This window comes from Idiomarina loihiensis L2TR, assembly GCF_000008465.1.
Taxonomy (GTDB): Bacteria; Pseudomonadota; Gammaproteobacteria; order Enterobacterales; family Alteromonadaceae; genus Idiomarina; species Idiomarina loihiensis.
Window position 1 is genome coordinate 1,266,840 of record NC_006512.1, and the last position, 57,671, is coordinate 1,324,510.

Genomic DNA, 57,671 nt, shown 5'->3' on the forward strand with positions numbered 1-57,671 from the left:
GGCATTCTGATCCACGATTACTAGCGATTCCGACTTCACGGAGTCGAGTTGCAGACTCCGATCCGGACTACGACGCACTTTATGAGATTCGCTAACCATCGCTGGCTTGCTGCCCTTTGTATGCGCCATTGTAGCACGTGTGTAGCCCATCCCGTAAGGGCCATGATGACTTGACGTCGTCCCCACCTTCCTCCGGTTTATCACCGGCAGTCTCCCCAGAGTTCCCACCTTTACGTGCTGGCAACTAAGGATAAGGGTTGCGCTCGTTGCGGGACTTAACCCAACATCTCACAACACGAGCTGACGACAGCCATGCAGCACCTGTCTCAGTGTTCCCGAAGGCACTAATCCATCTCTGAAAAATTCACTGGATGTCAAGGGATGGTAAGGTTCTTCGCGTTGCATCGAATTAAACCACATGCTCCACCGCTTGTGCGGGCCCCCGTCAATTCATTTGAGTTTTAACCTTGCGGCCGTACTCCCCAGGCGGTCAACTTAGTGCGTTAGCTGCGTTACTCACGTCTTAATGACACGAACAACTAGTTGACATCGTTTACGGCGTGGACTACCAGGGTATCTAATCCTGTTTGCTCCCCACGCTTTCGTACCTCAGCGTCAGTCTCTGACCAGGTGGCCGCCTTCGCCACCGGTATTCCTTCCAATATCTACGCATTTCACCGCTACACTGGAAATTCTACCACCCTCTTCAGGACTCTAGCATGCCAGTTCAAAATGCAATTCCCAGGTTGAGCCCGGGGCTTTCACATCTTGCTTAACACGCCGCCTACGTACGCTTTACGCCCAGTAATTCCGATTAACGCTTGCACCCTCCGTATTACCGCGGCTGCTGGCACGGAGTTAGCCGGTGCTTCTTCTGCGACTAACGTCAATGTGCTGCGCTATTAACACAACACCCTTCCTCGTCGCTGAAAGTGCTTTACAACCCGAAGGCCTTCTTCACACACGCGGCATGGCTGCATCAGGGTTTCCCCCATTGTGCAATATTCCCCACTGCTGCCTCCCGTAGGAGTCTGGGCCGTGTCTCAGTCCCAGTGTGGCTGATCATCCTCTCAGAACAGCTAGGGATCGTCGCCTTGGTGAGCCTTTACCCCACCAACTAGCTAATCCCGCTTGGGCTCATCTTTAGGTGTGAGGCCCGAAGGTCCCCCACTTTGGTCCGTAGACATTATGCGGTATTAGCCACAGTTTCCCGTGGTTGTCCCCCGCCTAAAGGCAAATTCCCAAGTATTACTCACCCGTCCGCCGCTCGTCAGCAGAGAAGCAAGCTTCTCTCTGTTACCGCTCGACTTGCATGTGTTAGGCCTGCCGCCAGCGTTCAATCTGAGCCATGATCAAACTCTTCAATTAAAAGTAGTTCAATCAACTCAATGAATTACGCGTTTTTGCTTGGTTTCTTGCGAAACCTTGCTGAACACTCATTCAAAAGTTGCAATACAAATATTTCGTTTTGCTTAACTTCTGCAAGTGCCCACACAGTTTGCTTGGCTTGATATAATTGTTAAAGAGCGTTGCTTCTTTCGAAGCAGGGAGGCGTATTCTACACGTCCCTTTCGTTTCGTCAACCCATTTTTTTCAGCTTTTTCAGCCCGGTTAAAACAAAACGCCGTTGTCGGAATTTGTTGCAAATACACTTTGCAGATAACTCATGACAACGGCGGCGAATTATAGTGATCTCACTGAGCCTTGCAAGATCTTTTTAGAACCTATTTGATCGTTTGCTCAGAACTTCACCAATTTGCTAGTTTAATCTTCTTTCTCGGCTTTTTCTGCTTCTTTTTTAGTCTCTTTATTGTCATTAAAGTCGGCGTCATCTTCGTCATCGTCACCAACAACATGACCTAACTTCAATTTTTTTACATTCTTGATGGTTAATACCGGACCCGATAAGGCATATAAGAAGAATATTGAGAACAGCACTAAAGATGGTTGCGTCGCAACAATAACGAAAACCAAAACAATAACCAGAATAACAAGGAATGAGACTTTGCCTTTCCAGTCAACGTCTTTAAAAGAGTGATAACGGAAATTCGTGACCATTAGCAGGCCAGCACAAATAGTAATAACAGCGGCAAAGCCACCCATGTCACTACCTTCAACACCGTACTCAGCACCCACCCAAACTAAACCGGCGACAATAGCCGCCGCGCTCGGTATTGCCAGACCCTGAAAGAAGTTTTTATCTGAGGAGCCAAGGTTAGTATTAAACCGCGCCAGCCGTAATGCACCGCCAGCCACAAAAATAAAGGCTGCTAGCCAACCTATTTTTCCGAGATCAGCCAAGGCATAGTTATACATGACCAAGGCCGGTGCCATACCAAAGGAGACGATATCGGCCATACTGTCGAATTCAGCCCCGAAGTCACTTTCGGTATTGGTCATTCTTGCAACCCGGCCGTCCAGCCCATCAAAAACCATTGCAATAAAAATTGCGACTGCCGCTTCAATAAAGCGATCGTTCATTGACGCGACTATGGCATAAAAGCCTGAAAACAAGCCTGCAGTCGTAAACAAGTTTGGCAGTAAATAGATACCGCGGCTCTTACCATTGGTATTTGAGCTGTCATTACTCATGTATAAAACACTCTTTAGTCACTAAATAGAAAGTAGTCAGGTTATCACATTAGGGCTTCGAACAGGAAATGCCCGAAGCCCTGTGTGGTTACTGCGTGATCACTAACCGCTCATTTTCAACACTTACTTTGATCGGTTTAGCAGGCTCAAGTTCCCCTGACAAGATTTTTTGCGCTAAAGGATTCTCCAACTCGTGTTGAATAGCACGTTTCAGAGGCCGCGCCCCAAATACCGGATCAAATCCCGTTCTTGCCAGATGAGATAAAGCCTTATCATCCAGTTCTAACTGATAGTCTTTGTCTTCCAGGCGCTTATAAAGGAGCTGCAACTGGAACTGCGCAATAGATCTAATTTCACTTTCCCCAAGAGGATGGAAAACAACGGTTTCGTCCACACGGTTAATGAATTCAGGACGGAAATGATGCGCCAGCACTTCCATGACCTCGGCCTTCATCTGCTCATAAGTATGCTCTTTGGCATGCTCCTGAATTAAATCAGAACCTAGGTTAGAGGTCATGATAATAACGGTATTTTTGAAATCGACCGTACGTCCCTGACCATCGGTTAAGCGGCCATCGTCCAATACCTGTAATAAGATATTAAAGACATCGGGGTGAGCCTTCTCTATTTCGTCCAACAAAATCACCGAATACGGTTTACGCCGTACAGCTTCGGTTAAATAGCCACCTTCTTCGTAGCCAACATAGCCAGGAGGCGCACCAACCAGACGGGCAACCGAATGTTTCTCCATAAACTCGGACATATCAATACGCACCATTGCATGGTCGGTATCAAACATAAAATTCGCCAAGGCTTTAGAGAGCTCAGTTTTACCCACACCGGTTGGACCAAGGAACAAGAATGAACCAATAGGACGATTCGGATCACCTAGTCCCGCACGTGAACGACGGATAGCATTTGAAACCGCTTCTACGGCCTCATTTTGACCTACTACCCGACTGTGGATTTGCTCTTCCATATGTAACAGCTTTTCACGCTCGCCTTCGAGCATTCTGTTAACCGGAATACCCGTCCATCGTGACAGTACATCAGCAATTTCTTCTTCAGTAACCCGGTTTTTCAGCAAACTCATATCCTGCATTTCGGCTTGCAAGGCTAAATCCAGTTGTCGCTCCAGTTCAGGAATCCGGCCATACTGAAGTTCTGACATCCGGTTTAAGTCACCGGCGCGGCGGGCAATATCCATATCCGTGCGAGCCTGCTCTAGCTGCGCTTTAATATGTTGAGTACCTTGTACTGCCGCTTTTTCTGTATTCCAGACTTCTTCCAGCTCTTCATATTTACGTTCTTGCTCGTCCAGCTCGTCGTGCAGAATTTCCAAGCGTTTTTTGCTGGCATCATCTTTTTCTTTCTGCAACGCCTGACGTTCAAGTTTTAACTGAATAATTCGACGCTCCAGGCGATCAAGATCCTCTGGCTTAGAGTCAATTTGCATACGAATACTTGATGCTGCCTCGTCAATTAAGTCGATGGCTTTATCCGGCAGTTTTCGATCACTGATATAACGGTGCGATAAAGACGCCGCGGCCACAATAGCCGGATCGGTAATTTCCACCGAATGGTGCAGTTCGTAGCGCTCTTTCAAACCACGCAAAATAGCAATGGTGTCTTCCACGTTTGGCTCTTCCACCAAAACTTTCTGGAAGCGTCGTTCCAGCGCCGCATCTTTTTCAATATACTGACGGTATTCATCCAGCGTAGTAGCACCAACACAGTGCAGCTCGCCACGAGCCAGAGCTGGCTTCAACATGTTGCCGGCATCCATCGCACCGTCCGCTTTACCAGCACCGACCATGGTGTGCATTTCGTCAATAAACAAAATGATGCGACCTTCTTCTTTAGACAGCTCAGTCAATACGGCTTTGAGTCGCTCTTCAAACTCGCCGCGGAATTTAGCTCCCGCTAATAAAGCCCCTAAATCCAGAGACAATACTCGTTTATGCTTTAAACCCTCAGGCACTTCGCCGTTAACAATACGCTGAGCTAACCCTTCAACAATGGCGGTTTTACCGACACCGGGGTCACCAATAAGTACCGGGTTGTTTTTAGTACGGCGCTGCAATACCTGAATAGTCCGGCGAATTTCTTCATCACGGCCAATAACAGGATCAAGCTTGCCCTGCTCCGCACGTTCAGTTAAATCAATGGTGTACTTGTCCAGCGCCTGACGTTTGTCTTCGGCATTAGGGTCATCCACTTTTTCGCCATCACGAATGTCGTTAATGGCTTTTTCCAACGCATCACGTTTTATGCCCTGCTGACGGAAAATATCGCCCAGCTTGCCTTTGTCTTCTGCCGCAGCCAGCAAAAACAGTTCAGACGAGATATAAGAATCATTTCTTTTTTGCGCGTATTTATCGCACAGGTTTAAAAGTTGAGCTGTGTTCTGCGATAACTGAACGTCACCGCCGGTGCCCTCAACCTGAGGTAAGGCATCCAGGGCTTTCGACAAGTTCGCTCTGAACTGGGGAATGTCCACACCCAGCATGGTAAATAAAGGGCGCACTGAGCCACCGTTTTGATCCAACAGTGCCTGCATTAAATGGACGGGTTCTATGAATTGATGGTCACGTCCCAGAGCAATTGACTGAGCATCGGCAATTGCCATCTGAAACTTACTGGTAAATTTATCGTGTCGCATTGGTACTTCCTCACTTAATTCTTTCGTTAAGTTAAATGTGGGTACTTTTTGCGCATTTTCAAGTGACTAAAATTAATTTCGCCAAATAATTGACGCAAATCTAGCTGCAGCTTTCTCCTTGCGCCACGAGTACCAGCTTCGGTTATTACGAACAGTACATTCGCTGCTTTTGGTTATATCCTCAACGCCCGCGCGCAAACACTCGTCCGCTGCAATTGAGGCTAAATCGGCTAACCATTTACCGGAGTGAGAAATAAAATATTCCGCATTAGATGAATGACGTGCAACGAACACATTTCTTACGTCGTCACCTACTTCAAAAGCCGAAGCGCCGATAGACGGTCCTATCCAAATGCGAATGTTAGCCGCAGGGGTTTTAAAGCTTGCCAGAGCATTTTGTAATACCCCGCTGGCTAAACCTCGCCAACCTGCGTGCACTGCTGCAATTTCCTTTCCGTCGTCCGAACAGCAAAGAATAGGCAAACAGTCTGCGGTTAAAACCGCACAGACACTCTGGGGATCGTCGCTATAGACAGCATCCGCAACAGCAGACTTAAAAGGCCAACGCAAAACCTTATTGGTATGTTGTTGCTGCAACCAGGTAACCGCGGTTGGTAATTTGAGTGAGCGCTGCAATTGTCGGCGACGCAGAAGAACCGCAGCGGGGTCATCTCCGACATGCGCGGCCAGGTTCCCAAAAGCTCTGGTGGTCACTGCCGCATGAACATTCGGCGGCAGCTGCCAGTCAGGAACTATAATGCCGTCATGCTGACTTGAAACGTTCATGATCAACGCGCAGTTCTTCAATTAAATATTGAAAATCGGTTGGCCGTGGAACATTAAACTCCAGCCAGTCGCCGGTAATGGGATGATGTAAGCCCAACGATGCCGCATGCAGCGCCTGGCGGTTAAACCCTCGCAACGTCTGCAATAAACGATCTTCAGCCTGTTTGGGCGGACGCGGTCGGCCGCCGTAGGTCAAGTCACCGACTAAGGGGTGGCGAATATGCGCCATATGCACGCGAATCTGGTGAGTTCGGCCGGACTCTAAACGCAGACGAAGTAATGTATGCGCACGGTAGCGATCTAACACACGATAATGCGTGACTGCCGGTTTCCCCGACTGCACCACCGCCATATGCGTACGTTTTGTCGGATGACGACCGATAGGTTGGTCAACCATGCCGCCGGCTGTCATCACACCATTACACACTGCTTCATATTCGCGAGTAATATCGCGATCCTGCATCATTGAGACTAACTGCGTCTGTGCGGGCACATTACGCGCAACAACCATCAGTCCTGTTGTGTCTTTATCTAAACGGTGAATAATACCCGCCCGCGGCACTAAATCGAGCTGCGGATCATAATGCAACAAACCGTTCAGCAAGGTTCTGTCAGGCGCTCCTGCTCCGGGATGGACAACTAAGCCCGCAGGCTTATTAATAACCAGAATATCGTCATCTTCATAAACAATATCCAGTTCCACCGGCTGTGCTGCGTGCCGCTCTTCCCCTTCAATTTCTGCGTCCACTGCAACTAAAGCACCGGCGACCACTTTTTCTCGCGGTTTTTCGATGACTTTTGTATCAATGGTCACTTTTCCATCAGTTATCCAGCTTTTTAAGCGAGACCTTGAGTAGTCAGGGAACAACTCTGCAAGTGCCTGGTCTAATCTTTTTCCAGCCAGAGACTCGGTAACAATGGCTTCTAATTCAATGCTTTTGTTCATATATTGGGTTTCGACTGTCAAAGCCTTTACGGCTGCGTTAGAATGCAAGAATATGCTAGTGTAACGGTTTGCCGGTGCAGCGCCAAAAAAATAAAGGGAATCCTTCATAATATGTTAAGTAATAAGTTAAGCCGAAGCCTCGTTTTCTCATCGGTTCTGGGATTAATGTTAGCGGGCTGCTCAAGCCAATCAGATGAAGAACAAGTGTCGAAAACACAAATAGAATATCTGTATGACCAGGCTCAGGAGAGTATGGCTAATGGTAATTTGAATTTGGCGCAGGAACAATTGTCCAGCCTGAACAAGCGTTACCCTTTTGGTCCTTTTGCTCATCAAATTCAGCTAGACCTTATTTATCTGCATTACAAACTCGATAATACAGACGAAGCCTTAGCCGCAATCGATCGCTTCATCAGCCTGAACCCAAATCATAAAGATGTCGATTACGCACTCTATATGCGCGGGTTGGTTAATCAGCGTGCTGAGCACAATGCCATACATAATCTGGCTGGCGTTGACCGCTCTGACCGTGACTCGTCTATGGCCCAGGCGGCATTTAAAGATTTTGCTGAGTTAGTTCGCAAGTACCCTAAAAGCGAATATGCAGCAGATGCGAAAAAGCGTTTAATTGCATTGAAAAGTCGTTTGGCTAAAAAAGAACTGGCTATTGCACAATACTACATGGAGCGTCAGGCTTACTTAGCCGCAGCTAACCGTGGTCGGTATGTATTAGAGCATTTTTCAGACACACCGGAAGTCGAAAATGCCTTAGCTATAATGGTAGAAAGTTATGATCAGCTGGAGCTGCCTGAATTGCGTGAAGACGCAATGAAGGTGCTGAGAGCAAACTTTCCTGAGAATCAGTTAGTCTCAGCACGCTAGGTTCTTACAAAGAATGACGCGGTAGCTTATACCGCGTCTTCGTTTTCCTCTCCGGTACGAATACGAATAACACGTTCAATCTCAGTGATAAAAATTTTCCCATCACCAATTTTTCCGGTTTGAGCGGTTTCCATAATGGCTTCAATACAACGCTCAACTTCACTATCCGCAACCACAACTTCCAGTTTTACTTTTGGTAGAAAATCGACCATGTACTCCGCGCCACGATAAAGTTCGGTATGGCCTTTCTGACGACCAAAGCCTTTTACCTCTGACACAGTCATACCGGCAATGCCGACTTCAGACAGCGCTTCGCGCACGTCGTCCAACTTAAACGGCTTAATAATGGCTTCAACTTTTTTCATCAGTATTTATCCTATTGACCTTGTCGCTGTAATTCATGGCGATAGTGACTGGTAATAGGGTAACGACGATCTTTACCAAAGTTACGAGGTGTCACTTTAGGCCCAACTGCAGATTGGCGACGCTTGTATTCATTTAGATCAACCAGGCGAACCACCCGGCGCACGTCTTCCTCTACAAATCCGGCCGCGATAATATCGGTTACCGACCAGTCTCTCTCTACATACAATGCCAGAATGCGATCTAAATCGCTATAGTCTGGTAGCGAATCAGAATCCACTTGATCGGGTGCGAGTTCAGCAGAAGGCGGTCTGTCTATAACCCTTTGAGGTATGCAGGCACCCCGAGTATTACGAAACTCGGCCAATTGATAAACCAGCAACTTAGGAATGTCTTTAATAGGCGCAAAACCGCCACACATATCACCATATAAGGTTGCATAACCCACCGCCATTTCACTTTTGTTGCCAGTAGCCAACACCAGCGAACCGGTTTTATTGGATAAAGCCATAAGTAATACACCGCGACAGCGGGACTGCAGGTTTTCTTCGGTGGTATCGGTTTCGGTCTCTCCGAATAACGGTCCCAACTGAGTCATAAACTCATTAAACATGGGCTCAATTGGCACAACGTCGTAGCGAACACCTAAGGTATCAGCTTGCTTCTCTGCATCTTCCAGACTCATATCTGAAGTATAACGAAACGGCATCATAACAGCATGAACCTTATCGGCTCCCAGAGCGTCGCTTGCTATCGCCAAAGTTAATGCGGAATCGATTCCACCTGACAAGCCTAATACCACACCAGAAAAACCATTCTTGGTCACATAGTCACGCACCGCCAACACCAGAGCGTCGTATACATGAGCCAAGTCGTTTTGTTCAGCCTTAGGCTCAAAACCGACACAACGGATACCTTTGTCTTCGTAAGTTACGCTTGCCGTGGTCATTTCACAGTGCGGTAGTTCGGCAACCAGCTCACCTTCTGCATCTAAAACCAGTGAATGGCCATCAAACACCAGCTCATCCTGCGCACCACAATTATTCAAATACAAAATGGGTTTACCGGCTTCTGCCACACGCTGTTTCAACACACCTAAGCGCTGTTCGTGTTTGTTTAACTCGTACGGAGAAGCATTAATTGAAAGCACCAGATCAATGTCATCATCCAATAATTGTTGTAAGGGTTGCGGATGCCACAAGTCTTCACAAATTTGTAAGCCAATGCGCACGCCCTGCCATTCAAACACCTGACTCTGATGGCCCGGAATAAAGTAACGTTGTTCATCAAAAACACCGTAATTGGGCAGACGCTGTTTAAAGTAGCGGTGCAGGCATTCTCCCCTGTGTAGAACGGACATAGCGTTGAACAACTCTCCGCCAACAGCCTGAGGGTGACCGACAATAACCACACAATCTGAAGCTGCTGCGCTGATTTGCTCTACGGCGTTATCCACCGCCTGGTGTAAGTCATCGCGGAACAATAAGTCTTCCGGCGGATAACCGGTAATAGCCAGCTCGGGGAACACAATAATGTCGTGTTGCTCACCCTGCTCACGCAGCGTCTTTAAAATTAGGGCGGTGTTGTTGTGAATGGCACCAACCGTAAAGTCCAGCTGTGCCAGGCACAAAGAAAGTTTAGCCATAACTGCTTAGTCCAAATTTGCCACTGCCGATATCGGCACGAATGGTGGCGAATGATATAGCAGCCCGTCTTAACGCGCAAATTATGCAAGTCCAATTACATTGTAATCAGGCTGGTTAGTAACGTAAATCGTCCGGAATATCTTTATCCATAGGTGGTTTTTTCGGACGTTTCGCCTGTCCTTTCTTAAACATTCGTAATTGATATACGTACGCAAGAATCTGTGCCACGGCCACGAACAGCCCTTTCGGAATTTCTTTTTCCAGCTCGGTGGTATGGTAAATTGAGCGGGCAAGCCCCGGCGAAGCAACCAGCGGAATTTCATATTCCAGAGCAATTTCACGAATTTTTGCAGCAGTTTCATCGGTTCCTTTTGCAAGAAGAACCGGAGCCTGTACGCCGCCGTCGTCATATTTTAAAGCGACAGCATAGTGGGTAGGGTTAGTTACAACAACGTCGGCCTTAGGCACTTCCTGCATCATTCGGCGATTTGCCATTTCCATTTGTAAGCGACGAATACGCCCTTTAACTTCCGGACTCCCTTCCGTGTCTTTGTGTTCGTCTTTGACTTCCTGCTTACTCATTTTTAAGTCTTTATTGTGTTTCCATACCTGGAAGGGAGCATCAATAACGACAATAAGAAATATCGACAAACACAACAACAGGAACATCCATAGTAAGGTGTCCAGCGCGTTTTCAATCATGGTCGGCATCTGCCCCATAGACATTTGCAGAATGTCGACAAATTTCCACTTAAGCAGAAAGTATGCAGAAACGGCTACCACCATAAACTTAGCTATGGCTTTTATCAGCTCCACCAATGCCTGAACACCAAACATCCGTTTAAATCCATTAAGCGGATTCATCCGGTTAAATTTAGGTGCCATTGCCTGAGCGGAAAAGTTAATGCCACCCAACCAGCTGTTCCCCAGAAAGGTAAACACCACAATAAAGGCAAAAATGGTCAGTATTGGCCAGAGAATTTCACCAAAGGCAATGGCAAAGGCTTCATACATTTTGCTGGTGTCAAACGCGTGCTGTCGGTCAAGCGTAAACATAATTTCAAAAACGTTACGCACGCCCTGGTACAAAGCACCACCGAACCAGAAAAACGAAACTGCGGCACTCACCAATACAAAGCCGGTTCCCATTTCTTTGGAGCGAGCAATTTGGCCTTTGTCGCGGGCCTGCTGTTTTCGTCGCTCCGTGGGGTCTTCTGTACGTTCCTGATCAGTCTCAGCCATGCTTACTGCCCTTTGTCAGAGAAAGTCGATTTAAGCACATTGACTACCCAATATCTCGCACATGGTTTGTACAACCCGCGCCCATTGGTTTTCGAAGTGAAAAATAAAGCCGCCCATGGTTAGCCACACAACCACTAATCCACTGACCATAGTAATAGGAAAACCAATAGCAAAAATGTTCAGCTGTGGAGCCGCCCGGGTCATAACCCCAAAGCTTAAGTTAATTAGCAGCAACGCAATGACCCCCGAAAGCATCGCCGTTAAGGCCGCCGAGAACATGTAAACGCCCCACTCCGCAACCGCAAATAAAGCGTCGGCATCCAACCCGGTCATACCCACAGGTATTGCGTCAAAACTGGCAACAACCATATGAATCATTAATAAATGCCCGTCGAACGCGAGAAAAACCAGACTGGCTAACATTAAAAAGAACTGTGCAATAACCGGCACTTGCTGGCCGTTGGTGGGGTCAACCATAGAGGCGAAACCCAAACCAATTTGCATGGCAATAATTTGGCCACCCAGAACAAATGTTTGCAGGAACAAAATGGAAAGCAACCCTAAGGCAACCCCAATAACGACTTGCTGTGCTGTAACTAAGAAACCGCCTACCGACATCATTTCAACGCCCGCATTAATTTCCGGCAAAGCAGGTGAAACGGCCATAATAATGGCAAGAGATAAAAAGATTTTGACGCGGGAGTTCACTATGGTGCCGGAAAACAGTGCCATACTCATGATCATTGATGACACCCGTGTTAGCGGCCACAGGTGTTGTTCCAACCACTCGAGCAGAACAGAAGTCACCAGATCCATTAGCCGACCACTTCAGGTATCCGGTTAAACATCTCGATAGTGAAGTCCATTACGGTTTCAGTCAGGAAGTGTCCACCAAGACCAATAACGGCAAGAGTGACAAGTAGGCGGGGCAGAAAGCTTAAGGTTTGCTCGTTGATAGAGGTAGCTGCCTGGAAAACCGCAACGACCAGACCCACTAAAAGTCCGGGAATAATTATAAAAGCCACCATAATCACTATGGTTTTCAAAGCTTCCTGGAAAATGTCGAGAAACATTTCCGGTGACATATTGCCTCCTAAACCCCGAAACTTCCGGCCAGGGTACTCATGGTTAAACTCCAGCCATCAACCAGCACGAACAACATGAGTTTAAACGGCAGCGATACGATCATGGGCGACAGCATCATCATACCCATGGCCATGAGAACGCTGGCGACCACCAAATCAATAATCAAAAACGGAATAAACAGCATGAAGCCTATTTGAAAGGCGGTTTTTAGCTCGGAAGTTATAAAGGACGGAATAAGCACCGACATAGGCACGTCCTCCGGCTCTTGCACGCCCTCGGTTCCTGATATTTCGACAAAGGTTTCTAAATCGGTTAAGCGTGTTTGCGCCAGCATAAAGGCTTTTATCGGCGCTTTTGCTCTGTCGACCGCCTCCATCGACTGTATCTCTTCATTTAAGTAGGGTTGTAACGCTTTGTCATTTATTTCGTTTAAAACCGGCGTCATGATGAAAAAGCTTAAAAACAGCGCGATGCCCAGTAGCACCTGATTAGAAGGCGACTGTTGCAGACCGATGGCCTGACGCAGAATAGCTAAAACGATAATAATTCGGGTAAATGAGGTCATCATAATGACCATAGCGGGAATGAAGGTCAGCGCCGTCATTATCGCCAAAATTTGCAGCGTTACAGAGTACTCTTCACTACCATCGGGGTTTGTTTTTACCGTAACCGCAGTAAGATCCTGCCAGGCGAAAGCCTGCTCAGGCAGCAAACACAACACGGCTAAAATACAAAGCAGCAACCAGCGGTTCATTGTTCTTGTTTTCCTTCCAGGTTGATATCGCCTGGCAACTCTTTCAGGCATTCTATGCGTTGCTGAGTGACACCAAGTAACAATTTCTGCCCCCCAACATCCACAATGACCAGCCGCTCTTTGGGCCCTAAAGACACGCTACTCAGTACTTTCAGACCAGATGCGCCCTGAAACTTGAGGTTAAAGCGTTTTAACAGCGAGGCTAAAACCACAATCACCGCTAAAACGGCAAAAAGCGCCAAAACCATGGCGCCTATGTCATTGCCTGAAATAATGCCAGCTTTCTCTTCCGCCTTGGCAGCAGAGGGCAACAGCACCAAACTAGCGAAGCTTACGAATACGTTCAATCTGACTAATAACATCGGTTAAGCGTATCCCGAATTTATCATTAACAACAACCACCTCGCCATGCGCAATCAAGGTGCCGTTAACCAGTACATCCAGTGGTTCACCGGCAACACGTTCCAGTTCCACCACAGAGCCCTGGTTCAATTGCAGCAAATTACGAATGCTAATTTGGCTACGACCCACTTCCATAGAAATGGTAACCGGAATATCGAGAATGGCGTCGAGCTTGCGCTTTTCTTCCTCGGTTACCGGCTTATCTTCACTCAGTTCTTCGAGTTCAGCAGTCTGCACGTTATCCATACCAGAATGACTGGACGACTTTCCTGCGCCTTCACCGGCTCCTGATTCGCCACTTTCTTCATCTTCAGCAGCTTCCTGTTCAGCCATTGCTGCTTCCCAGTCATCCATATCTTTATCATCGTTACTCATGTTGCAACCTCACTTTCTCAAGCAGCAATTATTATAAATCAATATCTTCTTCTAACTGTTGTAACTCGGCATCACCACCAATTCGGCGGCCTCCACGAGTCAACATATGAATATCCGACTTAACGGTTTCAGGGCGCTTAATCTTCTCTGAAATTTTCAAAGCGACATTGTCTCTTGAACGCCCCATTTTCGCATGGAAAGTCGGTAAATCTTCAATTAGTACGGTTAAGTCGTCTGGCAACTCAAGCGGAATAACATCGCCTTCGCGCAAATCCATCACCTCACGTAACGACATTTCGGTTTGCGCCAGTTTGGCAATCATTTCCACCGGAACATCCATAATCTCGTCACGTAACGCTTTACTCCAGCGCATGTCGGTATCTTCTTTATCCGACTGCACACCGGCATCCAACAGCTCGCGAATGGGCTCCAGCATGGAGTAAGGCAATGCAATGTGGAAATCTCCGCCGCCACCATCTAGCTCAATATGAAACGAACTAATAACGATAACTTCGGTTGGGCTAACAATGTTCGCCATGGCCGGGTTAACTTCCGAGTCTAAATACTCAAAGCCCACGTCCATGACAGGAGCCCAGGCTTCTTTGTAATCTTCAAATACCAGCTTCAGCAACATTTGAATAATGCGGCGCTCGGTCGGCGTAAATTCACGGCCTTCAATTTTTGCATGATAGCGACCATCGCCACCGAAAAAGTTATCGACCAGAATAAAGACTAAACGTGCCTCCATAGTGATTAGTGCCGTTCCTTTAAGCGGGCGGAAACGCACCATGTTTAAACTGGTCGGTACGAACAATGTATGCACGTACTCACCAAATTTAATCATCTGGACACCGTTAATAGACACTTCGGCGGTGCGACGCATCATGTTAAACAAGCTGACCCGCATATGACGGGCAAAACGCTCATTAACAATTTCCAGCGTTGGCATACGTCCACGAACAATTCTATCTTGCGATGAAAAGTCATAGTCGAGCGCATCCGCAGAGGCAGATTCTTTCTCTGTGTCCTCTTCTTCAACGTCATCAACACCATGTAAAAGCGCGTCAATTTCGTCTTGAGATAGTAAGTCACTCACAGCCATAATAGCTCACTTATTGCATTACCAAGCTGGTAAATAAAACCTGTTCAACAACCGGTTTCCCGGTTACTTCTTCGAGCGCAGAACGAACTTCAGTCAAAGCCAGTTCACGTAACTGACCTTTACCCTCGGCTGTTTTTAACCTGTCAGCCGTGGTTGAGGAAAACACCTCATGCAGCGTGCCTTCAATTAACGGAATATGCTTTTTCGCCAGTTCTTCACTCTCTTCGCCGCGCACCATTAACTGCGCTTTAATTTGTACTGTTCGCTCACGTGAGTCACCCGGGACAATGAAAACGAAAGGCCGGGGCATACCAACATAAAGTGCATTGCCAATTTCCGGGCGTGGCGATGATGACGGTGCCGCTGCGCTGCTCATACCATTTTCGGCAGCAGCTGATTCACCCTCAGACGAGCCACCGAATAGCCACAACACCAGGACTACGGTAATAATTAAAACAATACCGATACCACCGAAGATAATCAGTTTTTTCTTCTTACCACCGGTCTGCTCTTCAGTTTGTTCCGTATCGTTGTTGTCTTTATCTTCTGCCATGCTCAATTTCCTGTATTACCGCCCACCGACAGTTACTATAGCTTGATAGCCGCTTTAGATATACCGTTTCAGACATAGAAATCGACTTGTCCGTCAGCAAGCACCCGGCCTTCTTCTAAAGCTATTTCGCCCTCAACAGCCCAGTCTTCCGCATCATGAGATCCTCCGGCTTGCCCGCCAGCGGTGCGCCCGCCTTCTTTGCTTTGCTCTCCAACCTGGGTATCAGCTAAATTTATGCCTTGCTGCTCCAGCATTTCGCGTAATCGCGGCATGGTCGTCTCTAACGCATCTCGAGCCTGTTGTGTCTGGGCCTGAAACTGCACTGATGCCTGCTCACCGCTCATGTTAACGCGAATGTGAACACTACCAAGTTCCGGCGGATCCAGACGAATATCCGCACGCTGGATATTCCTGCTCATCATAATATTGATGCGTTCCTGCAATTTTTGCGACGCTTCCGTTTGCTGCAAGTCTAATGGACGTTGCAATGCCTGCAAAGTATTAGCCTGACTGGATTCATTCGCAGCTACAGTTCCCTGCGCGGTTGACACCATTTGCCCCTGAATGGCCCGGGCCGCACTGGCGTCAACTAAAGCGTCGGTGTTATTCCGAAAGACTTGTCCCTGCTGAACCGCATCAGCTACCTTTGTTTCTGCTTCAACAGCTGTATTCACAGAAGCAGCTTTAGTCGTTTGCTTACCGTCATAGCTTTTAGCACCAATATCGCCAGAACCAGATTTTTCTTTACCGGCTTTGACATCTGTTGCTGTAATAACCGACTCTGACGCCTTACCCCCTACCGACTTTTCACTCAGTCCTGTACGGCCTTTTAATAATTGCCTTACTTCAGCCAATAATTGCTCAGCTTTAGCCGACTGTTCCTGAGTCAAAGCCTGAGATTTATCTCCACCGCCATTTTGGCTGGCTAAAATTTTGCGTAACTCGGCAGTAAACTGCTGCAGTTTCTTTTGCTCCGCTAAACTCAACTCACTACTTTCGCCTTTCGCTTGTTGTGCGGAAACCTGCTGCTCCAGTTGCTTAAGCAAATTTGTTAATTCTTCAGCACTTTGCGGCTTGCCTGTGTTTTTATCCGCAGATGCAGACAATTGAGACAGTACTCGCTCTGCCGCCTCATTCAAAGCCTGAGTTAACGCTTTTTCATTACCTACTAATAACTTATCAGCATCGGCTTTGGGTAAAAGGGGTTCAAGCAAATTAACTATGAACTTACCGGCATCTTCAACGGCACTTTCAGTGCCTTCGCCCTGTTCTGCACTCTGTATCAACTGTTGAAGCTTTGCCTGCAGTGCCTGTTTATCGCTATCGGTCATGCCGGCCAGCAGCTCATCGGCAAACTTCTGCCGCTCGGCATCGGTCATAACGGCATCGCCCTCGCCTTCATCGGCAGAATCCAGCTTAGCCATTAAAGCTTCCAGCATTTCCGCCAGTTGCTCATCTGTCATTTTTAGTTCGCCATCGCCCGCAGCAAGATCAATCTCGTCACTAACCACGGTTTCGCCTTCAGAGCTAACTTCAGCACTTTCCTGCTTCATTTGCTGCAACAATTCCCATAAATTTCGGGTCACCGGCTCGCCAATATTTTTGCGTTCAATGTCTTTGCCTTCAACCTCACCTTCACCGTCATTACCGGCTTTCTGGTAAGCTTCAATTTTGGCGGCCAGTTGTTGCAGCTCTTTATCGCCACTATTTTGTTGTAGCATCAGCCGCGAGAACTCACCGCTATCACCATCGGTGCTCTTTAATGAAAGATCGTTACCTTTACCAATACGTGCAAAGTTGTCGGCAGACTCGGTTAAATTAAGCAGCTGTTGCATAGTTTTATTCCTGAATTAAGTGCTTATTGACGCCTTGCTTAATAATACTTCGCAATGCGCTTGCGCTATTTTCAATAGCTGAGCAAACAATATCTAGTAAGTATCTAAGCAAATTTCGTTCCAACTATTTTCTGGCGCGAATAAAACGCTGGCTGCTAAAATCGTCCAGATTATTTTGTTCTTTTCTGGCTTCTGCTATTTGCTCACGCTTGCGCTTTTCTTTTATTAAAAAATCTATCGACTCGCGCTTGCGACGCTGCGCCAGCCAACGATCTTTGCGCTGTTGTAACACTTGCTGCAACTTAATAATATCGTGATGCAACTGTTCAACACCTTCATCTAATTTACCGACAAATGCGTGATACTGCCCTACCTGAATTGAGGCAATCCCGCTTTGCCCGCGATGCTGCAACTGATTTAAGTAGTCGAGTCGATATTTTGACATACCGTCCAGGCGCATCTGTTGCTCCTGGACCTGTTGCTGTACCTGAGAGAAATCCTGTGCGGCTTTATCTTCGCGCCTCTGTTCCAACTCCAGTAACATTTCCAATTGTGCCAACTCAGCCATAAATTACATGCCCGCTGACTGTTTCTGCTTCGGATTGACTAGCTGATTAAGCAGCAACAAGCTTTCATCATAGTTCACAACTTCCCGCATTTTCTGTTGCAAAAACATACTTACTCGCGGCTGCATTGCAATAGCCTGATCGATAGCCGGGTCACTTCCGCGGGTGTATGCGCCAATGGAAATCAAGTCGCGATTGCGACGGTAACTTGAGTACCACTGTCTAACTTTAATCGCCTGTTGCATATGCTCTTCCGAAACAACCTGTGGCATAACCCGGCTAATAGAAGCTTCAATATCAATTGCCGGATAATGACCGCTGTCGGCCAGTTCCCGGTTCAGTACAATATGTCCGTCCAGTATTGCTCTCGCGGAGTCCGCAATAGGATCCTGCAAATCGTCGCCCTCGGTCAGAACCGTATAAAACGCGGTCACAGAACCTTGTCCGTCGCCGCCATTACCGGCTCTTTCGACCAATGCTGGCAACTTAGCAAAAACAGAAGGCGGATAACCTTTGGTTGCCGGTGGTTCACCCACAGCAAGGGCAATTTCCCGTTGCGCCATGGCGTAACGAGTCAGTGAATCCATTAACAGCAACACATTCAGACCCTGGTCACGAAAATATTCGGCAACCTGAGAGGCCGTTTCACAACCACGTAAACGAATAAGCGGCGACTGGTCTGCCGGCGCTGCTATTACAACCGCTTTTTCACGGCCTTCCTCACCGAGGATTTCTTCTATAAACTCTTTTACTTCCCGGCCACGTTCGCCTATCAGGCCAACTACAATCACATCCGCCGTGGTACCGCGAGTCATCATGCCCAACAGCACACTTTTACCCACGCCACTACCGGCAAACAGCCCCATTCGCTGCCCCTGCCCCACGGTTAAGCAGGCATTAATAGCCGTTACTCCAACATCCAGCGGCTGCTTCACCTGACGTCGGTTCAGTGGGTTCATGGGTTTGCTTCGGTAGGTTTTTCCGTCAGAAAAAATGGGGCCTTTATCATCAAGGGGCTCGCCACGAGCATCAATAACACGACCCAGCAGCTCCATACCCAGCGGCAATTGATTCTTGCGGTTTAGTGGACGAACTCTGGCTCCGGGAATAACGCCATGAGCGTCTTCGGTGGGCATTAAGTAACTGATGTTGCCTTCAAACCCCACCACTTCGGCTTCAATATCACCACTGTCAGCCTCAACCGCTACGCTTGACCCCACAGGAGCACGACAGCCAACAGCCTCAAACATTAAACCAACCACGCGGGTAAGATAGCCCGACACAGCCACTGATGGCTTTTGGATACGCTCACGTTTTTTGCGTAGTTGTTTCACTAACTGCTCAGAAGCGCTCATGGGTTAACCTTTTAATTTGGAGAACACATCTTCCATACGGCTGGTCAGGGTGTAATCTATGGTGGAGCTTTCTGTAGTAACCCGGCAACCGCCGCGTTCCAGTAAATCGTCTTTATTAAGCAGCCAGCCTTTTTCTTTCAGTTCGTCTTCGCTGAATGTACTTTGCAAAATAGCTAAGTCTTCTTCATTCAGATGAATAATGACTCGCTGATCAGTAACCGGTAAGACCGCAATAGCTTCGCGCACGGCTTTTACGATGAGTTCTTTTGAATTAGCAGCGAAATCCAGACAGATGACCCGCGTCAGCTCAGTGACCATATCAATCAACTCGTCCTGAACCGCTTCGGTAATACGTTCATTCGGATGAGACAAACTCTGCAGCAAAACTCTTAACTGCTGCTGTTGCTCCTGCATGGCTTCTTTACCAGCTTCAACACCCTGCTGTTCACCGGCTTCAAAACCGTCTTTTTTACCAGCTTCGTAACCTTCGTCATAGCCTTTCTTAAGGCCTTCATTGCGGCCTTCGTCAAAACCTTCTTTATGGCCTTCTTCGCGTGCGGCCTGGCGAATTTCTTCCAATTGTTCTGCGGTCAGAGGCTTAAGCTCTTCTTCCTGTTCGTTGTCCGCTTCCGGCGGCTCATATTGCCAGCGCCGGGGTTTGTTTAACGCATTTACCTGAGAGCCCTGCTTAAGCTCTTCCGAGGTCATGTCAGGTAAATCCCAAAGCTGGGTTGCGTCTTTATCATCCGTCATTATGCGTTAAACCCTTATAGGAATTCGTCACCGCCACCGCCGCCAAGCATAATTTCACCTGCGTCAGCTAAACGGCGCGCCGCTGCCAGAATATCTTTCTGTGCGGCCTCTACATCGCTAATACGAATCGGCCCCATAGCTTCAAGGTCATCACGCAGCATATCGCCGGCACGTTTCGACATGTTCTTGAATATTTTCTCCTGAACCGCGTCGTCCGCACCTTTCATCGCTTTTTGCAAAGTTTCACCTTCCACTTCACGCAGCAAGGCCTGAATACCACGGTCGTCGACTTCCACCAGGTTTTCGAACACAAACATCAGGTCCTGAATACTCTGACTCATCTCTTCGTCCTGCTCGCGGATAGAGTCCATCAACTGACCTTCGATGTTGGTATCCAGATAGTTCATGATATTGGCTGCCGCTTTCAGGCCGCCCATCTTCGCCGCCTGAGCACCAGCCTGACCTGCAAATTGTTTTTCCATAATTTCGTTCAGTTCTTGCAAGGCTGCTGGCTGAACTTCTTCTAAGTTGGCTATTCGCATCATTAAGTCCAGACGTACTTTGTCCGGGAACTGCGCCATAATTTCTGCACTTTGCTCGGGGTCAAGGTAAGACAGGACAATGGTCTGAATCTGCGGGTGTTCGTTACGGATAATAGTGGCTACCTGTTTAGAGTCCATCCACTTCAGTGAATCAAGACCTTTCGAACCGCCGCCCATGACAATCTGTTCAATCAGGTTACCGGCTTTGTCCTCACCTAGTGCGGAGGTCAGTGCCTTGCGCACAAACTCCTCACTCTTGAAGCCAATATTGGTGAACTTCTGAATGTCTTCCAGGAATAAATGGTGCACAGCGTTTACTTTGTCCTGGTTAAAATCTTCCAGGCTCGCCATTGCCATACCCACTTTCTGCACCTGTTTAGGTTCCAGATGTTTCAGAATCTGAGCCGCATCTTCTTCCGATAAGCTAAGCAGTAAAATAGCCGCTTTCTCAACACCTTCTAAAGTGTCGACATCAAACTCAACCTTACCGCGTTTGGTTCTAGTATCTTGATCAGGCATCTTCGTTCAACCACGCTTTAACCACTTGTGAGGACAGCTCAGGCTCGTTGGCAACCAACGCGCGAACCGCTTTTAACAAGTCTTCATCTTTATGCAAGTCCGGTAGTTGCAGGCTACCATCAGCCCCAAACCCAACTGCACTCTCATCAAACTGTGAGGATAACAGATCAATGGTTTCATCGCCCATCGATTCCTCATCGGAAAACGCATCGGCATCATCTTCCACACCCGATTCCGGATTCATCAGTTTCTTCAGCATTGGACGAACCACCGCCAGAATCAATACCATAATAACCAGTGCGCCCATCACCAGACGGAAAGCCCGCCAGAACCATGGTTCTTCCCACACTGGCGTCTCACCGGCACCTAAGTCAGGCAACTGCGCGAACGGTACTGACACCACTTCAATACTGTCACCACGATTAATATCAAAACCTAAACCACCTTGCAGCAAACGGCGAATATTTGCGATTTCTTCAGCGCTACGCGCTTGCGTTTCGCCTTCGCCCGCTTCATTTGTTATTGCTTCATGGTTAACCGCAACAGAAACACTCAAACGCTTAATGGTACCGGTTTGGTTCCGGGTATAAGTGACTGAATTATCAAGCTCATAATTACGGGTTGCTTCACGGTGAGTACTGCCCGTAGCACCGCCACCGGCAGTGCCATCTCCAGCTTCTTCAGGAATGTCTGAATCCAGTGGGGGTTGATTTGTTAACGCGCCAGGAATACCGCCAATTGCACTACCCATCGAGCGGTTTTCAACTGTCATTTCACTGCGAATGGCTGGCATATCAGGATTAAACTGCCGCTGAGTTTCTTCACGCTGAGTAAAGTCCATAGTCACGTCAACTTGTGCGGTATAGTTGTCATAGCCCAGCACAGGAATCAAAATACTGTCTATTTTTTCTAAGTAGGCTTCTTCACGTTTTTGTTCAATTTGGTATTCGCGCGAACTTTTCGCTGCCAACGCACTTTGTGAACCAGAGTTGAGCAGGCGGCCAGCCTGGTCAGTTACGGTTACGCTCTCGGTGTTCAGACCGGTAACGGATGACGCGACCATATCCACAATTGACGCGACTTCTTCTTCACTGAGCGAGGTACCACCACGAACATTCAGCATAACCGACGCTTTGGGTTCTTTTTCGCGACGGGCGAAAACATTTTCTTTAGGTACGGCAAGCAATACTCGGGCAGCAGACACTTTTTTGATTTCTTCAATAGCGCGCGCTAACTGAACTTCACGGGAATGAATGAGGCGCTCACGTTCTAGTCGCTGACTAACGCCGAAACCCGGTTCGCTCATTAAAATTTCAGAGCCGTTATTGGTCGAATTACCGTAATCAACACCAGCGCGGGTCAGTTGCAACTTAATAGCATCGTAGTTTTCTTCAGGTACTGAAACCGTATTGCCTTCCACCTGGTATTCAATGCCATTTGCATCCATGTAGTCGAGGGTGCTGATCAACTCCTCCGTTTCTAACTGACCTAATGGACGATAAGTTGACTCCTGCGCCCACAGCATAATAAAAACAGCGATAGCAACGCAGATAGCTAACGCTAGCACGACAATGACCTGACGCAGCATGTCAAAGTTGCCCAGCATCGTCATGATGCCGGTTTTCTCACCACTGTCTTCATTACCAGAATTGTTGCTATCCGGTAAGTCAGTATCTTGTACCATTAAATCTGTTGATTCAGCCACGACTTATATCTCCAGTAATGCAGCGGTTATACCGGCATTGACATTATTTCTTTGTACGCTTCAACCACTTTGTTGCGCACCTGAACTGTTGCCTCAAACGCTATGCTCGACTTCTGACTGGCTATCATGGTTTGCTCCAGCGTGACATTCGGGTCACCGAGTTCCATGCGAGTTTTTAAATCACCTGAGGTTTGCTGCAGTTCGTTGACGTTATCCAATGCATTTTTCAGCATATTGGAAAAATCAGCCTGAGCGGTATTGCCTTGCAGGGCGTTCACATTCGTAGGCTGATCACGCTGGGAAGCCTGCGTAGCCATAGACTGTAACTGTTGGTAAAGTGCGTTTGCTTCCACTTTCATAATTAACCCCGTCAAAAATTCATCACTGACTTTATTTAAGGTTAGTTATGCAAACAAAATGCCAACTTTTAATCGCGGCTTTAAGGTACAAAGAAAAGCCCTGAGAAACAGGGCTAATGGTAATGAAAGAGGTATTTCAAGACCGTATTATGAGCCGGTCAGAGTCAACCCCTGTTCCCGAATTTTCGCAAGCTTGTAGCGCAACGTGCGTGGACTAATCCCAAGTTCATCGGCGACCGGTTGACGTTTTCCCTGATGCCGTTGCAGCGCCTCTTTGATAATTTGGTATTCCTGATGGAAAAGTGACTCATCGAGGTTTTCTGACTTCTCTTCGGGCGTATCCACTTGCTCTGGAAACACGCTAACGGTTTCCGCAATGTCGTTCAGTTCCAGCATAAGATCCTGCGGCTGAATCTCTCCATCGCGATGCAGAACCAGAGCTCTTTGCACCACATTTTCCAGCTCGCGGACATTACCCGGCCAGGAATAACGCATTAACTGCTGCTCTGCTGCAGCGGAAAAATTCACAGGCGTTTTAATACCAGAGCGCTGTTTATGTCGCTGCAATAAGTTCTCTGCCAGAGGAACAATGTCCGCAGGCCGTTCACGTAAAGACTTCCAGTGCAGTGGAAACACGTTTAGCCGGTACATTAAATCTTCACGTAATAACCCTTCGCGCACCGCTTGCTGTAAATCTCGGTTAGAAGTTGCTATTAATCGGACATCCAACTGTATGGTTTTACGTGACCCCAAACGTTCGACCTGACGCTCCTGAATCACCCTTAACAGCTTAGCCTGTAAGTGCATGGCCATTTCAGTAACTTCATCCAGCAACAGAGTACCGCCCTGCGCCAGCTCAAACTTCCCTGGCGATGACTGATTGGCGCCGGTAAAGGCGCCTTTCTCATAACCAAACAACATCGATTCCAGCATGTTTTCCGGTATAGCTGCGCAGTTAATTGCAATAAAAGGCCCGTCTGAACGGTCAGAATGCTGGTGAATATAACGCGCCAGCACTTCTTTACCGGTGCCACTTGGTCCGGTGACCATAACGCTCGCTTCACTGGCCGCGACTTTTCGTGCCATAGCCAGTACTGCCTGGCTGGAATCTTCTTCTGCTACCGGTTCAATATCGTTAATTGCGCCATCAGGCAGATAACGCTGAACCAGTGTTTGTAGCTTTTCAATTGAGAACGGCTTAGTCAGATAATCGACGGCGCCTTCGCGCATAGCAACAACTGCGTCATCCACCTTGGCAAAGGCCGTCATCATAATAACCGGAATATCGTATTGCTGATTATTCATGCTGCGCAGAAGTTGTAAGCCATCAATTCCCGGCATTTGCACATCACTGATAACCAGTGCCACCGATTCCTTTTTCAAAATAAGCAAAGCTTCTTCGCCGTTGGCTGCTTCAAGGCACTGACAGTCAGCCAGTTCCAGTGTATCGATAATTGCTTCACGCAGCGATACGTCATCTTCAACAACCAATACCTGTCGCTCAACCATAACGTACCTCTTTCATTTTATTCTCTGACCATTCATACACCGGCAGTGATAAGGTAAAGCGGCAGCCTTTATCTGGTTGACTCTCCCAGTCAATTAAGCCGTTATGCGCTTTTATCACGGTTTGGACAACCGCCAGACCTAAGCCGGTTCCATTAGACTTTTCAGTAAAAAATGGGGTGAATACACTGTCTTGCTTTTCGGCCGGAATGCCGCAGCCGGAATCGATAACAGAAACTTTCCAGCTACCGCCATCAACATCGGTTTTCAACAACACTTCCTGTCCGGGCTGGCTAGCATCAACTGCGTTGTTAACCAAATTCTGTATTGCCCCAACTAATGCGGTCTGATTGGCTCGCAACACCACACCCAAGTTTGGATCATTACAATTAATTTTCACCTGATGCTGCTCGGCATAACTCTCTGTATTCATTAACACCTGCTGGATCAAGCTATTGGTACTGAGTTCTTCCAGCATGGGTTGCTCACCACTTTTGGCAAACAACAGCATGTCATTGACCTGCTGTTCCAGCGAATGCAGGCGGGAAAGTAGTTTGTCGGAGAAACGCTGTTGTTTAGCCGCTGAAATCTTGCCCTGCTTTAGGTTTTGCGCATAAAGGATAGCGGCAGAGAGTGGCGTTCTTATCTGATGTGCCAGCGAAGCCACCATTTTTCCCATCGAAGACAAGCGCTGTAAATGACTGATACGATTTTGCAGACGCCTGGTCTCAGTTAAGTCTGTCAGGACAATAAGCTGTCCCGGTTTTTCGTTCACAACCGAAGTATCTAAACGAACCCGGCGCCCGTTACGCAGAGACACTTCGTGCCAGTCATCCGCTTTGGGAGCAAACAGTTCACTAACCAGTTCCCGCCATAAAAACTTTTTCAGAGGGTGTCCTAAAAGGCTCGTGGCATTGTCATTGCAATAATCCACGACCCCATGACTGTCCAGTAAAATAACAGCGTTAGGCATGGCATCAATAATTTGATGGTAGGTGGCCATACTGACATCTCCAATTAACAACTATGGAGAAGGTAATGCAAAATAGATGCCAGTATAATATTCTTTATTTTCAGTTAGTTACGTTGTTACAGGATTGTCAAAAGACTGACACTTTGAGTTTAATCTTTCTGGATACCGTACTTTTTCATTTTCTCAACTAAGGTTGTGCGGCGCATACTGAGTAAATCGGCCGCTTTAGCAACGACCCAGTCAGATTTGGCTAATGCCTGAGCTATCATCCCCGTTTCTATTTCGGTTAGCATATCTTTCAGATTAACGCCGTCATCGGGCAATTCAGAGTCAATAGCACTATTCGTCTCGTCATCAAGTTCTTCCTCTGACTCGCTGAAAATCGCACTCAGCGCCTCACGCTCCAGCATTTCTTCAGGGTAATCCGGGGTTGGTGCATCGTGCTCCACATGCTGATACTTAGGCGGTAAATCGGGCACGTCAACCAGGCTGTCGGGGTGCATAATGGTCAAACGTTCTATCAGGTTAGTCAACTCTCTTACATTGCCCGGCCAGCGATGATAAGACAACGACTCTAAAGCTCGCTCAGTAAAACGCACCCCAACGCCCCGTTCTTTTTTAAAACGCTGGGTCAGTTCCTGCAGCAGCAAAGGCACGTCTTCCTGACGTTCGCGCAGAGCCGGAACTTCAATAGGGAAAACGTTTAAACGGTAATACAAATCTTCACGGAATTTGCCGTCAATGATCATCTGTTCCAGCTCGCGGTGAGTCGCCGCCACCACTCGTACATCGGCAATAATACTTTTACTACCCCCCACGCGTTCGAAGGTGCGCTCTTGTAAAACTCGCAACAGTTTTACCTGCATGGGCAATGGCATATCGCCTATTTCATCCAGAAACAAGGTGCCACCCTGAGCCAGTTCAAAACGACCTTTGCGCGCACCTATGGCACCGGTAAAAGCGCCTTTTTCATGCCCGAACAACTCACTTTCTAACAAGTCGCCCGGAATTGCACCGCAATTTACCGGCACAAAGGGTCCATTACTGCGACCTGACAAATCATGAATACCGCGGGCCACAACTTCTTTACCCGTTCCGGATTCACCCAGAATCAGGACATTCGCGTCGGTCACAGCTACCTGCTCTATCAGCTGACGTACATGTTTCATTGTACGGCCGTTACCAACTAAGGTTTGCTCCAGTTTACCACCGCCCGGATGCCGCTTTCTTGCCGCTTTAGCCGGCATTTGCTGGTGGTAAGCCTGACAGTAATGCAGCATGTTCGACAAGCTGGAGTAATCGAAAGACTTTTCCAGAGGACCTATGACATTCGCTTTCTGTAAAGCGTTACTCTGGTCGTCAGTAGCACAAATAAAAGGCAGGTGCGGCGCATCGCCGGCTAATTTATGCAGATTCTCGATACCATTACCGGCAATCACACAGAGCGCATCGGCAGCACAAAGCTTTAGAGTGTCTGAAGGAGATATGACTTCAACGGTTTCACCAATAAAGGTTAATACCGTTTCAAAATGCTGACGACGCTCTGGCTGCTGTTCAACCAGGTAGACTATTCTTGTTTTTGTCATAGACGAGTTTACCGCAACGTCCTATTTCACATTTCCTAACACAAACGTTTCACCTGCACTGGACAGATACCACTGTTCTTGTCCATCGACAGTCCGCGACTCTGCGTGTGAAACCCACTGATAGAATACATTGCGATGTACTCTCGCTGTCAATCCTCTTTGCATCACAATGTAGGGCACACCGTTTTTCATTGTGAGCGCATGTTCAGAGCTTAATACCAGAGTATCACCGATGTTGGTGGTTAACAGTAATAATTGCTGACCATTCTCTTCTAATTGACGCCAGTCAACGATAACAAAGGGCGTATCTTCAACCGTAATCTTAACTTTTTCGGCAGGTGTTACTAAAAAATACTCACCGTCTTCAACCACTAAAACAGACGCAAATAATTTTACCAATGCGGAGCGCTTTATCTGGCTCCCCTGATAAAACCAGTCGCCATTTGAGGCAATATGAATAGGGATCTCACCACAATACGGCGGATCCCACAACTCGGTTGGTGCATGTTGATGTTTTTCTAGTTCAGAAATCAATCGGTTAAGTGACATAAATCGAAACTTAGTCGACCAACTTTTTCTGTCTCAGTAGATACCAAAGCGTCGCTTCAGTACGATTCGATACTTTAATGGCTTTGAATATTGCCGATAAATGCACACGAATAGTGCCTTCAGTAATGCCCAGAATGTTTGCAATTTCTTTATTTGAAAGGCCCTGAGCCAGCAGTTGCATTATTTCCAGCTGACGCGGTGACAAAAAGCTCTCGGCTCCACTGGACTTGTCTCTTGGTTCATTCAAATGAGGGTCATCAGGAATGTGACGGTCGCCATTCAGCAAAGCCCGAATTGCCAGTTTAGCCTGTTCAGCCGAACTGTCTTTTGGCAAGTAGCTACGCACTCCGGCAGCCAGTACCTGGCGAACTTCCGAAATTGAGCGCGGGCGCGTAAACAGCACAATGTGCGTACGTGGAGCCACTTTTTTCAGACGTTGCAGCGCAGGTCGAATTTCGGCATCCGGTAAATCCATTTCTAAAAAAATCAAATCATAATCATCGGCTGATAAATAGTTCTCAGCAATTTCGAACGACTCAGCTTCGTATATCGAAGGCTGATTCGCATAGTTTGTGAGAATTTGTATAAGACCAGCACGCATAAAAAACTGCGGGTCAATAATTAGAACTTTCATCTTGAGATCCAAAATAACGCTTATTCAATTAACTTTTAGCATACCGAAAATATAACAGACAGCAAGTTTTTTACGGACAATGCAAATTTTTAAAGAGCCAATGTTAACTTCATTAACAAAAAAGTCAGAGAACGCCTAGTCGCTTGTACAGTAAAAACGCTATAGTGTTGCCCAAGTTATTTTCTACGGAGTTTTCTTGTTATGCGACGTATTATCTGCCTGTTTATAGGCCTTAGCTTATCGGCTTCAGCTATTGCCGACACCTTGTATACCAATATGAAAGGCTACACCCTTACCAGCCCCGCTGGCGAACAAGCGGTATTGCAGCAATTTTCGACCATGCTGGTTGAAAATGGAAAAATTCAGGCCATTGGTGGTAACGCACTTGCTGAGCGTTTTACTGACACTGAACAAACCGTTGATATGCAGGGAAAAACCGTTCTTCCGGGGTTAACTGATGCCCATGGACACATTCAGAGTCTGGGCACCAGCTTATTGCAGGTGGATTTACGCGACACCGACTCCGTTTCTGCAGCGGTCAAAAAAGTACATGCCTATGCTGGCGAACAACCCGAAATGGAATGGATAACAGGCCGAGGCTGGAATCAGGAGCAATGGCAACAAAAGGTATTCCCCAGTGCAGCCCATCTGGATGAAGTGGTCAATGACCGTCCGGTTTGGTTAATGCGCGTAGACGCCCACGCAGGCTGGGCAAACAGCGAAGCCTTGCGCCGTGCAGGAATAGACAAGGACACTGTCGCCCCGGAAGGCGGTGAAATTGTTCGTGACGAGCAAGGCAACCCCACCGGTGTGCTGGTCGATAATGCAATGCAATTAGTAGAGGATGTTATTCCTGAACCATCGCTTCAGCAGCAACGTGCAGCTTACGAACTCGCCTTTGAGCATTTAATTAAGCTGGGCATTACCAGTGTCCATGACGCCGGTATTAATGCCGACGAAATTTCCGTTTACAAGGGGTTGCACAATCAGGGCCGTATGCCCCTCAGAGTCTATGGCATGATAGCCGCTACCGAGCCTAAACTGGCGCAACTTTTGGCAGAAGGTCCATACGAAAGTGTCGACCAGAAACTGACCATTCGTAGCGTTAAAATATACGCTGACGGCGCTTTAGGGAGCCGTGGTGCGGCTTTGCTGGAAGACTACAGTGACGACCATGGGAACCATGGCCTGATGGTCACTTCAGAAGAAAAAATTCGTGACCTGTACGAGCTTATCATCCCTCATGGCTTCCAGATAAATACTCACGCTATTGGTGACCGGGCAAATCGCGTTGTACTGGATAACCTCGCAGAAGTTTATAATGAACTCGGTGGCCGTAACTTACGTAATCGCATAGAACATGCACAAATTGTACACCCGGACGACCTGAAACGTTTTAATCAACTCAATTTGGTAGCTTCCATGCAGCCGACGCACGCCACCAGTGACAAGAATATGGCAGAGGATCGTCTAGGCGCGGCACGGATGGAAGGAGCTTATGCCTGGCAAACACTGCTGGATCAGGGCACCGTTATTGCTGCCGGTTCGGACTTCCCGGTAGAACTGGCTAATCCGTTTTACGGGCTGCACGCGGCGGTTACCCGACAAGATCGTAATGATATGCCAGCCGGAGGTTGGTATGCTGAAGAGAAAATGAGCCTGCAGCAAGCGCTGCGCTCTTTTACCATAGATGCCGCTTACAGTGCCTGGCAGGAAAAATCTCTGGGCTCGCTGGAACCCGGTAAATGGGCTGACTTTATTGTCGTAGAACAAGACCCTTTTGCCGTCGATGCCAGTGATATCTGGCGAACTCAGGTTGAACAAACTTACGTAGCGGGCGAGCGAGTTTATTAATAGGGACGCATAAGTATGAACGATGACTTTCTGTTTTCTGATGACGAGCCTGATATAGCGGAAGAAGAAGTATCGGAACCGTATAATATCCTCATTGTCGATGACGACGAAGAGATACACACCATTACCAAAATGGCGTTAGGTGAATTTAAACTCGACGGTCGTCCGCTGAAGTTTCACTCGGTTTATTCCGGCAAAGATGCTATCGCGTTTTTACAGGACAACACCAATATCGCCATGATGCTGCTGGACGTAGTAATGGAAACCGATCATGCCGGGCTCGATGTTGCCCAATGGGTACGCGAAACCCGGAAAAACCGGCTAATACGCATCGTTCTGCGAACCGGCCAGCCAGGGCAGGCTCCCGAAGAAGATGTCATTGCCCGTTATGATATTGATGACTATAAAGAAAAAACCGAGCTGACATACCGTAAGCTAGTTACTTTGATGTATTCCTGTTTGCGAGCTTATCGCGACTTAAACGCCATTGAGCGCAACAAACGCGGACTGGAAAAAGTCATTAATGCGTCGGCAGAAGTGTTTTCTGCCCGCTCGATGCAAGCCTTATGTCAGGGCATCCTGGAGCAACTTGTCGCGTTAATTACCCTGTCTGATGACGCCATGTATTGCCGCATTGATGCGCTGACCGCCAGCTCGGACACTGACGACCCATTTGAAATTATTGGCGGCACAGGCGAATATGAAGAGGCTGTAGGGCAACCCGTACACGGCGAAATTGACTGGGATATTGTCCGCCCTATGCAGCAAAGCCCGCAAAATGTTGATTTTCGTATTGTCGACGGTAATTACTACGGCCTTTACAAAACCAGCAGCTCGCGCCAGTACTTACTTTTTATTCGTGGTGTCAGGGACTTATCTGAGCTGGATCAAAATCTGCTCGGGCTTTTTGTGAATAATAGCTCCATTGCTATAGATAACCTGCAAGCCACAGAAAACGAGCGGGAAGCACAACGGGAACTGCTGTATAGCGTTGGTGAAGCCATTGAAAAACATTCTATTGATGAAATTAGCCACCATGTTAAACGTTCTGCCGAAATGGCTGGCCAGCTGGCGATATTCTCAGGCGCAACGCAAGAGCAGGCCGAAGCGTTAAAACAAGCTGCATCTGTTTATGATATCGGTAAAGTCTCGGTGCAAATGGAGTTAGCTCAACGTGCCGACGTATTGAGTATCCACGAATATGAAGAAATTATGCAAAAAGTCATTCAGGGCCACGACTATTTACGCCAAACGGACTCAGCAGTAGCTAAAGTCGCGGCTCTTATTGCGCAGGATATTCATGAACGTTGGAATGGTTCCGGCTTTCCCAGTCAGAAATCGGCAAAGGCAATTGACCTTAACGCCCGAATTCTGAGTATTACCAGTCACTTTGACGCCCTGCGAACGCAGCGCAATTATCGTGATGCAAAAGAATCTGAGGATGCCGCAGATTATTTGTTACAGCACAGTGGTAAGTTCTTTGATCCAGAGCTGGTGGGACTTATGCTGGATAATCTGGATGCGATGGAAAAAATACGTCAGCGCTTCCTGGACAAAAAACAGGATACGCGCCATTAGTCCATTAAGGAGAGGTCATGGATTTACAAGCAATGCGTCGGGAATATGGCTTAGGTAGCCTGCACCGTGAGCAACTGGAAGCCGACCCGGTAAAGCAATTTGAAAAGTGGATGCAGCAGGCCATAGACAGCAACTTATTAAGTGACCCTACCGCCATGACACTGGCTACGGTGGATGCTGAACACATGCCCAGCCAGCGTATCGTGCTGCTTAAAGGTTACGACCATACCGGCTTTCGGTTCTATACCAACAAAAACAGCCACAAAGGCCAGGACATAAGCGAGAACCCTCAAGTTGCTCTGCACTTTGCCTGGCTACCCTTAGAGCGGCAAATTAGTATTATTGGCAGCGCAGTGCCACTTGATGATGACGACAACGACCGATACTTTCACTCACGTCCGAAAGAGAGTCAGGTTGCGGCGCTCGCGTCACAACAAAGCCGCCCGGTAGAAAGCCGCGACGTGCTGGAAAGTCACTATCAGTCACTACTGAAAGACTATGAGAACACCGAAGTTCCGCGCCCTCAAAGCTGGGGCGGCTACTGTGTTCACCCTAAGCAATTTGAATTCTGGCAAGGCGGTCAACACCGTTTGCATGACCGCTACCAGTACAGCAAAGACCGGGAAAACTGGCGTATTACCCGTTTACAGCCTTAGGCAAATCGACACCACAGAACTCGGCGCAGTGCTGCAAAACTTTTAAAGTAGCGCTGCTGTAGGAAACCCCCTGTTGCAGCTGCTCGCGCTTGCGCTTCTGTGCCCCTTCCCCCGGAATACGCACCGGTTGCTCAGGAACCGCAGGGGCGCTTTTACGGCTGTCGGCCAATAAGTCATCCACCTGCTGTAAAAATTTTTGTTTTTCACCAAAGGCTTCGGGATCAATCACTTGTACCCATATCGAGTTAGCATCACCATCGTCACTGCCCTGTCTACGACCGTACTGACTTAATGCCATAGACCAAATTTCACTGAACAACGTGAGGCCGTAGCCTTTATAACCCAGTTGCTCACCCCCCAACGGCGCTATTGAACTGCCCGGTGACTCAAAGAAGGTTAATGGATCATCCGTCCATTCACCGTCAGGCTTTATCAACGCTTTATAAGGCAATCGGGTACCGTTCGCTTTAGCCTGACGCACTTTGCCTGCTGCCGTCATAGAAAAACTGATATCAAACAACAATGGATTATTCGAACTGGGTACACCAACCGCGAAGGGGTTAGGTGAAAACACGGCTTCTTTGCCCCCAAAAGGCGCTACCGCGCGCTGTCCGGGAGTCGAGCACATTAAACTCACCACCAAGCCCTGATCTGTAGCAATGCTTAAATAAGCCGCGAGCGCCGCAACATGCTGGCTCCGGCGTACAACCACGGTGCCGGTACCGGCTTGCTTCGCCATTTTGCAAGCCGCATCAATAGCCTGCGGTACCACGTAAGGTCCGGGCAGAAACTGTGCATCCCAGTTAGCAACCGCAGCGCGCTCTCGAAGTACTACCGGCTGGCCTTTTGCCAGGCTTTTGCCGTCGCGCAGCCACTGGCAGTTGTTCAACAGCCGAATTAAACCATGGGTACTAAACCCCAGTAAATCGCCTTCCAACAGGTAATAACTTACATTGCGCGCGACCTCCCCCGAAGCCCCCGCCTCGGTCAGACAAGTTCGCGCCCAGTCCGATAATTCTGAATAATCAAAACGTACAACATCAGTGCTCATGAAATTTCCTCTTGGTCACGGCATGCAGGTCGTTTAAGCTACGCATAAGACATTATCAAGGAGTAGAGATTGTGTCATCTGTTAACACAATAAACCGCATTGCCATTATAACCAGTGGTGGCGATGCCCCCGGTATGAACGCCGCACTCCGTGCTGTGGTTCTCGCTGCTGAAAACTATGGCATAGAAGTCATGGGATTTCGTCATGGCTATGAAGGCCTGCTGACTAACGACTTTGTAAAACTTGACCGCGAAGACGTTGAGCACATTTTACAATATTCCGGCACCATTATTAAAAGCGCCCGCAGCGAGCGTTTTAAAAGTGAAGAAGGTGGACGGGAAGCCGCAACGAATTTAGACGCACACCAAATTGACGCCTTTATCGTTATTGGCGGCGACGGCTCGTTCCGTGGCGCTGAGCATCTGGCTAATTTCTGGAAAGGTCCTATTATAGGCATACCCGGCACCATCGATAATGATCTCTTTGGCACCGATAACACTATTGGCTATGACACAGCAGTAGAAACCGCCATGGATGCGCTGGATAAAATCCGCGATACCGCCGAGGCCATGGATCGTGTCTTTATTGTCGAAGTTATGGGGCGCAACGCCGGTTATATCGGTATTAGCAGCGCTATGGCCTGTGGTGCCGAGCGAATGATTCTGCCAGAGCTGCAAAAGGATAAACCATTAACGGTTGATGCGCTGGTTAAGCACATTGAATCGGTACAGCGTGTTCGCGGCGACTCAAGCTACGTGATGGTGTTATGCGAAAACCAATGGCCCGGTGGTGCAGTTCGACTTGCGGAACAGTTAGAGGATCGTCTTAACTTACCTTGTCGTCCCTGTTTACTTGGGCACGTTCAGCGCGGTGGACGCCCTACGGCAATGGATCGTATTTTAGGAACGCGGCTGGGTGTGCATGCGGTTGAACTCGTTCGCCAGGGAAAAACAGCGGTTATGGCCGGTGTTACAGCGAATGAGCTCAGCGAAACACCATTAATTGACACCTGGACAAAACGTAAAAAGCTCAGTGAAGAGCTCATCAACATTCAACAAAGTCTGTTTAACCCGATCAAAAAAGATCGCAATAAATCGACTCAGTAAGAGAGGTCTGTAACGATAATGCCCCTAACGCCACTACCTGTGCCATTAAACGACCCGAGCCGCCCATTTTTCGGTTCGCAATACAGCACCGATATACACCCGGGACATACCCATATTCTGGGGTTTGGTTTTGATGGTACCGCCTGTTTTCGTAAAGGCACCCGCGAAGGGCCTGACGGTTTACGTGCCGTTTCTGAAGACATCGAGTCATACTCGCCGTATCTTGATGCTGACTTAGAAGACCAAACCTTCTACGACTTAGGCAACCTGCGATTGGGTTTTGATGACGACGAAGAAAAGCAGTGGCACCATGCGGTTCACGACTTTAATGCTATTTTTGACTCGCTTGATTTAGCAAAAGAGCAGATTAAACTGCTGACCTTGGGTGGCGAGCATTCTATTTCCTATGCGCCTATCGTTAAATATTTAAAACAATACCCCGATATGGTTTTGCTGCATCTGGATGCGCACGCTGATTTACGTGACGGTTTCCTCGGCTACCATTATTCACATGCGTCTATTATTCGTCGTTCAGTCGACCACTTTGGTCCTGGCCATGAGTTGATACAGTACGGTATCCGCTCTGGCACGCGCGATGAATATCAGTGGATGAAAGAACACAAAACCATTCGCAGTTCACGCAAAGACTTTCTCGACAGTGTGGAAGCCATTGCCAAAGACCGCCCGGTTTATCTGACGTTAGATTTGGACTACTTCGATCCTTCTTTTTTACCGGGCACAGGAACCCCTGAACCCGGCGGCGAGGATTTCCATTCCTTTGTCAGCTTGATGAAACTATTGCGCAAAAAAAACCTGGTCGGTGCCGACGTCGTTGAGTTGTCTCCACAAATAGACCCAACCGGAAATTCTGACGTATTCGCCGCTAAAATTGTGCGCGAATTATTACTCGTATTACAACAGTCGGGAGCCTGAGATGTCAGACTGGAATATTGATCAAGCAGAAGAGCTCTATGGTGTTAACCGCTGGGGCGCGGGATACTTTTCTATCGGCGAAAACGGCAACATTCAAATTCGGCCGAACCACCGCTTACCCGACGTGACCATTGATATGAAAGAAGTGGTGGATGAGATTATTTCGGAAGGCATTCAGTTCCCGGCTGTTATTCGCTTTCACGATATTCTGCGCTCGCAGGTTGAAATTATTAACGAAACCTTTGGTAAACAGATAGAAGAAGCCAACTACCAGGGGCAGTATTGCGGCGTATTCCCGATTAAAGTTAACCAGATGCGGGAAGTGGTCGAAGAAATTATGGACGCCGGCGAACCTTACAATTACGGTCTGGAAGCGGGCTCTAAGCCAGAGTTAATGGCGGTAATGGCGTACAACGATAACCCTGAAGCTCTGACCATTCTTAATGGATACAAAGACAAAGATTATCTGACTCTGGCGCTACTTGGCCGCCAACTTAAGCGTAAGATGATTATCGTAATTGAGAAGTTCAGCGAGCTGGAAATGCTGATTCCGCTGGCCAAACAAATGGGTGTTAAACCCATGATAGGTCTGCGCTCAAAAATGATGGTAAAAAGCTCCGGAAAATGGGCTGGCTCCAGTGGTGACAGAGCTAAGTTCGGCCTGAGCATTGCCGAAATTCTGAATGTTATTGAGCGCCTGCGTGAAGAAGACATGCTGCATTGCGCTAAGCTACTGCACTTCCATATTGGCAGCCAACTGTCCGATATTCGTAAAATTAAAGAAGCCGTCAACGAAGGCGCTCGGCTGTATGCCAAATTAGTACTGGAGGGCATGCCTTTAGAGTACCTCGATATTGGTGGCGGTTTAGGCATTGATTACGACGGCACAAGTACCACCAACGACTCTTCGCGTAACTATTCAACAGAAGAGTACGTTGCTGACGTTGTCTGGGGCGTGAAGCAAATTTGTGATCTGGAAAAAGTCCCCCACCCTAACTTAGTCAGCGAAAGCGGCCGCGCTATGACTGCGCATCATAGCTGTGTAGTTACTAACATTGTGGGCGAAATGAAACCCGCGGGCACGCAATACGATATCAGCGCCAGCAGTGACGAACACATTTTGGTTAAAAATATGCGCGAACTGCACAGCTCTGGCGACCAGTTCCACCCGCAGGAGCGTTACAACGACGCGGCCGGTTATAAACAAAATGCCTATGAAGCTTTTAAACTGGGTATTTTATCGCTGAATGAAATGGCCAAACTGGATACCATGTACTGGCAGATACTGGCAGATATCCACCATTCGCTGGATAAAGACACCTATGTAATGCAGGAACTGGAAGAGCTGGAAGACATGCTCGCCAGCCAGTACCTGTGTAACTTTTCGGTGTTCCAGTCAGCGGCAGATACCTGGGCCATTGGCCAAGTGCTTCCAGTCGTTCCTATTTCGCGGCTGAACGAACAGCCAGAAGTACGCTGCTCAATTGTCGATATTACCTGCGATAGTGACGGTAAACTCAGCAAGTACATTGAAGGCACCGATATTAGCGACCATATTCCCATGCATAACCTGCGCAAAGGCGAAGATTATCATGTTGGTTTATTCCTGACCGGCGCTTATCAGGACGTTATGGGTGATATGCATAACCTGTTTGGCCGCTTAACCGAAGTTCATGTGTACTGTCACGACGACGAACCGGGCGACTTTTATATTGAAGAAGTAGTGCCGGGCACATCGGCTGAAAAAGTACTGCAAACCATGCAATATAATACCGAGTACATGGCCAAAACCGTGAAAAAACAAATTGACCGTCAGGTGAGAAAAGGTTCACTGGCGCCACGCGAAGGTGTCCGCTGGACAAACTTTTACGAGCACTGTTTAGCCGGCAGTACCTATTTACGTGTTGAATAATCCACCGAAACAACCGCTTAATGTGCAATTACTGAGCAAACAGTAGAAAAGGTACAAAAAGCGGTTGACTCGAAACTGAAAAAAACGTTTAATACGCCTCGTTGCCCGGATAGCTCAGTCGGTAGAGCAGAGGATTGAAAATCCTCGTGTCGGTGGTTCGATTCCGCCTCCGGGCACCACTTCCCCCTCCTTAGTGGTCCTTATTAGTACTTTAACTCCTTAATAATCAAAGACTTGATCGTAACTTTGGTCTTTTGCAGTCCTTTCGGGTTCAGTAGTATCCAGACTTTTTAGTACACTGTTTAGTAACACAGAACAAAATACACTAAAGGCGTGTTACTAAAATGGCCCGTATAACTAAACGGGTTCTACCCAGATTTTACGGACACATCCATAAAGAGGCATAATATGCCCATAAGGAGTGTTCATGACCAAACGAAAAAAGTACAGCCCAGAGTTTAAACGTGAAGCCGTAGCGTTGACAAAACAGCCCGGTGTAAGTTGTCGCCAGGTGGCTATAGAAATCGGTATTAACCCCAATTTGCTCAGCCGTTGGCGGCGTGAAGCCGAGCCATCCTCTAAAGAAGCTTTCAAAGGCTCAGGTAACCCCCGCGACGAAGAAATGGCGCGGCTTAAACGCGAGAATGCCCGGCTTAAAAAGGAACGGGATTTTTTTGCGAGAAGCGGCAACGTTCTTCGCAAAAGAGTCGTCCTGAGATATCAGGCGATAGAGCGTTGCCGCGATAAATTTCCGATACGCTTAATGTGTCGATGCCTGCAAGTGTCACCCAGCGGATATTACGCCTGGGCAGCACGACCGCCCAGTGCCCGTGATGTGGAAAATCAGCGCATTCTGACCCGCATTAAGGAGATCCACGAGGACAGTGGTGGTGTCATTGGCGCACCACGTATGCATGAAGATCTGTCTATTGAAGGTGAACGACTGAGTCTGAATCGGGTTGCCCGCTTAATGGCCGTCAATGGCGTTCAGGGCTGGCCTCGTAAGAAAAGACGAGGCCGAAAGCGACAGGCCGCCAGGCCCGCTGGCCTTAAAAATCATCTGGCACGTGACTTCACAGCGGCAGAGCCTGAAACTAAATGGGTCACCGATATTACCGAAGTGACAACCACCGAAGGCAAGTTGTTTCTGTGCGTTGTGCTCGACTTGTACAGCAAGCTGATAGTGGGCTGGTCCATGCATCACCGTCAGGATCGGTACATGGTCATTCGCGCAGCGGAAATGGCCGTCTGGCAACGAACAGGCAATCAGCCCGTGATTTTACATTCAGATCGCGGGTCTCAATTTACCAGTGGTGATTATCAGCGTGCTCCCAAATTTAATAACCTGATCAGCAGTATGAGCGCAGTCGGTCATTGCAGCGACAACGCTGCCTGTGAAGGATTTTTTGGAATACTGAAGCGTGAAAGAGTGAATTACCGCCGCTATCGAACAAGAGATGAAGCACGTTCAGACATCTTTGATTATATTGAACGGTTTCATAATCCAAGAATGCGTCGTAGACTGGCAAAACAAGATCAGCAGTTTAGTGCGATTTTAAACCGTCCGTGATAAAGGGGTAGAACCCAGTACAGATAAAGCGATACTAACAATATCAAGCTTAGCACTAAGCTTACTTCTCTTCTTAACCAAAGCTCTATGGGATCAATCTGGTTTACAAAGCCACTTCACTCTTAAATTGAGTTGGATTTTCTTCGCTTTAACCCTAGCTAGCGTAGTACTTAGCCTCTCACTGTCGGGCGTTATTTATAAACTTAATAGAAGACGATGTGACAAACTACTGAACAATCGTTATAACATGATTGAAGCGCTTCAAAATGGTCGCCTCCCTGAGGATAAAAAGGATTTTAAAGACGCTTCTTGTATACGTGTAATCACGAACCTATTGCACTTCTCAGCTCCTATTTTGCTTTTAGCCGGATTACTCTCTATAGTCTTATTTTTTAATACTAACTTTGAGGTTTTTCAACATGAGTCAAGCTCCACCAACGGAAAAAGAGCAACCTATCAGGTACCCGGGCCGCCGAGTCCAGGTTCCACCTCCCCCACCTCCACCGAGAAAGCCCGTTCGTGAATCTCTTGGAGATGAGAATGGCCGAAAATAAAAGAGTAATCCCCAATCAGGTTCCACCTCCAAAGCCTGCAAGGGTTCCTCCTCCTCAGAAAAAGCCTCATTAATTTTCTTTGAGGGATGGCTATAGGTTAATTTCTACGGCAACATCAGTCCGTTCTGATATCCGTAAGTTCACATAACAAGGGACAAACATCCGATTTCAGTGAGTTTACTTGTTCCCATTTCCTTATTTTGGGAACGTGCTTAGAAAAGCTTACAGTGCCGTCTAAATATTTAACCTCTATTGATTTAAATCAGGCCTCAAAAATTTTTTCTATGTTAAGTTAAAAGTCTGTAGCCCAGAGAGATAATCAACATGAAGATATGTTATCTCATTATTCTGTCAACTTTTTTGCTCACACAAATAGCCTTTGAATCAGCGACCGCTTCATGTGACCAATTAATATTTCTCCCGGAAAACGCAACTAAGGAATCAGTTCACACTTTCGTTCCCCGTGGGACTCTTCCAAAACCTTGTTCATATTGTAAATCCGACTGTTTCAGCTTCTTGAATTGTAGCAATTTTCAAATGATTTCAGTGACTCAAAGCGATAATTTTTTCGATACTCCGGTTTTCTTTAATAGCGGTAAGTCATTAATATCCCCCACTACTCTAGTCGGAATTTATAGCCTTCCTTATCGACCTCCTATCAAGCCCTTTTTCGTTTAAATAGTAGTCAGGAATTATCTATGACTCTCGTTCCACCCATGATCAATTTTTAAATTCAGACAGAGAAATACTATGAATAACTTAAACACACAAATTAGATTTTTTTTAATAGTACTTACGACACTACTTTTAAGTGCTTGCAGTAATACGGGCATATATCATGACGTTTTTATGAGAGGTCAAATTGTTGAAAAAACGGATCAGAAGATCGTTGTTTGCGTTGGCAGTAAGCATGGCGCATCAATTGATCAAGAATTGAATGTAATTCGATTTAATCCTAAGCTTTCAACTATTGAGGGAGAAGATCCCTATAAAATGGAAAGGGTAGGTAGGGTTCGTATTAAAGAAATTATCAACGAGCATTTTGCTAGTGTTGAGCTAGTCTCTGGCGAGGTTAAAGTTAATGATATGGTTGAATTAAAAAAGTAAACTACCAGTTCCAGAGTAGCTCTGCTCAGAGCTACTCTTTTCATAAAAAGTGAAGTGACCAAAATACAAAACTGAAATTCCACTCGAAACCAGAAAATTTACCGTGAACCATGCTTTCTGTTAACGCCATCATGCTAGAAGGCCAAAAAAGCACGAGTAAAGTGCAGATGGACCATACTACAGCAAAGGCGGCGCCAGCTGCTAAACCAAATTTACTTGCATCAAGCTTCATCATTTGTCCTAAAAAATTGCAAAATCAAATAAAAAGCGCGGCTACTTATTCCTATAAATAACCGCACTTAATCTTAAGCGAATGCCTTATATCGCTTAACTACCCTGCTTCATTTCCTCACTTTGGTGTTCCATCATTTGCTCCATCATCTTTTGCATCATATCCATTCGATGCTCCATCATTTTCATTTTATTCATCATATTCTCTTTGCCCATTTGCTCTGCTTTGTCTCCCTTTTTATGTTCTCCTTTGTTCATGCCTTTATCCATCCCATGGTTCATCATTTGCATTCCCTTCTGCATTGACTTCATGTGTTCTTCCATTAGTTTTTTACGTTTCTTGGGATCGGATTCGCTTTTTATTTTTTCCATAGCTTCGCGCATTTCTTGCATGTGCTCATTCATTGATGTCATTTTTTCATGATGCATCATTCCACTCATTGAACCTGTTTTATCATCACCATGTTTATGCTGTGCATCAGCAAAGACAGGAGAGGCCATTAAAGCTGTGATAGTTAAAGCTGAAAGTACTTTTTTCATTTTATTACCCTCTTGACTATGACCAAATTGTATTGGTCTCATTAATTTTACTTTGTTTCACTATCGTTAAATCTTGGAGCCCACGCTGACGTAGACCTCATATAACGGCGATATTTATTGCCGAATCCTTCAATGCCTTCGATGAAATTGAATTTCATTGAATCTAGCGGAAAACTTTTAAAATTCTCATTGTGACCTGGACGTTTTAAGCCATTTAACCAGCAACGATTTTTCCCCGATACATTTGCATCTGGCAATGAAAGTCATACTCTCCGGGTTCCAGTGCTGGTATTTGAATTGGCTTTAATTTGTTAAAAGGCAACGTTTCACTGATTTCCAGGTCAGGGATAAGCAGAGTTTCAGAGCAAGGCGATTGATCCTTCCGCAGAAACCTGAGTTCAACCGGCTTACCTTCAGGTACGTTTATTCTCGAAGGCGAGTAGGTGCCGTTTTCGACGGCAATCACCCAATCACCTTCTCCCAGCTTCATCTGCTTGGGCGTGTAAAGCCAAAACCACCAGACGATCAGTGCGATCAGAGCGATACCAGCAATATTAATAAATAACATATTTATTCTCCTGAATGCGCCAATGTTAAAAGGTGCATTAATGTTTCTTGGCTTTGAAAAAGCGTAACCGGTTAGCGTTGCTCACTACCGTAAGCGAAGAAAAAGCCATTGCTGCACCTGCAATAACCGGACTCAACAGCATTCCAAAAAATGGATACAGAACGCCTGCGGCAAAAGGAATACCTGCTACGTTGTAAATAAAAGCACCAAATAAGTTTTGTTTAATGTTGCTCAGTGTGGCCTTGCTCACCGCGACCGCATCGGCAAGCCCGTGCAACGACCCGCGCATCAATGTAATATCAGCACTTTCAATAGCGACGTCCGTTCCCGTGCCAATCGCGAAGCCTACATTGGCAATAGCTAGTGCTGGCGCATCATTAATACCATCTCCCGTCATGCCAACGATTTCGCCTTCCATCTGCAGCTCCTGAACCTTTTTTGATTTTTCTTCCGGCAGAACTTCAGCGAAAAATTCTTTAATTCCTACTTTTTCAGCAACTGCTTCTGCTGTCGCGCGATTATCACCAGTAAGCATCACTACTCGCACACCGTTATCTTGCAAACGTTTAATGGCGGCTACGGAGTCGTCTTTTATCGGGTCGGCAACTGCAATAATTGCAGCTAACTCATTATCAACGGCAAAGTACATAGGCGTCTTAGCTTCAGCAGCTAAGCCTTGGGCTTTTTCAACAAAGTTACCGAGCTCAACTTGACGTTCACGCAACAGCTTTTCATTACCGAAAAGGAGGGACTTCCCGTCAACTTCTGCCTCCACGCCATGACCAGCGATGGCGTTGAAGTTCGAGACCTTACTTGTCTTAATCCCTCTTTCCCTGGCTGACTCAACTATCGCCTGTGCTAGCGGATGTTCAGAGCCAGACTCAAGTGTCGCTGCAAGTTGCAGTACGGTTTGCTCATCGTACTCACTCGCTACTAATACGTCGGTGACTTTAGGAGAACCAAGTGTAATGGTGCCCGTTTTATCCAGGATCATAGCCGATACTTTCGACGCTGTTTGCAATGCTTCGCCATTGCGAATCAGCACACCTGCCTCTGCGGCTTTTCCTACACCCACCATTACCGACATAGGCGTCGCCAGGCCTAATGCGCAAGGGCAAGCAATAATCAAGACAGTGGTCGCTGATACCACAGCAAAGGCCAGTGCCGGCTCAGGCCCAAAGTTAAGCCAAGCTAGAGCACTGATAACAGCGATAATCATAACGACTGGCACAAAGTAAGCTGAAATAATATCGGCAAGACGACCGATTGGGGGCTTAGAGTTTTGCGCCCGTTTCACCATGTTAATAATTTGAGCAAGTGCTGTATCTTTTCCGACTCTTGTCGCTTGAAACAAAAAGGAACCACTTTTATTTATCGTGCCCGCCACAACGTCATCACCAACTGATTTTTCCACGGGCATGGGTTCACCCGTTAGCATAGATTCATCAACGGTGGTACTTCCCTCTATAACTTTTCCATCAACAGGGATTTTTTCTCCGGGACGAACACGTACTACGTCCTCCTCGAGTACGTCTTCGATAGCGATATCCAATTGTTTATCGTCACGAATCACCCTTGCGGTTTTCGCCTGCAAACCAATGAGACGTTTTATGGCTTCGGACGTGCGCCCACGAGCTTTCAGTTCAAGTGCCAGCCCCAAATTGATCAAACCGATAATCATTGCGGTCGCTTCAAAGTATACGTGACGCGCCATTTCCGGAACCAGGTGCGGAACCAATACAACCACCATGGAATACAACCAGGCGGTACCAGTACCAAGTGCGATCAGCGTATCCATATTAGCGGAATGATTTTTCAAAGATTGCCAGGCACCGACGAAGAAGTGTTTGCCCGAAAAGTAAAGTACACCTAACGTTAGAATACCTACGACTAACCATGTCACACGCTCTGTGGCAGTGGTCACCGTCATTTCACCAACAAAAAGGCTATAAATCATGAGAGGTACACCTAACGACAGCGCAACGGTCATCTCCCGCATCAGCCGCTTGTAATAAGCCCAGTCGGCTTGCTCTTTTTCTGCCAACGCATCACCGTCACTTTCGGACGTGGCTACTTTAGCGCTATACCCCGCCCTCTCTACTGCTTTCACTAAAGCGCTCGGACTTGCTGTTCCTGTCACACTGACTGTTCGCTGCGCAAAGTTCATCTCTGCATTTTCCACACCGGATACAGACTTTAATGCACTCTCGATTTTGCCAACACAACTCGCGCAACCGGCTCCCTCGATAATGAGTTCCTCAATGGAACTACTACTAACGTCCTCAGTTTTCACACCCATACAAGTGCTCCTTATTTATGGAAAATTAACCAAATCAGGGCTCTTTCCCACAAAGTACCAACGATAAAATTTTCACTAACTACATATCCGAAAATCGGTTCGCAGTTTGCACCATTCGTTTAATTTCATTTTCTTCAACGTTTTTTACTGTTTCTAACAGCTCTTTTGCGCTGTCTATATCAACACGGGAATATAGGTGTTCATACAACTCAATGACTTGCTCATGATGGTTTACAATGTTCTCCATAATGTGATCAGTATCTAACTCTTTAAAAGGCGAATCACAGTGTCCATGCTCAACGATGGGATGTTTCCCAATATAGTCATAACACCAAGTGTCTAATGCATTTCGGTTTGCTGTACTCAAAAAACCTTCGACCATTCGCTCTAAGCTAGCCTCATGACCCGACACGTAGTTTAGAATCATCCGAGCTCGTTCATCTTGGTTTTGTTTAGAGCAGTGAGTAACACACTCCTTCAGGTTTTTGTGGAAATCAACGGTCCAACTCAGCACATCTTTGATTGTTTCTATTTGCATTTTTTACTCCTTACCTATAATTAATCGTTACTTTCGTTTGCTTTTGTTAACTGGCGGACTTCTATGACAACTCCACGGTGTATGTTCCGAATTATCTTTAATATTTTGGTCAATAAACTTGTAGTACTCTTCTTTCAGATGAGTCCACCACCCACTATTTATTTCAACACCAAACTTCCTGAGCTTTTCCTCTATAACATTGAGATCCACTTTAGAGGCATCATAAGCTACCAATAACAAGTTACGCTCAGAGTCATAGGCAACGCTATCGAGACCAACCAACAAGTCAATTTCTTTGATAGCTTTGCGAACTTCTTTCACACTCTCTGCGTTTAGCTTTAAAGTGCGGTTTACTAAGTTAATTCCCCGCACTCCTGCTCTATGATCGTTATTTGACATCAATACTGTCCTGTTAATTAAAACTACCAATACGTTTCAGGCAACATTTGCTCGGTGTTAACTTTGTAACGAAAGCTCTTTATTAGTGGCTGCTCGTTTATCGTGAACCCAGAACAATTCATCGATTGGCGAGATAGAAACTAATCCCTCGTTAGATACCCCAGTATGGGCCGCTTCAACTACCAAGAGGGCAACATCACGCGCATCATCACTGTTCACATAAACTTCAAGCTGTACGTGATCAACTAAGTGATCATCGTTATAGCTATCGAAGTAGTAACCCCGTCCTCGCACAGGAAACAGCGTAAAGCCGCTAACGCCACGGCCGATGAGAGCCTCTTCCACTGAGTCTTGTCGAAGTTGATCAAAAATAGCGGTAATTTTAGATAGGTTCATATACCCCCCTAAAAGCCCTAAAGCATATAGCTTATGGATGGCTAACACTTTTTTCGTGCTGTACATTGGAAGCATTGTTATAAGCAGGAGCGGCTGGGAAGGATAGCTGTATCACTATTCCTAACATAAGCACAACTAAAAATTTTGCTTGAAACATATGTGCGCTCCTATTGCCATGCTATGAATTAGCATACTACCACCTGCACATCATTGATCGAGATCAAAGGTGCGCAGGTGATATTTACAGAGTAAGGTATCATCTAACCTTAACGTCTTTCTTTCGCCACAAATAGTAAACAGCAGGTAATACGAGCAAGGTTAAGATAACAGCGCTGATCATTCCTCCAACCATTGGCGCCGCTATTCTACTAACCACCTCAGCCCCAGTCCCTGTACTAAACATTATAGGCAATAAACCAGCAATTGTAGAAACGGCCGTCATCATGACGGGGCGAACACGAAGTCCAGCCCCTTCCATTACGGCAAGAGAGAGACCGTCTTTCGTTAATGCTTTACCATGCTCTAACTGACTTTTTTCATATTCATTATAGGACTGGTTTAGGTAAGTCAGCATTAGTATTCCTATTTCTACAGTGACACCTGCTAGAGCTATAAAACCAACCGCTACAGCAACTGAGAAATTATAATCTAAAAGATACATTAGCCAGATTGACCCCACCAATGCGAGAGGCAAAGTTCCCAATATAATGGCTATTTCTGTAGCGTTTCGAAAGTTCATATATAAAAGAACGATAATAATCGCGAGCGTTAACGGAATCACGTAAGTCAGTTTTTCCTTTGCCCTTTCCATATATTCGTACTGCCCGGACCAGGTAACTGAATACCCTGCTGGCAACTCGAGTTCTTGTTCTACAACCTTCATTGCTTTTTCAACATAAGTGCCGACATCAACTCCCTCAATGTCGACAAAAGTCCAGCCATTAAGTCTTGCGTTTTCGCTTTTAATTGCCGGCGGTCCAAGTTCAACGTAGACATCAGCCACATCCGCCAAACTAATACGCTGCCCGTTTGGCGTAACTAAAGGTAGCTTCTTTAATTCTTCCGGCGAATCACGGTAATCTTGAGGGTAGCGCAAGTTTATTGGGTAACGTTCAAGCCCTTCAATGGTCTCTGAAACATTCATTCCACCAATAGCCGTGGCAACGACCTGCTGCACATCCTCAATGTTCAAGCCATAACGTGCAGCCTGCTCTCTTTCTATGTCAACTTTGACATAGCGTCCACCTGCCACTCGCTCTGAATAAACAGAAGCCGTACCATCGACATCATCAAGTATTGCTTCAAGCTGCTGCCCTATCGTCTGAATTTCATTAAGATCGGCTCCGGCAACTTTTATACCTACCGGCGTTTTGATACCTGTCGATAGCATATCAATGCGAGTTTTAATGGGGTAAACCCACGCATTGGTCAGCCCCGGAAACTTTACAAGCGCATCCAGTTCTTTTTTCAACTTCTCAGTGGTCATACCGTCTCTCCACTGATCTTTCGGTTTCAGTTGAATAAAGGTTTCAATCATCGTTAGGGGTGCCGGATCAGTGGCGGTATCCGCTCGACCAATTTTGCCAAAAACCGTCTTCACTTCCGGTACCGTTTTTATGAGCTTGTCGGTTTGCTGCAACAGCTCCCTTGCTTTACCAATTGATAATCCGGGATAGGTAGTGGGCATATACATCAAATCGCCCTCGTCCAAATCTGGAATAAATTCACTACCAATTTTGTCAATCGGCCAGACACCAACGGCCAGGATAACAAGCGCTCCGACAACTGCTGTCTTGGGGTATTTCAAAATGCCTTTTAAAAGCGGTTTATACCCGGCGATCAATAACCGATTAAGCGGGTTTTTCCCCTCAGGTGTTACCTTTCCTCTGATAAAATATCCCATCAACACGGGGATAACGGTAACCGCTAAGGCTGCACTGGCTGCCATTGCGTAAGTTTTCGTGAAAGCAAGCGGAGAAAACATCCGCCCTTCCTGGGCTTCTAAGGTAAATACCGGCATAAAGCTGACGGTAATAATGAGCAAGCTAAAGAAAAGAGCAGGGCCCACCTCTGAAGCAGAGGCGGCAACCACCCGCCAGCGGTTCTCTGCTGTCAGTGGCGTTTTTTCCATATGCTTATGCATATTTTCAATCATGACGATGGCACCATCGAGCATAGCGCCAATAGCGATTGCGATCCCTCCAAGTGACATAATATTCGCGTTAATTCCTTGCCAATACATGACAATAAACGCGGTTAAAATACCCAAAGGCAAGCTGATAACGGCAACCAGGGAGGAGCGGACATGGAAGAGAAATATCACACAGATAAACGCGACAATAGCGAGTTCTTCTATTAAACTTTTCCATAGACTTTCCACGGCATCCGAGATAAGCCCCGAACGATCATAGACAGTGACTATATCGACACCTTCTGGTAGCCCAGACTTTAATTCTTCCAACTTTTGTTTAACGCCATCAATCGTTTTTTGGGCATTTTCTCCGAAACGCATTACCACAATACCACCCACGGCTTCTCCCTCACCGTTGAGTTCGGCGATACCGCGTCTCATTTGGGGGCCCACACCCACATCAGCAACGTCTTTAAGCAATAATGGCGTGCCATTTTCATCAACGCCAAGCGGGATACTCTCTAAGTCTGACACACCATCAATATAGCCTGAGGCCCGGACCATATACTCAGCTTCCGCCATTTCAACCACCGACGCCCCCACTTCCTGATTACCTCGCTGGATAGCATTTTGTATGTGAGCAAGAGGAATATCGAATGCGCGCAGCTTCTCCGGATCCACTTTCACCTGGTACTGCTTTACCATCCCGCCGAGGGCGGCAACTTCCGAAACCCCCTCGACCGTTTGCAGTTCATACTTTAAAAACCAATCCTGCATACTGCGTAACTCACTCAAATTGTGGTTACCCGTACGATCAACCAAGGCATACAAATACACCCAACCAACCCCTGTTGCATCAGGGCCTAATTGCGGTCTTGCATTAGAAGGCAGTGTCGGAGCAACCTGAGACAAATATTCCAGTACTCGCGAACGCGCCCAGTAAGCGTCTGTATCTTCGTCAAAAATGACATACACATAGGAGTCGCCGAAAAACGAATATCCACGGACGGTTTTAGCGCCGGGGACAGACAGCATAGCGGTTGTTAATGGATAGGTTACTTGATCTTCTACCACCTGCGGCGCTTGACCCGGATAGCTGGTTTTAATGATCACCTGGACATCCGACAAGTCCGGCAGTGCGTCTACGGGCGTATTCTTAACCGCAAAAGCACCAACACCCACGAGGATTAATGTCGCCAGAAGAACGAAAAAACGGTTATTCACTGACCATCGAATGACTGACTTAATCATGGTTATGCTCCTGCTCTGTCACTTGTTTTTGCTCAGGAATATGAATCGATGTGAGCTGGTACTGTTGCTTCCCGACTTGCGTTATTTCCGCATGCAAGGATAACCCCGTGCTAAGCTGAGAAAGTTCAACATCCGAAGCAACATCGAAGTCCATCGTCATTGCAGGCCAGTCCCATTCAGGAATCTCACCGTGATTCAGCGTAACCATCGAATGTTGAGGCATAACACTTTTAACTGTTGCTTCGACCCAGACAGCTTCGACTGATACAGCTTCATTTAACATAGTGTCGTGGCTCTCGCTATCAGTGTTAGAGTCGTGGTTCATACGTTTAAAGTCGGAAGACTTACTGGACTCAGAGTCAATTAAGAACTGAGCCGATGTAACAATTTCATCACCTGCCATAAGACCCGATAAAATCTCAACTCGCGAGCTACCTAACCGCCCAACGTCAACATTAACTGATTTAAATTTCCCATCACCCAGTGCCAGTACAACTCGGTTCGAACCACCCATTCGAATCAGCGCTTCTTTGGGGATGATTAAGCTTTCGTCGCCTAAACCAGCATTAATATTAAGATTCGCAAACATGCCCGGCTTCAAAAAAGCGTCAGGGTTATTGAAGTGAATTCGAACTTGTCCCGTCCGAGTTTTAGGGTTAAGTGACGGATAGACATAATCAACCTTTCCTTCCCAGTCTTTACCCGGAGCATACTCAAGATCCATTTGAACTTTATTACCTACCTCAACTTGGTTCAGTTGCCGCTCAAAGACTTCTGCAATAACCCATATTTTATCCAGTTGGGCGATCGTCATTAAATTCATACTCGGCTTTACAAACGCACCTTCACGCACAGTCAGTTTATCCAATACCCCTGACTGCTTTGCTTTTACCGTAATTGTTTTCTGAATTTTATGAGTCTCTTTTAACTTCTTAATCTCAGATTCAGAGACTTGCAGGGCTCTTAAGCGTTCTTCAGCAGCGTCTATTAGAACCTGATTACCTCGCTGCGAGGCCAGTACAAGCTCCTCTTGAGCATTAACCATTTCCGGGGAGTAAATACTGTATAAAGGTTGGCCTGCTTTAACCGAGTTACCGACCGCTTTTACAAAAAGGTTTTCAATCCAGCCTTCAACACGAGGGCTTACTGTTAATACTCGGTTCTCATCAAACTGAACATAGCCAACTGTTTCGATATCCAGGTTGAGTCTCGAGGACGTGACGGTTGCAGTTGTAACCCCAAGGTTGTTAATAACATCGGGATCGATTCTCACAGTACCTGGTGAACTCTCTCCCCCATCATCGCCATAGAACGGAATAAGGTCCATCCCCATTGGAGACTTTCCAGGCTTGTCTCTGCGATAATTGGGATCCATCGGAGCCACCCAATATAACGGCTCTTTTTTGGCATTATCCGATGAACCAGCGGAGCCCGCAGTTGACTGCATTAAGTAGCCAATAGCGCCAGCGCCAACCGCAAATCCTACAGCTAAACTTATAAGAGATTTAGTGACTGTTTTCATTTTAAACTCCTGAAAATAATAAGTAGTTTGCTTCGGCAATCAGCTTTTGGCGGTTGATGGCGATCGCTAATGCATCAATTTTTGCGTTGACTTCCGCAATCTGTGACCGTACCGCCTCGGCAAAGTCGCCATCATCATTGTTGTAGGCAGTCAATGCGGCTTCAGACTGGGCGGACATTTGTGGAAGTAGCTCTTCGTGATATAGGGCAGCACGTTCATTCAAACGGTTCAGTTGTAAAAACGTACTGCGTAAATTGGCTATTAACTGCCTGGCAACCAATAACTTCTCAGTTTTTTTCGCTTCCGTTCTAAACTTTGCTGAGCGTACCTGCTTATCCTGTTTGTTATCAGTAAATAAAGGGACATCGAACGTAACCCCGGCTGACAGCAAGTTGGCACGGTCATTGCCGCTTGGATCGTCGTTTCTATGGCCATATTTCAGATTGGCTGACCATTGCGGTTTATAACCTTGCTGAGCGAGCTCGACAGACGTCTCCGACGCCAAAATGTCTTGATCGGTCGCTTGCAAAACCGGGTGTTCTTTTATCAATTCGTACAAGGCTTGTTTAGGCATTGTTGAAGGCGAACTCAATGCCTCCTGTAGCGTAAGGTTAGGAACGTCATCCGGTAACTTTGATTTCGCTATAACACCTATCCATTCCGACAATTCGCTTTGAAGTCGCTCCTCTTTTTGTCGCAGTGACGTCAACCTATCATCCAGGCGTGTAAGCTCAAGTTGGGCTCTAATAACATCTTGCTGCCGTGCTTTTCCCTCGGTACTGGTATAACTCGCCTTAGCGGTTGACACTAACTGTTCAAAAAGCGCTCTATCCGATTCAATCAAGCGAATACTTTGCTGAGAGAAAAAAACATCTAACCACAACTTCGTGACCGTTGTTTTGACCTTTGCAATACGATCCGCTCTCAAAAACGGTTGTTTTTGAGCTAATTGGTTTTTCTGCTTACGAGACAACGATAAAGTGTCTCCTCTGGGAAATGCTTGTGAAACACCGACGACTAACTGGGTCATCCCTTCCTGTCTTGAACTAAAACTGTCAACAGGGAAACTGGCAGCCGTGAATGATATTTTAGGGTCAGGCAAACTGGAAGAGGCTATCGCTTCACTCGCGAATGCCTCTTGGGTTTGCTTACTTGCCGTTAACCAAGGATCTTCTTGTACAGCGATACTCACTGCTTCTTGCAAATTCAAAAGTGGCTCTTGTGCACTAACAACATTTGGCACTACTGCAGTCAGAACACCTAAATAAGCCATTCTTCTTAAAAGTTTCATATTGTTACTCTCAAAAACTGTGAATTTTTAGATTCAACACAGACCAAGCTATGAATCAGAGCGTAACGAGGACGACGATCGGCGTCGTAACAACAATGAGCGAACCAAAGCTTATAGCTGTGCTTTTACCTGGACGATAAACGCGCCAGGATCGAGAAATCCCGTATTTTTAAGAGTGGATTGGGGGGCGGAAAAGCGAGAGTGAGTGTTTTTCTTTAATATTCGTATCTAAGAATGAGGTTGCGTTAAAAAGCAGCTTATCAACAGGCGGAACCGTCGATTGCTCAGAATAAACGACAGTAATTGACGGACTGTAACAATGTCGCATCATTGAATCAGAGCAACAATTATCGGTAAGAGAGTGCGACACTTCGCAATCAGCAAGATCACAAACCTGCTCAGTAGAATCGTGCATACAGGCCTCTTCCGTACTGATAGTTTGTGAAAATGACATTGTTGTTACTGCAAATAGCAATAGAGCAATGATTAAACGATACATGCGAAGTTCTGCTGTAAAAACATGCTTGAAGTGTATATCTTTTGCTGATAAGGATCAATCAATTAAAAGAGGTACTCATAGCGAGGTAGTCAATCCAGGTGGCGATACGACTACTATATCACCACCCAGATTTACGACTAACTTAGGCGATTTTAAAGTCTAAATACCAAAGTCATCGAACTTTATGCGTTCTCGCGGAATACCAAAGTCAGCAAGAGACTTTAACGTTGCTTCTAGCATCGGCGGAGGACCACACACGTAAATATCTAATGTTTCTTTGTTTTTGCCGGCCAACCATTTCATTGCGGTTTCGTGCACAAAGCCAGTGTGCCCGGCCCACTCATCTGATTTAGCAACCTCTGAAAGTACCGGTATATAATTTAACCGCTCATCTCTTTCGAACTCATCCCTATAACAGAGCTCTTTTTCATATCGTGCGCCGTAAAAGAATATGCAACGACGAGGAGAATCTGCTGCTAACTCACTTTGTATTAACGCTCTCAACGGTGCAATACCCGCGCCGCCTCCGATAAAGACTTGCGTGTGATTATTTTGTTTCGTCAGCTGAAAGTCACCAAATGGTCCAATAGCATCGACATGAGCGCCAGGCTCTAAATTACACAAGTAGTTTGAACCGATGCCTGGGGGCACCCCTTCACTTGGCGAGGGCAGTTGTCGTACGTTAAACACAAATCGAGTCGGGTGAGGCCGCGTAGCAACAGAGTAATGTCGTGACAATATTTCGTTTAAGTGTGGAATACGAAACTGCATAAACTGCCCGGCTTCATAATTAACGGGCTCTGAACTCACAAAGGTAAGCTCCATAATGGATGGAGTCAGTTGACGCTTTGAATCGAGTGTTAAAGCTATATCACTAACCCCCTCATTATGTAACTTTACTTCATAATTTGTTGAGGTTCTGTGTTGGCAAGATAACCGCATCCCCGCGTCTAATTCATTGGCGCTCAATAACGCTTTTTCAGCGGCTTTAGGACTAGGTATATCGCTGCCTTGTAGTGTTACTTTACATAATCCACAAGTTCCACCTCCACCACAGCTGCTGGCAATTGGTTTCCCTTTCTGTTGAAAGTATTCTAGCCATGTTTTTTTCCGATTTGGATTAAAGTCACCGTTAGTAATATTTCGGCCTAAAAGAATTAGCCCGGATAACGAAAACCAAAGAGCGAATAACCCGGCACTCCAAATCAATAAATGATTAAAGCTTCGGCCACCAGTGTAATCCATAAAATGCAGACGAAATGCCCAGTCAGCTATTGTCCATGGTGTATTGCGATGCTCCACTACCTGAGATGAGGCTTCATCGATGTATATCCGAGTATTAAGATCATCTTTAATATCAATGCGAAACCCCGAAGCTTCCCAGCCATTCACTTCATCGCTTCCCATGACTCTTTCAACCGCTTCGACGTGACCCGGACCATTATAGCTACTGAGCGCTAATTGGGTTGCCAAAGCCTCACCGGTAGACCAGTTTTCGTTTGTGTTAGCGTTGAAATACAGGACATTTCCATCTGCCAATGTCACTTGATACTGACCAACCCCAGCAACACTTACCAGTTCAATTAAATGTGCTGATGGAAACCTTTGGTACATTTCAGTAAAGTCGACCTGAGTTGCTAATTTTTTAAGCGGCGGCTTAGAGTTTTCGGAGACCATGTATTGATGACCCGACATTCCATGATGGCCAGTTATACTGAAAAAGAAACCACTCACTAGCCACAAAGCGACCTGAATAACTAAAATTAAACTCACCCAACGATGAAGCCATTGTATAAACCTTATCATTGGGCACCTCCGATCGGTCTTCTTTTAAACGTTATGGTATAAAGGAGCAAAACAATGCCCGTTATCATTAAAATAAATGTACCGATAATAAAGGCTTTTAACCACCACGTTTCTATATCCACACGTTCATCGTAGTCCATTATGTGTAGCATCCAGACAATGTCGAAACCACGCCAGAAAGTGTGTCGTTTTACGAGCAAATCACCCGTTGTTTCAGACAAGTAAAGGCTGGTATTACCAAAGTCATCGTAGTTCACTTGCCATACTGGCAACAAAGTTTCACTAATTTCAGTTGGTGGGTTATCCGTCATATAAACAACGGATTCAATGTCTGCACTCTCTTGTGCGTAGTATCGGTTGGCCAAGTCTTCAATATGATGCTGAGTTATTTCAATGCGCTCTAACGATTTTGCATTAACCAAAAACTCACCTTTATCACTTTTTAACTTGTATACTGGCTGTAGCTTACCATCTAGTCTGCGAGCCTCTAGTGAGGCTTTTTCAGTTTCAGGATAACGCGTTAATAACTTATCTAAATCTGATACCTCAGTACCTTCAGGTAAAGGCTGACTAACATCCTGAACTAAGTGATCTCCGTGAATATAATCCAAGTCGAAGAACACCATGTAAGCACCACTTATTGTCCAAATGACCATTTGCAAGCCAAAAACCAAAGATAACCAGCGGTGCCAGACTCTCCATTGACTCGAACGTTTTTTTTCCGACATGTCGTCCTACCTCAAATTTCATATAAAAAGGCTGCCGCTCCCAGGGAAAAGCGACAGCCAGTTCACTAATCAAAAGCTGTAACGTACCTTCAAGTACAACTGACGACCTAATAAGTCGTAAGTCATAGTGTCAGTATTTGCGTCCGTCCAGCTTTGAATATAAGGCGGCTCTTTGTCGAAAAGATTATTAACGCCACCCGTCACACTCAAATCGGAATTTATGAAATAAGTGCCTTGAACATTATGGTAAAAGACGCTCGGTGCGCGGGCTCCAATATCTTCTGGAGCGGCATTAATGTCGTCAGCAGCCCCTATATATTGCACTGAATAATGTATGCGCCAATCCTGCTTCATAAAGGTTCCCGAAGCATTTGAACGCCAATGCGTATAACTTCCTCTGCCTCCGGTGATGAACCCGGCATACTCAATTTCATCCGCACCAACAAAAGGCGCAAATGTATACTCATTTAAGTAACTGACATTCCAACTGAAGTCACTTTTCCAACCCAGTAGCTCGGTGTTATAAAATAAAGCGGTATCGATACCCGATACATTTTCAGTTGCGGCATTGGTGGGTTGAGCAGACAAAAAGTCAATATCGCCAGTTAAAGAGTCTCTCGTAAAGTGCTCTGGACTGCAAAATGGGTGCGATAAATTTTCTGAGTTATAGCAGACAGACAGCTTCGTTGAACCGGGAATCCTTTGGATAGCATTCTCAATATCAATATCGTAATAATCAACCGTCAATTGTAAATTGTCAGCCGAACCGATATCCCATACAAACCCAGCAGTGAAAGTATCTGCGTCTTCCGGCTTTAAATCGGGATTCCCGCCAACAGTAGTAAGCACCGTCGCACCAAACTGTTGATACCCTGCAGGAACGCCATCTGCTTGGCAGTTTGCCGCCACAGTCGGGTTCGCGCCAGTTTGGTCCCATCCGTCACACGGATCCGTTGTGGTCAAGTTCCCTTCGGCAACACCACCAAAGAGTTCAGGTATATTTGGAATACGAAAAGCTGTTGACTGAGTCGCACGCACTTTCAAAGCATCCGATACACGCCAATGAACACTCGCCTTGTAATTTCCATCACTACCGAAGGTGTCATAGTCACTGTAACGATACGCTAAATCCAAATTCAATGACTGAACCAATGGTAAATCAGCCAACAAAGGCAAGGACGTTTCAGCATAAACTTCATCGACCGTATAACTTCCTTCTATTGGGTCAGCCTGATTGGTATTCATGATACCGGCGACAATTGACGAGTCAGGATTACGCCATCCTTTTTCTTTTCGGTGTTCGACACCAAAAGCGACAGGAACCCACCCAGACGGCATTTCGAATAGATCGCCGGAAATATTTGCTGTTAATGAACGCTGCTCATTACCACCATTATCAGTCGTCCGAAACATAATGTAGTCCAAAGCATCTTGAGATAGGTCTCCGTAACCCAACAAGTCAATACAGGGAGTACCATTGGATCCGCAAGTGCTTGGGTCTAAACCTGCAGATAAACGCTGCATATTGACGATATTGGTCATACCGTCAATGGCTGTATTACGGCCATAGTTATAAGCAACTTCCCAATTCCAGCCAGCGCCAACAACACCGCTCAATCCTACGACCGTTCTGAACGTATTAACGTCTTGGAAAAAGCTTCTTGTTCCGCCTTCTAGTAAGCGACGGCCCTCAAGTCGAATTGTTTCGCCCGTTGGGTTTGTTGGGTGACTGGCATCAAACTCAATACCTCTTATAGTTCCGGGCGTAGCCAATTGGTCTGACGTGCGGTTGTTGTATAAAACTTCGGTAAATGCCGTCGTATCTGACGAAAGTTGGTAATCACCGAAAACAGAGAAATTCCAGTTAGTGATCGGGTTGACCGAGTTCAAGTAGGGAAAAGATGCAGAATTGTGCTTCTCTGAGCTGTACGGTTCGTAAAAGTCCCCATCGCCGTCAGCGTCTTGGCTGAAGTTGATCCTATCACCTGCATTTGGTCCCGTTAATATCGTTGCACGGCCTCCAATGGTACTTGAACTTCCAATACAATCTAATTGACCGGGTGTTATTTCACTCAAAGCACAGCCGGCTTGATCAGCCATATTGACCTCATCGGAAGACCGGTAGCCTAGAGTCGCCATTATGCGACCTTTGTCGCTGCTGGCGCCAAAGATCATGTTAACTTTACGATCTTGGCCCTCACCGTCATCTGTCGAGCCCAAGCGCCCTTCTATAGTAAAGCCGTCATAACTTTTACGAGTGATGATGTTGACCACACCTGCTACAGCATCCGCACCGTATATCGCTGAAGCGCCGTCTTTCAGTACTTCGATACGTTGGATCATTTCGACAGGTATCATATTTAAGTCGACTGAACTATTAGCACCGGTCCCACCATTTACAACACGGCGGCCATTCAGAAGCACAAGTGTTCGGTTAATGCCCAGTCCACGCAAATTAACTTGAGCGGTACCATAGCCATTACCTGTCCAATAAGCATTGCTCTGACTGCCAGCAAAACCAGCGGAGGCTGACATTCTCTGTAAAATCATTTCTACCGAGGTCATTCCCGATACTTCAATATCTTCCGCCGTAAAAACCTGAACAGGAGCAGCACTTTCGGCTTCGATTCGCTGAATTCGCGAACCGGTCACCGTGATTTTCTCAACGTTTTCGGCTTCAGTATCACCAGGCCCTGACTGAGCCCAAACGGTTGTTGTATTAAAGAGTGCCGCAGATACGCCTATAGCGACAGCAGACTTAAGTAACTTTTGCATTTTGTCACCTCGATTAAATTATAATTATTTTACTTTCCGATTAGACTTCGTACTGCCATCTAAGTTGTTTATACAACCTTCAGAATAGAAACCTTAGGATTTT

The 57,671-nt window shown here is 46.6% G+C and carries 49 protein-coding genes, 1 tRNA gene and 1 rRNA gene (1 of these 51 only partly in view); 10 read left to right on the forward strand and 41 right to left on the reverse strand.

The genetic code is table 11. The features are described 5' to 3' along the window. The 5 genes from IL_RS06065 to rluD all read right to left on the reverse strand — a co-directional run. Window positions 1–1,368 (reverse strand): 16S ribosomal RNA (locus IL_RS06065); it reaches 176 nt to the left of the window's first position. 396 nt (window positions 1,369–1,764) lie between these two features. Further along, window positions 1,765–2,592, reverse strand: a complete 828-nt coding sequence (pssA, locus tag IL_RS06070; protein WP_011234431.1) for a CDP-diacylglycerol--serine O-phosphatidyltransferase — start codon at window positions 2,590–2,592, stop codon at window positions 1,765–1,767. Between the two features lie 88 nt (window positions 2,593–2,680). Further along, window positions 2,681–5,254: an ATP-dependent chaperone ClpB gene (clpB, locus tag IL_RS06075; protein ID WP_011234432.1), complete on the reverse strand. Its 2,574-nt coding sequence runs from the start codon at window positions 5,252–5,254 to the stop codon at window positions 2,681–2,683. Between the two features lie 72 nt (window positions 5,255–5,326). Next, the gene (gene pgeF, locus IL_RS06080) at window positions 5,327–6,040 is read right to left on the reverse strand and encodes a peptidoglycan editing factor PgeF (protein ID WP_011234433.1); all 714 of its coding nucleotides are present in this window, start codon (window positions 6,038–6,040) and stop codon (window positions 5,327–5,329) included. Further along, window positions 6,018–6,986 carry a 23S rRNA pseudouridine(1911/1915/1917) synthase RluD gene (gene rluD, locus IL_RS06085; RefSeq protein ID WP_011234434.1) on the reverse strand — a complete coding sequence of 323 codons (969 nt, stop codon included), beginning with the start codon at window positions 6,984–6,986 and terminating at the stop codon, window positions 6,018–6,020. The genes pgeF and rluD overlap by 23 nt, the downstream gene beginning before the upstream one ends. Window positions 6,987–7,097: 111 nt before the next feature. On the opposite strand from rluD, the gene IL_RS06090 reads away from it, so the two are divergent. Further along, window positions 7,098–7,868, forward strand: a complete 771-nt coding sequence (locus IL_RS06090; RefSeq protein ID WP_011234435.1) for an outer membrane protein assembly factor BamD — start codon at window positions 7,098–7,100, stop codon at window positions 7,866–7,868. A 26-nt stretch (window positions 7,869–7,894) separates the two neighbouring features. Here IL_RS06090 and glnB read toward each other — a convergent pair whose 3' ends face one another. The 22 genes from glnB to IL_RS06200 all read right to left on the reverse strand — a co-directional run bounded on the left by glnB (window position 7,895) and on the right by IL_RS06200 (window position 28,273). After that, a complete protein-coding gene (glnB, locus tag IL_RS06095; RefSeq protein WP_011234436.1) occupies window positions 7,895–8,233 on the reverse strand; it encodes a nitrogen regulatory protein P-II in 339 nt (112 codons plus the stop codon). Between the two features lie 11 nt (window positions 8,234–8,244). Continuing rightward, window positions 8,245–9,876: an NAD+ synthase gene (locus tag IL_RS06100; protein ID WP_011234437.1), complete on the reverse strand. Its 1,632-nt coding sequence runs from the start codon at window positions 9,874–9,876 to the stop codon at window positions 8,245–8,247. A gap of 115 nt (window positions 9,877–9,991) precedes the next feature. Beyond that, the gene (flhB, locus tag IL_RS06105) at window positions 9,992–11,119 is read right to left on the reverse strand and encodes a flagellar biosynthesis protein FlhB (protein ID WP_011234438.1); all 1,128 of its coding nucleotides are present in this window, start codon (window positions 11,117–11,119) and stop codon (window positions 9,992–9,994) included. A gap of 30 nt (window positions 11,120–11,149) precedes the next feature. Next, window positions 11,150–11,935 carry a flagellar biosynthetic protein FliR gene (fliR, locus tag IL_RS06110; protein WP_011234439.1) on the reverse strand — a complete coding sequence of 262 codons (786 nt, stop codon included), beginning with the start codon at window positions 11,933–11,935 and terminating at the stop codon, window positions 11,150–11,152. Continuing rightward, window positions 11,935–12,204, reverse strand: a complete 270-nt coding sequence (fliQ, locus tag IL_RS06115; protein WP_011234440.1) for a flagellar biosynthesis protein FliQ — start codon at window positions 12,202–12,204, stop codon at window positions 11,935–11,937. The genes fliR and fliQ overlap by 1 nt, the downstream gene beginning before the upstream one ends. An 8-nt stretch (window positions 12,205–12,212) precedes the next feature. Then, window positions 12,213–12,959 (reverse strand): flagellar type III secretion system pore protein FliP, encoded by a 747-nt coding sequence (gene fliP, locus IL_RS06120; RefSeq protein WP_011234441.1) that lies wholly within the window; start codon window positions 12,957–12,959, stop codon window positions 12,213–12,215. After that, complete coding sequence (fliO, locus tag IL_RS06125; protein WP_227016386.1) at window positions 12,956–13,306, reverse strand: flagellar biosynthetic protein FliO; 351 nt, start codon at window positions 13,304–13,306, stop codon at window positions 12,956–12,958. Before fliO ends, fliP begins: the two co-directional genes overlap by 4 nt. Continuing rightward, the gene (gene fliN, locus IL_RS06130) at window positions 13,281–13,736 is read right to left on the reverse strand and encodes a flagellar motor switch protein FliN (RefSeq protein ID WP_011234443.1); all 456 of its coding nucleotides are present in this window, start codon (window positions 13,734–13,736) and stop codon (window positions 13,281–13,283) included. Before fliN ends, fliO begins: the two co-directional genes overlap by 26 nt. A gap of 31 nt (window positions 13,737–13,767) precedes the next feature. After that, a complete protein-coding gene (fliM, locus tag IL_RS06135; RefSeq protein WP_016341320.1) occupies window positions 13,768–14,832 on the reverse strand; it encodes a flagellar motor switch protein FliM in 1,065 nt (354 codons plus the stop codon). 16 nt (window positions 14,833–14,848) lie between these two features. Continuing rightward, complete coding sequence (fliL, locus tag IL_RS06140) at window positions 14,849–15,391, reverse strand: flagellar basal body-associated protein FliL (protein ID WP_011234445.1); 543 nt, start codon at window positions 15,389–15,391, stop codon at window positions 14,849–14,851. 68 nt (window positions 15,392–15,459) lie between these two features. Next, window positions 15,460–17,226, reverse strand: coding sequence for a flagellar hook-length control protein FliK (locus IL_RS06145; RefSeq protein WP_011234446.1), 1,767 nt, complete (start codon window positions 17,224–17,226; stop codon window positions 15,460–15,462). 124 nt (window positions 17,227–17,350) lie between these two features. Continuing rightward, window positions 17,351–17,794, reverse strand: a complete 444-nt coding sequence (gene fliJ, locus IL_RS06150) for a flagellar export protein FliJ (RefSeq protein ID WP_011234447.1) — start codon at window positions 17,792–17,794, stop codon at window positions 17,351–17,353. Between the two features lie 3 nt (window positions 17,795–17,797). Continuing rightward, window positions 17,798–19,147 (reverse strand): flagellar protein export ATPase FliI, encoded by a 1,350-nt coding sequence (gene fliI, locus IL_RS06155; RefSeq protein WP_011234448.1) that lies wholly within the window; start codon window positions 19,145–19,147, stop codon window positions 17,798–17,800. Between the two features lie 3 nt (window positions 19,148–19,150). Next, entirely contained in the window at window positions 19,151–19,900 is a 750-nt protein-coding gene (fliH, locus tag IL_RS06160) for a flagellar assembly protein FliH (protein WP_011234449.1), read from the reverse strand. A gap of 14 nt (window positions 19,901–19,914) precedes the next feature. Next, window positions 19,915–20,961 (reverse strand): flagellar motor switch protein FliG, encoded by a 1,047-nt coding sequence (gene fliG / locus IL_RS06165; RefSeq protein WP_011234450.1) that lies wholly within the window; start codon window positions 20,959–20,961, stop codon window positions 19,915–19,917. Beyond that, a complete protein-coding gene (gene fliF, locus IL_RS06170) occupies window positions 20,954–22,645 on the reverse strand; it encodes a flagellar basal-body MS-ring/collar protein FliF (RefSeq protein WP_153850292.1) in 1,692 nt (563 codons plus the stop codon). Before fliF ends, fliG begins: the two co-directional genes overlap by 8 nt. 47 nt (window positions 22,646–22,692) lie before the next feature. Continuing rightward, complete coding sequence (gene fliE / locus IL_RS06175) at window positions 22,693–23,025, reverse strand: flagellar hook-basal body complex protein FliE (RefSeq protein ID WP_011234452.1); 333 nt, start codon at window positions 23,023–23,025, stop codon at window positions 22,693–22,695. Between the two features lie 147 nt (window positions 23,026–23,172). Further along, window positions 23,173–24,534 carry a sigma-54-dependent transcriptional regulator gene (locus IL_RS06180; RefSeq protein ID WP_011234453.1) on the reverse strand — a complete coding sequence of 454 codons (1,362 nt, stop codon included), beginning with the start codon at window positions 24,532–24,534 and terminating at the stop codon, window positions 23,173–23,175. Beyond that, the gene (locus IL_RS06185) at window positions 24,527–25,534 is read right to left on the reverse strand and encodes a sensor histidine kinase (protein WP_011234454.1); all 1,008 of its coding nucleotides are present in this window, start codon (window positions 25,532–25,534) and stop codon (window positions 24,527–24,529) included. Before IL_RS06185 ends, IL_RS06180 begins: the two co-directional genes overlap by 8 nt. A gap of 119 nt (window positions 25,535–25,653) precedes the next feature. Then, on the reverse strand, window positions 25,654–27,090 hold the full coding sequence (locus IL_RS06190) for a sigma-54 dependent transcriptional regulator (protein ID WP_011234455.1): 1,437 nt from the start codon (window positions 27,088–27,090) through the stop codon (window positions 25,654–25,656). A gap of 21 nt (window positions 27,091–27,111) precedes the next feature. Continuing rightward, window positions 27,112–27,639, reverse strand: a complete 528-nt coding sequence (locus IL_RS06195) for a DUF1285 domain-containing protein (RefSeq protein WP_011234456.1) — start codon at window positions 27,637–27,639, stop codon at window positions 27,112–27,114. A gap of 10 nt (window positions 27,640–27,649) precedes the next feature. Then, on the reverse strand, window positions 27,650–28,273 hold the full coding sequence (locus IL_RS06200; RefSeq protein WP_011234457.1) for a LuxR C-terminal-related transcriptional regulator: 624 nt from the start codon (window positions 28,271–28,273) through the stop codon (window positions 27,650–27,652). A gap of 201 nt (window positions 28,274–28,474) precedes the next feature. Here IL_RS06200 and IL_RS06205 point away from each other — a divergent pair, with 201 nt between their 5' ends. The 3 genes from IL_RS06205 to pdxH are packed head-to-tail and all read left to right on the forward strand — an operon-like array spanning window position 28,475 to window position 32,361. Continuing rightward, a complete protein-coding gene (locus IL_RS06205) occupies window positions 28,475–30,127 on the forward strand; it encodes an amidohydrolase (RefSeq protein ID WP_011234458.1) in 1,653 nt (550 codons plus the stop codon). A 15-nt stretch (window positions 30,128–30,142) separates the two neighbouring features. Further along, complete coding sequence (locus tag IL_RS06210) at window positions 30,143–31,705, forward strand: response regulator (RefSeq protein WP_011234459.1); 1,563 nt, start codon at window positions 30,143–30,145, stop codon at window positions 31,703–31,705. Window positions 31,706–31,722: 17 nt separating this feature from the next. Continuing rightward, a complete protein-coding gene (pdxH, locus tag IL_RS06215) occupies window positions 31,723–32,361 on the forward strand; it encodes a pyridoxamine 5'-phosphate oxidase (protein WP_011234460.1) in 639 nt (212 codons plus the stop codon). On the opposite strand, the gene IL_RS06220 is transcribed toward pdxH, so the two are convergent. After that, on the reverse strand, window positions 32,342–33,412 hold the full coding sequence (locus tag IL_RS06220; protein ID WP_011234461.1) for an Ldh family oxidoreductase: 1,071 nt from the start codon (window positions 33,410–33,412) through the stop codon (window positions 32,342–32,344). The genes pdxH and IL_RS06220 overlap by 20 nt on opposite strands. A 71-nt stretch (window positions 33,413–33,483) precedes the next feature. Between IL_RS06220 and IL_RS06225 the strand changes: the two genes are divergently transcribed. The 6 genes from IL_RS06225 to IL_RS06250 all read left to right on the forward strand — a co-directional run bounded on the left by IL_RS06225 (window position 33,484) and on the right by IL_RS06250 (window position 40,594). Continuing rightward, a complete protein-coding gene (locus IL_RS06225; protein ID WP_011234462.1) occupies window positions 33,484–34,518 on the forward strand; it encodes an ATP-dependent 6-phosphofructokinase in 1,035 nt (344 codons plus the stop codon). Between the two features lie 18 nt (window positions 34,519–34,536). Continuing rightward, entirely contained in the window at window positions 34,537–35,451 is a 915-nt protein-coding gene (gene speB / locus IL_RS06230; protein WP_011234463.1) for an agmatinase, read from the forward strand. A gap of 1 nt (window position 35,452) precedes the next feature. Further along, window positions 35,453–37,363, forward strand: a complete 1,911-nt coding sequence (gene speA, locus IL_RS06235; RefSeq protein WP_011234464.1) for a biosynthetic arginine decarboxylase — start codon at window positions 35,453–35,455, stop codon at window positions 37,361–37,363. 103 nt (window positions 37,364–37,466) lie between these two features. After that, window positions 37,467–37,542 (forward strand) — tRNA-Phe (locus IL_RS06240). Window positions 37,543–37,790: 248 nt separating this feature from the next. Continuing rightward, window positions 37,791–38,944, forward strand: a protein-coding gene (locus IL_RS06245; RefSeq protein WP_231378630.1) for an IS3-like element ISIlo12 family transposase whose coding sequence is annotated in 2 segments (ribosomal slippage) — window positions 37,791–38,922 and window positions 38,922–38,944 — 1,155 coding nt in all. Because the reading frame shifts where the segments join, the coding sequence is not laid out codon by codon here. 1,293 nt (window positions 38,945–40,237) lie between these two features. Continuing rightward, window positions 40,238–40,594, forward strand: a complete 357-nt coding sequence (locus tag IL_RS06250) for a hypothetical protein (RefSeq protein WP_011234466.1) — start codon at window positions 40,238–40,240, stop codon at window positions 40,592–40,594. A 40-nt stretch (window positions 40,595–40,634) separates the two neighbouring features. Here the strand turns inward: IL_RS06250 and IL_RS13855 are convergent, their stop codons facing one another. The 13 genes from IL_RS13855 to IL_RS06315 form a co-directional block, all read right to left on the reverse strand. After that, the gene (locus IL_RS13855; RefSeq protein WP_148182711.1) at window positions 40,635–40,829 is read right to left on the reverse strand and encodes a DUF5676 family membrane protein; all 195 of its coding nucleotides are present in this window, start codon (window positions 40,827–40,829) and stop codon (window positions 40,635–40,637) included. Between the two features lie 92 nt (window positions 40,830–40,921). Then, the gene (locus IL_RS06260; RefSeq protein WP_011234467.1) at window positions 40,922–41,365 is read right to left on the reverse strand and encodes a hypothetical protein; all 444 of its coding nucleotides are present in this window, start codon (window positions 41,363–41,365) and stop codon (window positions 40,922–40,924) included. A 214-nt stretch (window positions 41,366–41,579) separates the two neighbouring features. Further along, window positions 41,580–41,933 (reverse strand): cupredoxin domain-containing protein, encoded by a 354-nt coding sequence (locus IL_RS06265; protein WP_011234468.1) that lies wholly within the window; start codon window positions 41,931–41,933, stop codon window positions 41,580–41,582. Between the two features lie 37 nt (window positions 41,934–41,970). Further along, complete coding sequence (locus IL_RS06270) at window positions 41,971–44,232, reverse strand: heavy metal translocating P-type ATPase (RefSeq protein ID WP_011234469.1); 2,262 nt, start codon at window positions 44,230–44,232, stop codon at window positions 41,971–41,973. Between the two features lie 79 nt (window positions 44,233–44,311). After that, the gene (locus tag IL_RS06275; protein ID WP_011234470.1) at window positions 44,312–44,770 is read right to left on the reverse strand and encodes a hypothetical protein; all 459 of its coding nucleotides are present in this window, start codon (window positions 44,768–44,770) and stop codon (window positions 44,312–44,314) included. A 27-nt stretch (window positions 44,771–44,797) separates the two neighbouring features. Next, complete coding sequence (locus IL_RS06280; protein WP_011234471.1) at window positions 44,798–45,169, reverse strand: cation transporter; 372 nt, start codon at window positions 45,167–45,169, stop codon at window positions 44,798–44,800. A 57-nt stretch (window positions 45,170–45,226) separates the two neighbouring features. Beyond that, window positions 45,227–45,565, reverse strand: a complete 339-nt coding sequence (locus tag IL_RS06285) for a P-II family nitrogen regulator (protein WP_006956222.1) — start codon at window positions 45,563–45,565, stop codon at window positions 45,227–45,229. A 256-nt stretch (window positions 45,566–45,821) separates the two neighbouring features. Further along, entirely contained in the window at window positions 45,822–48,947 is a 3,126-nt protein-coding gene (locus tag IL_RS06290) for an efflux RND transporter permease subunit (protein ID WP_011234472.1), read from the reverse strand. Beyond that, entirely contained in the window at window positions 48,940–50,469 is a 1,530-nt protein-coding gene (locus IL_RS06295) for an efflux RND transporter periplasmic adaptor subunit (RefSeq protein ID WP_011234473.1), read from the reverse strand. The genes IL_RS06290 and IL_RS06295 overlap by 8 nt, the downstream gene beginning before the upstream one ends. 1 nt (window position 50,470) lies before the next feature. Beyond that, the gene (locus IL_RS06300) at window positions 50,471–51,760 is read right to left on the reverse strand and encodes a TolC family protein (RefSeq protein ID WP_016341323.1); all 1,290 of its coding nucleotides are present in this window, start codon (window positions 51,758–51,760) and stop codon (window positions 50,471–50,473) included. Window positions 51,761–52,418: 658 nt separating this feature from the next. Further along, window positions 52,419–54,065 (reverse strand): 2Fe-2S iron-sulfur cluster-binding protein, encoded by a 1,647-nt coding sequence (locus IL_RS06305; protein WP_011234476.1) that lies wholly within the window; start codon window positions 54,063–54,065, stop codon window positions 52,419–52,421. Continuing rightward, the gene (locus tag IL_RS06310) at window positions 54,062–54,793 is read right to left on the reverse strand and encodes a PepSY domain-containing protein (protein WP_011234477.1); all 732 of its coding nucleotides are present in this window, start codon (window positions 54,791–54,793) and stop codon (window positions 54,062–54,064) included. The genes IL_RS06305 and IL_RS06310 overlap by 4 nt, the downstream gene beginning before the upstream one ends. Before the next feature lie 69 nt (window positions 54,794–54,862). Beyond that, window positions 54,863–57,568 carry a TonB-dependent receptor gene (locus IL_RS06315; protein WP_011234478.1) on the reverse strand — a complete coding sequence of 902 codons (2,706 nt, stop codon included), beginning with the start codon at window positions 57,566–57,568 and terminating at the stop codon, window positions 54,863–54,865. Window positions 57,569–57,671 lie beyond the last annotated feature (103 nt).

Coding starts and splice junctions, on each gene's coding strand:
- pssA (WP_011234431.1), bottom strand. CDS start 2,592: ATGAGTAATGACAGCTCAAATACCAATGGTAAGAGCCGCGGTATCTAT.
- clpB (WP_011234432.1), bottom strand. CDS start 5,254: ATGCGACACGATAAATTTACCAGTAAGTTTCAGATGGCAATTGCCGAT.
- pgeF (WP_011234433.1), bottom strand. CDS start 6,040: ATGAACGTTTCAAGTCAGCATGACGGCATTATAGTTCCTGACTGGCAG.
- rluD (WP_011234434.1), bottom strand. CDS start 6,986: ATGAACAAAAGCATTGAATTAGAAGCCATTGTTACCGAGTCTCTGGCT.
- IL_RS06090 (WP_011234435.1), top strand. CDS start 7,098: ATGTTAAGTAATAAGTTAAGCCGAAGCCTCGTTTTCTCATCGGTTCTG.
- glnB (WP_011234436.1), bottom strand. CDS start 8,233: ATGAAAAAAGTTGAAGCCATTATTAAGCCGTTTAAGTTGGACGACGTG.
- IL_RS06100 (WP_011234437.1), bottom strand. CDS start 9,876: ATGGCTAAACTTTCTTTGTGCCTGGCACAGCTGGACTTTACGGTTGGT.
- flhB (WP_011234438.1), bottom strand. CDS start 11,119: ATGGCTGAGACTGATCAGGAACGTACAGAAGACCCCACGGAGCGACGA.
- fliR (WP_011234439.1), bottom strand. CDS start 11,935: ATGGATCTGGTGACTTCTGTTCTGCTCGAGTGGTTGGAACAACACCTG.
- fliQ (WP_011234440.1), bottom strand. CDS start 12,204: ATGTCACCGGAAATGTTTCTCGACATTTTCCAGGAAGCTTTGAAAACC.
- fliP (WP_011234441.1), bottom strand. CDS start 12,959: ATGAACCGCTGGTTGCTGCTTTGTATTTTAGCCGTGTTGTGTTTGCTG.
- fliN (WP_011234443.1), bottom strand. CDS start 13,736: ATGAGTAACGATGATAAAGATATGGATGACTGGGAAGCAGCAATGGCT.
- fliL (WP_011234445.1), bottom strand. CDS start 15,391: ATGGCAGAAGATAAAGACAACAACGATACGGAACAAACTGAAGAGCAG.
- IL_RS06145 (WP_011234446.1), bottom strand. CDS start 17,226: ATGCAACAGCTGCTTAATTTAACCGAGTCTGCCGACAACTTTGCACGT.
- fliJ (WP_011234447.1), bottom strand. CDS start 17,794: ATGGCTGAGTTGGCACAATTGGAAATGTTACTGGAGTTGGAACAGAGG.
- fliI (WP_011234448.1), bottom strand. CDS start 19,147: ATGAGCGCTTCTGAGCAGTTAGTGAAACAACTACGCAAAAAACGTGAG.
- fliH (WP_011234449.1), bottom strand. CDS start 19,900: ATGACGGATGATAAAGACGCAACCCAGCTTTGGGATTTACCTGACATG.
- fliG (WP_011234450.1), bottom strand. CDS start 20,961: ATGCCTGATCAAGATACTAGAACCAAACGCGGTAAGGTTGAGTTTGAT.
- fliF (WP_153850292.1), bottom strand. CDS start 22,645: ATGGTACAAGATACTGACTTACCGGATAGCAACAATTCTGGTAATGAA.
- fliE (WP_011234452.1), bottom strand. CDS start 23,025: ATGAAAGTGGAAGCAAACGCACTTTACCAACAGTTACAGTCTATGGCT.
- IL_RS06180 (WP_011234453.1), bottom strand. CDS start 24,534: ATGGTTGAGCGACAGGTATTGGTTGTTGAAGATGACGTATCGCTGCGT.
- IL_RS06185 (WP_011234454.1), bottom strand. CDS start 25,534: ATGGCCACCTACCATCAAATTATTGATGCCATGCCTAACGCTGTTATT.
- IL_RS06190 (WP_011234455.1), bottom strand. CDS start 27,090: ATGACAAAAACAAGAATAGTCTACCTGGTTGAACAGCAGCCAGAGCGT.
- IL_RS06195 (WP_011234456.1), bottom strand. CDS start 27,639: ATGTCACTTAACCGATTGATTTCTGAACTAGAAAAACATCAACATGCA.
- IL_RS06200 (WP_011234457.1), bottom strand. CDS start 28,273: ATGAAAGTTCTAATTATTGACCCGCAGTTTTTTATGCGTGCTGGTCTT.
- IL_RS06205 (WP_011234458.1), top strand. CDS start 28,475: ATGCGACGTATTATCTGCCTGTTTATAGGCCTTAGCTTATCGGCTTCA.
- IL_RS06210 (WP_011234459.1), top strand. CDS start 30,143: ATGAACGATGACTTTCTGTTTTCTGATGACGAGCCTGATATAGCGGAA.
- pdxH (WP_011234460.1), top strand. CDS start 31,723: ATGGATTTACAAGCAATGCGTCGGGAATATGGCTTAGGTAGCCTGCAC.
- IL_RS06220 (WP_011234461.1), bottom strand. CDS start 33,412: ATGAGCACTGATGTTGTACGTTTTGATTATTCAGAATTATCGGACTGG.
- speB (WP_011234463.1), top strand. CDS start 34,537: ATGCCCCTAACGCCACTACCTGTGCCATTAAACGACCCGAGCCGCCCA.
- speA (WP_011234464.1), top strand. CDS start 35,453: ATGTCAGACTGGAATATTGATCAAGCAGAAGAGCTCTATGGTGTTAAC.
- IL_RS06250 (WP_011234466.1), top strand. CDS start 40,238: ATGAATAACTTAAACACACAAATTAGATTTTTTTTAATAGTACTTACG.
- IL_RS13855 (WP_148182711.1), bottom strand. CDS start 40,829: ATGATGAAGCTTGATGCAAGTAAATTTGGTTTAGCAGCTGGCGCCGCC.
- IL_RS06260 (WP_011234467.1), bottom strand. CDS start 41,365: ATGAAAAAAGTACTTTCAGCTTTAACTATCACAGCTTTAATGGCCTCT.
- IL_RS06265 (WP_011234468.1), bottom strand. CDS start 41,933: ATGTTATTTATTAATATTGCTGGTATCGCTCTGATCGCACTGATCGTC.
- IL_RS06270 (WP_011234469.1), bottom strand. CDS start 44,232: ATGGGTGTGAAAACTGAGGACGTTAGTAGTAGTTCCATTGAGGAACTC.
- IL_RS06275 (WP_011234470.1), bottom strand. CDS start 44,770: ATGCAAATAGAAACAATCAAAGATGTGCTGAGTTGGACCGTTGATTTC.
- IL_RS06280 (WP_011234471.1), bottom strand. CDS start 45,169: ATGTCAAATAACGATCATAGAGCAGGAGTGCGGGGAATTAACTTAGTA.
- IL_RS06285 (WP_006956222.1), bottom strand. CDS start 45,565: ATGAACCTATCTAAAATTACCGCTATTTTTGATCAACTTCGACAAGAC.
- IL_RS06290 (WP_011234472.1), bottom strand. CDS start 48,947: ATGATTAAGTCAGTCATTCGATGGTCAGTGAATAACCGTTTTTTCGTT.
- IL_RS06295 (WP_011234473.1), bottom strand. CDS start 50,469: ATGAAAACAGTCACTAAATCTCTTATAAGTTTAGCTGTAGGATTTGCG.
- IL_RS06300 (WP_016341323.1), bottom strand. CDS start 51,760: ATGAAACTTTTAAGAAGAATGGCTTATTTAGGTGTTCTGACTGCAGTA.
- IL_RS06305 (WP_011234476.1), bottom strand. CDS start 54,065: ATGATAAGGTTTATACAATGGCTTCATCGTTGGGTGAGTTTAATTTTA.
- IL_RS06310 (WP_011234477.1), bottom strand. CDS start 54,793: ATGTCGGAAAAAAAACGTTCGAGTCAATGGAGAGTCTGGCACCGCTGG.
- IL_RS06315 (WP_011234478.1), bottom strand. CDS start 57,568: ATGCAAAAGTTACTTAAGTCTGCTGTCGCTATAGGCGTATCTGCGGCA.